Consider the following 54,188-nt stretch of genomic DNA (forward strand, 5'->3'; position numbering starts at 1 on the left):
TGTCCGGCTGGGCTGCCGCGCCGATGGCGGCGGGGGCTCCATAGGCGCAAACTGAGTGGGAGCGAAACCACGGTTTCGAATGGCGCAACCAGCGCGCCACTGTTCAACTGGCGCTCAATGAGTGCTGTATGGCCAATCAACACTCCCGCTCCATTCACCGTCTCTTCAACTGCCAATGCATACAGAGAAAATTCTGGTCCACGCGGGGTGATCGCGGCGTCGGGGCAGGCAGCGTTCAGCCAGTGGTCCCAATCCTTAGACCAGCTACTGTCAGACAGGCACGGGACATGTTGCAGGTCGGCGGGACTGCGCAACTGGTCGGCAAAGGAAGGAGCGCAGACCGGCGTTATCCCGTCTTTGGCGACCTCTTCCCCCAGCGCGGCATCGTAGAACAGACACAGGTCATAGGGCGCACGTTTTAAATTGGGCGGCACTTCCATTGCAGTGATAGAGATTTCGATGTCCGGCGCTGCTGCGCGCAGGGCAGGCAATCGTGGCGACAACCAGAATTGGGCGACGGCGGGCAGGGCAGCAATATGTACAACCTGCGGCGCGGCCTCGCTGTGCAACATTTGCATGGCCTGCCCCATCTGATCGAACGCTGCGGTGAAATCGGGCAGTACCCGCACCCCTAGCGCCGTCAGTGTGACACCCTTGGCGCTGCGCAGGAATAGCGGCGCGCGCAGGCTATCTTCCAGTGTTTTCACATGAGCGGACACGGCGCCGGGGCTAATGCCCAGCTCTTGTGCAGCGGCCGCAAAGCCGCCCAACCGGGCCGCTGTTTCAAAGGCGCGCAGCGCAGTCATGGGGAGTTGCTTAGGTCTGGGTGGAGAGACGGGCATGGGGTTAGCCTTAGTTTTTCTAAGCCTAGTTTTTCGCAAAACTGATTTGCTGACAAGGGGGCGTGGGGTGTTGAGTGGGGTTAGATAAACCTATGTGCCAAATTGGAGGCTACTATGACACATCTTGCCCCACGTGACTGGGTGCCCGCCCAGTGTGAATCCCGAGTACAAGAATTGGCGATGCGCACTGCGGCCGCTTCTTCGGATCAGACTGCAGCAAAGGTCAGCGCGCTGATCGCCCGCAACACTCAAATCCACGACCGTGAGTGTTTCAATCTGAACCCGGCCACCAATGTGATGAATCCAGCAGCCGAAGCGGTACTGGCACAGGGGCTCGGCAGCCGCCCGTCGCTCGGCTATCCCGGTGATAAGTACGAGATGGGGTTGGAGGCGATTGAAGAAATCGAAGTGATCGCAGCGGAATTGGCTGCGCAGGTGTTCAACGCGCGCTATGCCGAAATCCGGGTGGGATCTGGCGCATTGGCGAACCTTTATGGCTTTATGGCGATGACCCAACCCGGTGACAGCATCATCGCGCCACCAGCTGCAATTGGCGGGCATGTGACTCACCACGGCGATGGCTGTGCGGGTTTGTACGGGGTGCAGAGCCATCCGGCTCCGGTGAATGCGGACGGCTATACCGTTGATCTTAATGCATTTCGTGATCTGGCACTGCGGGTGCGCCCCAAGTTGATCACCATTGGCGGCAGCCTGAACTTGTTCCCACATCCGGTCGCTGAGGTGCGGCAAATCGCCGACGAGGTGGGCGCTAAGGTGCTATTTGACGCCGCGCATCAATGCGGCATCATCGCTGGTGGTGCTTGGGTCAATCCTCTGGACCAAGGCGCCCATATGATGACCATGAGCACCTACAAAAGCCTGGGCGGCCCTGCGGGCGGGTTGATTGTGAGCAATGACGTCGAGATTGCCCGGAAACTGGACGCCATTGCATTTCCGGGCATGACGGCAAACTTTGATGCGGCGAAATCAGCGGCACTGGCATTGACTATGCTGGATTGGATCGAGCACGGAGAGGGATACGCTCAGGCGATGATAAATCTGTCGCAAGCCCTGGCCCAAGAGATGGCAGCGTTGGACCTACCACTCTTTGCGGCAGCTCACGGGGGAACGCAGTCACACCAGTTTGCATTAGAGGCTGCGCCATTTGGTGGCGGACAGACGGCTTCGAAGAAGCTGCGCAAGGCCGGGTTCTTGGCCTGTGGTATTGGCCTGCCAATCACCGAGGTGGCTGGCGATATGAACGGGCTGAGGATTGGTACGCCGGAATTGGTGCGTCGTGGCGTAACACCGGAACATGCTGCAACACTGGCGTCTTTGGTGGCCCAAGCACTGCGGTCGTCTGAACCGGAAACACTGGCCAATGAGGTTGCAGCGTTTAGGGCAGAGTTTCAGGGCATGCATTTTGTAAGGTCATAACAAAAAGTGGGGGCTGCAGTTTAAATCACTTGCGCGGCCCCCACGGTTCGGTTTCACCGGGTCTCTGATAAGACCGGATAAGCCTGCGTATAAATCCAGTCGCTGTCCTGTGCTGGAACATGGCAACCCAGGCAGCTTTCCTGATAGTCTGGCGCAATACTAGTCAGGGTATCGCCCGCTTGAAATTGGCCCCAGCCCCAGCCGTCTCCCCAAGCTGGATTACCGGTAAAACGGCCTTGAGTATCTTTGACCATCACAAACCACCCCTCCAGTTCAGAGGCATGTGCGGCGGTGCCGGTGGTATAGGATCCCGTCGCTGCCGAACGGAGTTCTTTCACGATGACGGCCCCATCGGGGAAGGACCCGGTTTCAAGATAGGCCTCGATCACGCCGGGCTGCGTATAGACGGTGTGAAATCCACCAGCCTCCTCCCCATCAAGAATGGTCCAGCTTCCTAAGACTGGCCATGTCCTGAGGAATTCGACCTGCGGCAGGTGAATGTCACCACTTGCTGAAACCGCGCCAGCGGGATCAACGTCAAAATCCTGACTGCTAGCAGCCCCGGCCGATAGGCTAATGAGGGCGAACAGAGGTCCAAACCAGTTCATTGGGTTGGCTTTGCTGCACGCAGCACCGGATAGAATTGAGTAAAGACAAAATCATCCGCCGCGTTTGCTTCATGGCAGGAATTACAGCTATCGGTTTCAAAGGCCTTGGCCGTAGCGGCATAGGGTTGGCCGCTGTGGCCGAAAGAGAAGTAGGCCCAGTTGCCCGGCTCGTCGGTGTAGCGGGTGCTGTCTTTGACCGTCAATTCCATGCCCACAAAGTCACCCTGAAAATAGCCAACGCCTGATACCTGAGCGTTGGCCCCGGTCTCCGGATCAGTGCCTTCATCGGTCTGGATCATCACCAGTTCCTTGGCAATTTGGCTGCCGTCAGCCCATGTGCCGGTGGCTGACCAGTGATCAAAGGCGCTGGGTTCGACATAGACGTTGTGAAACTCGGGGAACGGCGCTTCGCCACCATTCAGCGCATTGGGTGTCAGCGGAGTACCCACATAGACCCAGCGCCGGATATCCTGCGGCAGCTCCACGGCACCTTCAGCGGTAAAGCTGGCGCGATTGATCAGATCATCCTGAGCGATCAGGGTGCCAGCAGAGACAGTTGCAAGGGCAAGGGCGCAAACGAGCACGCGGTGTGTATTGAAGAACATGGCGATTTCCTTGGCTAATTCATGTTCGTATAAAATAGGGAGGGCGGTGGTGAGTTTGAGTTATGGTTTCCATAACCAAATGATCTGTGAATCTATGGTGCAACTGGGGGAGGGAGATCCACATGGACACACGCCGTATTCGTCACTTTCTGGTGTTGGCTGAGACCTTGAACTTTTCGGAGGCGGCGCGGCGGAGTGGGGTGTCACAGCCAGCGTTGAGCAAATCCATCGCCAACTTAGAAGCGGAATTGGGTGGCAGCTTGATCCGGCGGGAAGGGCGTTTGACCCATCTTACGCATTTGGGTCAGGCCATGGCGTTGCATCTGCGTGAAGTTGAGCGCGCGACTTCTGCTGCCAAGGCGGAGGCAAACCGATTGAGCAAGGGGGCGGTGCAGCCACTGGAAATTGCAGTGATGTGCACCGTCGGACCGAGCCGGTTATCGCCTTTTGTCCTGAAGTTTCTAACCGACCATCCTGACGTCGAGCTTTCGTTGCATGATGTGACCACAGCCAGAATTGGGGCGGATCTTTTGGGGGGGCGGGTTGACCTGGCTGTTCTCGGGGCGCCGGTGACAGACTCTGATCGGCTGCGCCATATCGAGTTGTACACAGAAGACATGGTGATGGCATGTGCAGTGGATCACCCCTATGCCTCACGGCCCTCGGTGAAACTGGAGGACCTGTCTCGCCAACCCTATTTGGATCGGTTGCATTGCGAGTTCAGAGATACGTTTTTGGCCACTGCAGTCCGTGAAAATGTTCCGATGAGGGTTACTGTGCGCAGCGAACGCGAGGATTGGATACAGTCCCTGGTGCAGGGCGGGCAGGGGGTGACGATCTTGCCGAGGCATTCAGTGGTGTTAGACGGGATCGCCACAGTGCCGTTGAATCGCCGCGATATGAAACGCAGCGTTATGCTCTCGGTTGCCACGGGCCGTCAAGATGCTGAAGCTGTGCGCGATTTTGTGGACGGAGCCCGACGGCATGACTGGCAGTAGGCTCTGACCGGTTTGGAAATTTTTAAGTAAGGGTGCGTGCAAGCACACACCCTACGCCAAATATCAGTGGGCCATAAAGACTGGAACCTTGGCCTGTTCCAGCATGTTGCGGGTGGCGCCTCCGAGAATTGCTTCGCGAAAGCGAGAGTGACCATAGGCGCCCATCACAATCATTTCTGATCCGGTGTCGGTGGCGTGGCGGTTCAGCACATCGGAGACCCGGCTTAGGGTTTTGCTTAACACATCAATTTCGCAAGTGACCCCGTGTCGCGCCAGCATCTGGCTTAGCAATCCACCCGGATCGGAGCGTTCAGGCCCGTGTGTTGGTGGATCAATCACCACCACACGTACCAGATCTGCACATGTCAGGAAGGGCATGGCTTTGCGAATTGCGGTCAGTGCCTCAACACTTTCATTCCAGGCTACAGTGACAGTTTTGGGCTGTGTCACCACGTTGGTCTCGTCCGGGACCACCAAAACGGGTGCATGACCTTCAAACAGGGCTGCCTCGACGATGGGTTCGGCTTCGACATTTCGATCGCGACCATAGGGTTTGCCCAGCACGACAAGATCTGAAAACCGCGCCCGCTGCGCAACATGCCGACCTAAGTCAGCGATTTGTGCGACGCCGGATTCCGCTGACCATGTCACGCCGGCCTTTTCCAGTACATCACTGGCATAGGCTTGTACGGCGGCGGCTTCTTCTTTGGCGCGGGCCAGGGATTCTTGCAACACCAGAGCGTTGGCTCCGGCATAGTAGTATCCGGTCTGGGTTCGGTCGACACCCAGACAAAGCGCTTCGGCGTGCCCACTGAACCGTTCGGCCAAAGCAGAGACCTGAGCCAGAGGCGCAGTGGCTGTTTTGGCCTCGGTCAAAACGGTGAGCAAAGATTTATAGGACATTTCCACCTCACTTGCAGAATGTGTGACCTCAAATTGGTCGCACTAATTGCTTTCTGTGTGAGGCTTCACATAGTTAGAGGTATTATGTCTTGATGCAGATCAAAGCACGAGGTCCTTTCATTTTGCATCAAGCGCTCAGTTAAAACCGTCTGGCGCGGCACAAGAATCGCGCGGGACAAGGTAAAGGGACATAAGATGTCTAATTATATCAAGCTGATAGTGCTTGGTTTGGTTGTGCTATTTGCAATGCTTGCAACCAACTATGCGCGAGATATGGCTTATTTGGTTCATGCGATCATTATCATGATCGTGTCTGCCGGGCTGTTTCTCCACACTCTTCGCCAAACTGACGAGCCGCAGGTGGTGGCTGGGGCGGTTGCCAACGAATATTTTGACAGTGTGGTGCGCGCAGGCGTAATCGCGACCGCCTTTTGGGGCGTTGTCGGGTTTTTGGCTGGTGTTTTTATTGCCTTTCAATTGGCCTTTCCCGGGCTGAATTTTGAATGGGCAGAAGGCTATGCAAACTTTGGGCGCCTGCGCCCGCTGCATACCTCTGCAGTGATCTTTGCCTTTGGTGGCAACGCGTTGATCGCCACGTCGTTCTATGTGGTGCAGCGCACCTGCGCCGCGCGCCTTTGGGGGGGCAACACAGCATGGTTTGTCTTCTGGGGCTATCAGCTGTTCATCGTTCTGGCGGCGACCGGCTATCTGCTGGGCGGCACCCAATCTAAAGAATATGCTGAACCCGAATGGTACGTGGACATCTGGTTGACCGTAGTGTGGTTAGCCTATCTGGCTGTATTCCTGGGAACGTTGATTAAGCGCAAAGAGCCGCACATCTATGTGGCCAACTGGTTCTACCTTGCCTTTATCATCACTGTTGCCATGCTACACGTGGTCAACAACCTGTCGATCCCGGTTTCGATTTGGGGTTCCAAGTCGGTACAGGTCTTCTCGGGTGTGCAGGATGCCATGGTGCAGTGGTGGTATGGCCACAACGCTGTTGGCTTCTTCCTGACCGCCGGTTTCTTGGGCATGATGTACTACTTCATTCCGAAACAGGCCGAACGTCCGGTTTTCTCGTACAAACTGTCGATCATCCACTTCTGGGCGCTGATCTTCCTGTATATCTGGGCTGGTCCACACCACCTGCACTACACGGCGCTGCCTGACTGGGCGACAACGCTGGGCATGGTGTTCTCGATTGTGCTGTGGATGCCGTCCTGGGGTGGTATGATCAACGGTCTGATGACCCTGTCTGGTGCATGGGACAAGCTGCGCACCGACCCGGTGATCCGGATGATGGTGATCTCGCTTGGCTTCTACGGTATGTCGACCTTTGAAGGTCCGATGATGTCGATCCGCGCTGTGAACGCGCTGAGCCACTACACTGACTGGACCATTGGCCACGTGCATTCGGGTGCGCTGGGTTGGAACGGTATGATCACCTTTGGCGCGCTGTACTATCTGGTTCCGGTTCTGTGGAAGCGTGAGCGTCTGTATAGCCTTAGCTTGGTGTCCTGGCACTTCTGGCTCGCCACGATCGGTATCGTTCTGTACGCCGCGTCGATGTGGGTCACCGGTATCATGGAAGGCCTGATGTGGCGTGAAGTAGATGCCAACGGCTTCCTGGTGAACTCGTTCGCTGACACCGTTGCTGCCAAAACTCCTATGAACATCGTGCGTGGATTGGGCGGGCTTCTGTTCCTCTCTGGTGCTGTGGTCATGTGTTACAACCTGTGGATGACCGTTCGTCGGGCGCCGGCCAAAGAGGCCAGCCTGACCGTCGCGGTTCCAGCTGAATAAGGAGGACTGAAACAATGTCATTTCTCGACAAACACAAGGTCCTCGAGACCAACGCGACCCTGCTGCTGGTTTGCAGCTTGCTGGTCGTGTCCATCGGCGGTCTGGTGCAGATTGCACCACTGTTCTGGCTGGAAAACACCATCGAAGATGTAGAGGGCATGCGCCCCTACACTCCGCTGGAGCTGACAGGGCGGGATATCTATGTCCGTGAAGGGTGTTACACCTGCCACAGCCAGATGATCCGCCCAATGCGCGACGAAGTGGAACGCTATGGTCACTACTCACTGGCCGCAGAGTCCAAGTATGACCACCCGCATCAGTGGGGTTCAAAACGGACCGGACCGGACTTGGCTCGGGTTGGGGGACGTTACTCGGATGAGTGGCAGGCAGATCACCTGCGTGACCCGCAGTCTGTGGTGCCGGAGTCTGTGATGCCAAAATACGGCTTCTTGGAGCGCACAGTGATTGATGGCAAATACGTCGCTGATCTTATCGCTACCAACGCAATGGTGGGTGTTCCTTACACAGATGAGATGATCGCCAGTGCGCAGGCTGACTTTAGGGCTCAGGCTGATCCGGACAGTGACTATGATGGCTTGATTGAACGCTATGGCGACAAAGTGAGTGTGCGCAACTTTGACGGTCAGCCGCAATTGACCGAAATGGACGCGCTGGTGGCGTATTTGCAGATGCTGGGGACATTGGTTGATTTCTCGACCTTCACCCCCGTTGCAAGCCGCTAGGGGAGGAGAAAATGGAAATCTATACTCTCCTTCGGGAATTCGCTGATAGCTGGATGTTACTGTTCCTGTTTGTTGTCTTTGTGACTGTTATCCTCTGGGCGTTTCGCCCTGGCAGTACCAAGGTCTATCAGGACGTCGCCAATATCCCGTTTCGCCACGTTGACGCACCTGCGCCCCAGTCCGGCGTAGACACACCCGCCGCATCCAAGGAGGCGAGGACATGACAAAAAAATCTAAAAAGTTCGAGGGCGATCCGAATACCACCGGTCACGTGTGGGATGGGATCGAAGAGTTCGATAACCCAATGCCACGCTGGTGGTTGTGGTGCCTCTATCTGACCATCATCTGGGGTATCGGCTATACGATTGCCTATCCGGCCTGGCCAATGATCAACCAAGCCACTTCTGGAGTGCTGGGCTGGTCGACGCGTGCCAATGTGGCGGCTGAGATTGCAGCGGTTGAAGAATCCAATGCGGCGATCAACGCCAAGCTGGCTTCGGTTGAGTTGACTGCGATCACCAGTGATGCCGAGCTGAATGCCTATGCTTCATCAGCTGGTAACGCAGTGTTTATGACCTGGTGTGCCCAGTGTCATGGCTCGGGTGCGGCTGGCGCCAAGGGGTACCCGAACCTCTTGGATGATAGCTGGCTGTGGGGGGGCGATATGGAAGCGATCCATACAACTGTCACCCATGGTATCCGTAGCGATGATAATGACGATACCCGCTATTCAGCAATGCCCGCCTTTGGCCGGGATGAGCTGCTGGAGAAGGAAGAGATCGATCAGGTTGTGAACTTTGTCATGTCTTTGTCCGGTGATCCGGTGGATGCATCCAAAGTGGCCGATGGCGCGGTTGTTTTTGAAGACAACTGTTCGTCCTGCCATGCTGAAGACGGCACTGGTGATCGGGATCAGGGGGCGCCAAATCTGGCGGATGCACTGTGGTTGTATGGCGGTGATCACGAAACACTGACAGAGACCGTGAGCAACGCACGTTATGGTGTGATGCCAGCCTGGAACACACGCCTGACCGAATGGCAGATTCGCGCTGTTACAGCTTATGTCCACCAGTTGGGTGGTGGCGAGTAGGGTGAGATATCCAGATCTGGCTTGATTGCTTCGGTCAATAAAACAAAGGGCTTTGATGTAGATCATAGCCAGGGAAAACGCAGCGCCCCGGCGCTGCGTTTTGCGTTTGGATCGGCGGAGGATCGCCGTTTACCCCTCACCAAATGTGTCGATTCGAAATCTACATAAATTGTCAAACAATTTTATTAGTTCCGATTGAAATCGTTGCCTCCCGGACACAAATGCATCCTGCAAGCACAGGAGTTGTGAATGGACAGACTGACCGAAATGGAAGCTTTTGCTGAGGTAGTGGACCAGGGTGGGTTCACGGATGCGGCCCATAAAATGGGCCTCTCCAAATCTGCAATTTCCAAACACGTTTCCAGTCTGGAAAACAGATTGGGTGCACGGTTGTTGAACCGGACCACTCGCAGGGTCGGGCCAACCGACATTGGTATGGCCTATTATGATCGCGCCCGCCGCGTGCTGAACGACGCGGGTGAGGCAGATGCGCTGGTTTCGGCCATGCAAAGCGAACCAGCTGGGTTGTTGCGGGTCACCTGTGCGACGGATTTTGGCGTGAAGCATCTTTCGGAACTGCTTCCGGATTTCCTAAATTTATATCCGCAAGTGACACTGGATGTGGTTCTGTGCCAACGCCGGGTGGAGCTGGTGTCCGAAGGGTTTGATCTGGCAATTCGGGTTGGGCCGCTTGAAGATAGCAGTCTGCGGGCGCGAAAACTGACCGAAACCCGGATGCGCCTGCTGGCGAGCCCTGAGTATCTGGCACAGCAAGGTGGCCCGAAAACCATCAATCAACTGACGGACTTCAACCTTATTCATGCCTCTAATATCTCCAGTCGGTGTGTGTGGAAACTGGAAGCATCAAATGGCGAGTTGCGGCAGGTGCGTGCCAAAGGCGGATTGTGCATAAATGATGGGCAGTGCCAGTTGGATGCTGCCATTGCCGGACTTGGGATTGCTTACCTGCCTGACTACTTGTCGCAAGATGCGCTGATGAGTGGAGAGGTTGTGGATGCGATGCCGTCGCTGCCGCGACAGGTGCAAGACATCTATCTGGTGCAGCCTTATCACCGTATTGTGCAGCCCAAGGTGCGTGCCTTTGTGGAGTACCTGATTCAAGAGGTCCCTAAGCATGCGAACGCTTGCTAGGGCGCTACTGTCTATCCCATGTAGGAGTTTGAGTGGCGGACTTCAGCGCGGGCCGCGTCGCTCCATCCACTCCATAGGGCGATGCTGCTCCAGGTCACCACGTAGATCACACCAACGCCAATCACCAGTTCACCCGGCAGTGGGCCAACATCGGCTCGCTCTACGCCTTGCAGGAGTGAGGTGATAGGGGTCGGGTGCACCACCAGCTTCCCCGCATAGGCGAGCGACTGGATGAGCAGAATCCACAAATAATTGTGCCGAATGCGTCGCCCTACCGAAGTCATATAGCTGACGTGGTATTCTGGCCGCAGGTAGTCCTCGGCCAATACCTTCTGCCAGTTTTCTTCCATGTGCAAATCGCCGTCATACAGCAGCGGAGCGTAAAAGTGACGCTCCAACCAGCGTGCGCGGGCGCGGAAAACGTTGAAATAGCGATAGCGCCGGGCTTCGAGCAGCAGGAAGAAAATAATCAGAATACCGACCAAGATCAGAGGGAGAGGTGATGCATTGGGGGAGGAAAAGGTGATCGACAGCGCCACGCCCAGTGTTACGACTGCCCAATTGGTGGTGGTGTCGAGCCGGGTGCGCCAAATGGTGCTGCGGTAGACTTCGCCCCGATAGAGGTGCGCCACAGCGCCAATTTCGGCCTGGTTCAGGGTTTTGCGCTCAATGTGTTGCTCCTCCACTCCCCGTCCTCCAGCCCCTGTTCAGTAAAAGGGTAGTTTCTGGGGGCAAAGGGTCAAACTTTGTTCGGTGTTTGATCCGGATCAAATAAGGCTGGACAAATTGGTGATTTAATAACTGCAACGACACTCCCTGGGGCGGCCATCCCCCTTGACGGTCTGGGGGGTGTCAAAAATACCCATTTCGCTTGTTCGCAAGTGGTTTGGGCTAAGCGTCGGCTTTCCGATCTGTTCGCGCGTTTCCTGGAAGGCCGACGCTTTTTTCTCAAACATCCTGCGGATCCGGTCTGGTTTCGCGTGTTGCGTGCCGTTTGGTTTCCTTTGACCGGTGTTCCGCAGAGCTAAGGTTGCGATCGGAGCGCCGCCACCAGTGCCCCTCAGGCAGCCAGGCTTCCTGCGGTTTTTCGTCTGCAAAGGGTCTGCTCTGCGTGTGAGCCTGCTCCAGGCCAGTGGCGATCCGGAATGTGTTGGCAAAAATATTCAGCATCGTGATGTCCTCTGTTTGGGTGATCCTGTCCTTACTGTTGATATTTTGAACGGAAAATGCGACTCAATATGAATGGCATAATGTAAGGACAGCTTACAGATGAACTGGCGTGACCTTCCCCCAATGGCATCGCTGCGGGCTTTTGCAGTCTTTTCAGAGGCCGGAAATGTTAAACTTGCCGGTGCTGCGCTTAATGTAAGCCATGCTGCCATCAGTCAGCACCTTAGAGCACTGGAGGCCCATCTGGGCGTTGGGTTGCTAGATCGTTCGGGGCGCGCTTTGTCCCTGACCGAAAAGGGCGAACAGCTGGCCCGTGCTCTGGATCTCGGCTTTGGTGCAATTGGTGCGGCTGTTCAGGACTTAAAGGGGGCTGACGCCAACCGGCCACTGCATATTTCTTGCACATCTTCGTTCGCGGCGTCTTGGTTGATGCCGCGCCTGCCTGGGTTTCGCGCCTTGCACCCCGAAATTAATTTGATGCTGGATCCCTCACCAGAGCTGGTCGCACTAACACCAGGTGGGGTTGATATAGCTATTCGGTATGGGCAGGGGGGCTGGCCAGGTCATGACGTGGAAATGTTGTTGGCCTCGCCAATGGTCATCGTTGCCGCGCCTGGGTTGGTGCCGGTCAAGGAAGGCAGAACGCCTGCAGATTTAGTCAATTACCCTTGGTTGGATGAGTTGGGCACGACTGAATCTACCAACTGGCTGGAATCTTATGGGGTGAGCCCCTCAGGTTGGGTCAGCCGGGTGCAGGTGCCCGGGAATTTGTTGTTGGATGGGGTGAGGTCCGGGCAGGGGGTGGTGGTGACGGTGCGGCATTTTGTTGAGGATGATCTTAAATCTGGACGATTGGTGGAGCTGTTTTGTGAAACGGACCAACGTGGATATCATATTGTGATCCGTCCTGGAGTGTTGCGCCCCTCTGCGCGGAGCTTTGTTCAATGGTTACGGCGCCAAAAGAACATGAGCTCATAAACATGTGTTTGTGATGCAGTTTTTGATCCACGTCAAAGTTGACGTGAACTGCTTCTGGGACAAGGCTGGCAGCATGCCAACAACCGGAGTGATTCCGTGAGCGATTCCAATCCAGCCCCCAGCCTATATCAAGCTAGGGAGCCAATCTTTCCGAAACGGGTGTCGGGCCCTTTCCGCAATCTTAAGTGGATTATTATGGCCGTGACGCTGGGGATCTATTACTTGACCCCCTGGATCCGTTGGGATCGCGGACCAAGCCTTCCGGATCAAGCGGTGCTGCTGGATTTGGCCAACCGGCGCTTTTACTTTTTCTGGATCGAAATCTGGCCGCACGAATTTTATTTCGTCGCGGGTCTGTTGATTATGGCTGGTTTGGGATTGTTTCTGTTCACCTCGGCTTTGGGTCGGGTTTGGTGTGGCTATGCCTGCCCGCAGACAGTTTGGACCGATCTCTATATACTGGTGGAGCGCTGGATAGAGGGCGACCGCAATGCCCGCCTGCGCCTGCATCACCAGAAGAAACTGGACTTTCGCAAGGTGCGGTTGCGACTAACCAAATGGATAAGCTGGTTGTTGATTGGTTTGGCCACCGGCGGGGCTTGGGTGTTCTATTTTGCAGATGCGCCAACGTTGTTGGTTGATCTGATGACCGGCAATGCGCATCCAATCGCATATACCACGATGGCGGTTTTGACACTTACGACGTTCTTCTTTGGTGGCTTCGCCCGCGAACAAATCTGTATTTATGCCTGTCCATGGCCGCGCATCCAGGCGGCGATGATGGACGAGGACACACTGGTCGTTGGCTATCGTGAGTGGCGCGGCGAACCGCGTGGCAAGCTGCGCAAAAGTACAGATCAGACCGCAGAACCGCAGGGCGACTGCATTGACTGCATGGCCTGTGTCAATGTGTGTCCTGTGGGGATCGATATCCGCGACGGTCAGCAGATGGAATGTATCACCTGTGCCCTGTGTATCGACGCCTGTGACGACATGATGGCCAAAATCGGCAAGCCACGTGGATTGATCGACTATATGGCGGTCAGCGATGAAACTGATGGTCGGGTTGGTCAGGAGCCTCGCAATATCTGGAAGCACATCCTGCGACCGCGCACCATCATGTATTCCGTGATGTGGTTGCTGGTCGGGTTTGGATTGGTGTTTGCCTTGTTCATTCGTCCAGACATCGAACTGACGGTCGCGCCAGTGCGTAACCCGACATATGTCGTGTTGTCGGATGGCTCGGTCCGGAATACTTATGATGTACGCCTGCGCAACAAGCATGGTGAAGAGCGTCAGTTCCAGCTATCCGTTACAGGCGACGCGACTTTGCGGGTACAGTTGGAAGGCACGCCTTATGCGTCGGTCCCGGTCCCTGCAAATGCCGCGCATCTGCAACGCGTCTATGTGATCAGTCCAAAAGGGACAGTGCCATCGACCAGTAATGCGATCCCGTTCCGGATTTGGGTCGAGGACAATGCCAATGGTGAGCGCGCTTATCGCGATACCACCTTTAACGGTAAGGAAAACTGAGTGATGACGACGCCTAAACCTCAACGTGAATTCACCGGCAAACATGCTCTGATGGTTTTTGGAGGTGCTTTTGCAGTGATAATCGGGGTCAACATCACGCTGGCTGTGAACGCGGTCAGAACCTTTCCGGGGCTGGAGGTGGGTAATTCATATGTTGCCAGCCAGGAATTTGATCTCCGTCGAACAGCCCAGCAGGCGCTGGGCTGGTCTGTCTATGCTTCAGCCACAGATGATCTGGTCAAGCTGGAGATCACTGATGTGCAAGGCAATCCAGTTGAGGTGGTCAAGCTGAGCGCGACTTTGGGCCGGGCTACCCATGTAAAGGATGATCAGAACCCGGACTTCCAATTTGACGGCAAGGCCTATGTGGCTCCGGTTCAACTGGGGGCAGGAAACTGGAACATTCGCATGGTGGCACGTGCCAAAAACGGGACCGAGTTTACCCAGCGGGTTGTCCTGCATGTGAAAGGGTAAGTCACGATGACGGCTCAAATCCGCCCCTCTGCGGCGGCCTGCCCGGGCTGCCTGGCGGTTCCGCGAGATGCAGTTGACGAGGCACCCACATCGTCACGGCTGGCGCTGTCACTCCCCGGTATTCACTGCCAAGCCTGCATTTCTGCTGTGGAACGGGGTTTGAATGCTACGCCCGGAGTAACTTCGGCGCGGGTCAACCTGACCTTGAAGCGGGCAATGATTGAAGCTGAGCCTGACGTGCGCGCCGCCGACCTAATCCCGGTGTTGGGTGATTTGGGCTATGAGGCACATGAGCTGGATCTCGGCACGTTAACGGCAACCCAGGGTGACAAGGCAGGCCGTGATTTGCTGATGCGGTTGGCCGTTGCCGGTTTTGCCTCGATGAATGTAATGTTGCTATCGGTCTCTGTCTGGGCCGGGGCGACGGATGCCACCCGTGACATGTTCCATTGGATATCTGCTGCGATCACCCTGCCGACCATTGCATTCTCCGCGCAACCCTTTTTCAAAAGCGCCTGGAGTGCCTTGCGGGTGCGTCGGCTGAATATGGATGTGCCAATTGTGCTGGCGCTGGTGTTGGCATTGGTCACTTCGCTGTGGGAGACTACGCTGTCGGGGGAGCACGCCTATTTCGATGCGGCCCTGACCCTGACCTTTTTCTTGCTGGCCGGGCGCTATCTGGACTTTCGCACCCGCGCTGTGGCGCGATCTGCCGCCGAAGAACTGGCGGCGTTGGAGGTTCCCCGTGCCATTCGCCTGAGTGATGGTGTTGAAAGTGAAGTTTCTGTTGGTGAACTGTCGATTGGTGATCTGATCCTGGTCCGCCCTGGTGGCCGTATGCCTGTAGATGGTGAGGTGGTTTCGGGACAATCTGAGCTGGATCGTTCGCTGCTGACCGGGGAAACCTTGCCGGTGTTTGCTGAGCAGGGGCAGGGGGTTTCGGCAGGTGAGGTCAACCTGACCGGGCCGTTGACCATTCGGGTCACGGCAGTGGGTGAAGATACATCACTCCACCGGATGGGCGATTTGGTGGCGATCGCTGAGAGCGGCCGGTCGCGCTATACCTCTTTGGCTGATAATGCAGCGAAACTGTATGCGCCAGGGGTGCATATCCTGTCGGCGCTTAGCTTTGCTGGCTGGTATCTGTACACTTGGGATCTGCGCACGGCGCTGAACATTGCTGCGGCGGTGCTGATCATCACTTGCCCCTGTGCGCTGGGGCTGGCGGTGCCTGCGGTGACCACAGCGGCCTCGGGGCGGTTGTTTCGCAAGGGAATGCTAATCAAACATGCCACTGCACTGGAACGTTTGGCACAGGTGGACACAGTGGTGTTCGATAAAACCGGTACGCTGACAGCCGGCACTCCGCAATTGACCAATCTGGCAGATTTCACGCGAGCCGATCTGGAGATTGCGCTGGCTCTGGCCGAAGCATCGGCGCATCCGCTGTCAAAGTCTCTGGCGCAGGCTGCAGGTGAGGCGGGTGTGACTGCCGCAGCGGTCAGCGATATTCACGAGGTGCCAGGCTATGGCACTGAAGGTTCGTTTCGTGGCTCTCGCGTTCGTTTGGGCCGCGCGGCTTGGGTTGGGGCGCAGCAGAGCGATGTAACTGCGGCGTGGCTGGATATCGGTGATGAAAACCCGCGCGGCTTCCTGTTTACCGATGCGTTGCGTCCCGGAGCGGAAGCGGCAGTACAGGCTCTGCTGGACGCTGGTAAACAGGTTCAACTGGTGTCGGGTGATTCTAAAAGGGCTGTTCAGATTTTAGCGGCGCGTTTGGGGATTACCAATTGGGTTGGTGAAGCTCTGCCGGAAGATAAAGTCGAGCGGATCAAGGTATTGTCCGAGCAAGGCCACAAGGTGCTGATGGTTGGTGACGGTCTGAACGATACCGCTGCGTTAGCGGCTGCGCATGTGTCGATCTCACCTGCCTCGGCATTGGACGCTGCGCGCGTTGCGTCGGACATAGTGCTGTTGGGCCAGGATCTGACCCCGATAGCAGAGGCCTGTGATGTTGCACACCGTGCCACCAAGCGCATTCGTGAAAACTTCCGCTTGGCCACCTTGTATAACGTGATTGCAGTGCCGCTGGCGGTGGCAGGCTTGGCAACGCCGCTGATCGCCGCCTTGGCGATGTCGACCTCATCAATTACAGTGTCCCTGAATGCCCTTCGGTTGAGGTAAGCACATGCAAGTTTTGTTTTATTTGATACCGATTTCGCTGATTCTGGGGGGGCTGGGGTTGCTTGGTTTTCTATATACCGTGCGCAGTAATCAATATGATGATCCGGAAGGTGATTCACAAAGGATACTCAGTGATGAATGGGATGATCATCCCAAGCCTTGAGCCTTTTTGAGGCATCACAGGTGCGTGCAAGCACACACCCTACACGGTCAGATGCGAAGGATGAATATGGCCAGTCGGCACTCTTCTCGACGAGACCAAGTTTGACCGGAGCAGTATGGCAAAGGTCCATATGTTGCCAATAGTCCTGCGGGTTACGGATGTGATGTTCCCAGAACCGACGTTGCCAGATACCGCGTTCGCGTCGCGCCAGTTGGCTTGCGCTGGTGATCTGGCGCGGTACAGCACGTGAAAACCGGGTTTTGATCTGGCGCCAGCGTGTCGAGAAATCGCAGTCCCCGGCGGGCAATGTCCAGATGCATCGCATGTGATCAGGTAGCACCACCCAGGCATCAACATGGAAAGGGCGCTGGCGACGGGTCAGGCCAACAGCGGCGCGCAGGGCGTCAATTTCGTCAATCAAAAGAGTTGAACCGCGCTGCGCCAGGCAAACTACGAAATAGATTGTGGCGCTGGGCGCGCGAGGGCGCAGATACCGGGACATACCCCAGCATCCGCCAACATGGTTAACAACCTCTGAATCTGTGTAGGGTGCGTGCTTGCACGCACCGCGATTGTGTGTGGTCAGGACGGTCCGATGGGAGTGCAGGCCACGTTGCGGGCGCTGAGGCGGCGGCAAGCCAGATCTGCGCCTTCCTGCGTCATACCGAGGAAGTTTGCTTCAAACCCACGATTAGACTGAGCCACCTTGCGCAGGCTGCCATCCAGCGTCTCCATTTCAGCCAATGCAGTTCGTAGAAGTACTTTTTCTGCCTGATACCGCGTGTTGAAACGACCAACGTTAATGCCCCAGTGACGTCCTCCTGATGTGGACAGACGGGTCACAACAACTGGATCCGCCGCTGCAACCGGAGTTGTCCTTAGGTTGGCGGGGCGCGCTGTAGGTCGCAGTCCGGTATAAACCGCAGGCTGTGGTGCCGCGGCCACCGCTGCAACAACCTGTTCTGCGTCTGTTTCAGTCAGTGTGGCTGTTTCGATCTGGAGTGCTTCTGCCAAAGCTTCGGTTACCGGGTTTTCTTCCGCTTCAGCCAGTGCGGCCTGAATGCTTGTACGCAGCAAGTTCTGATCTGCTTCAGCCGGACTTGCAGCTGCAGGATCTGCGCTGGGCTCCGGAGGGATTTCGGCCTCGGCCAGGCGTAGAACGGTTTCGTCACTGGCGGCCGCAGGGCGGGTTTTGGGGCGTAGGCTGGTGGTGACTAGCCCGTTGGGTCTGACGGTCTTGCCAGAACCGGCTGCACTGGCGACGACGGGGGCTTCGATATTGCCGACATATTGCGGCAGGCCGGGGCGGCGCAATCGTGCCTGCGACGGTGCCCTGCGAAACCCTAGATCAAGAAGATCGGCGACTTTGGCATTGCGTGAGGCGGTGGATTTGCCGCCAAACACTGTTGCAATGATGCGTTCATTGCCGCGCTTGGCGGAGGCGACCAAGTTAAACCCAGCAGCATTGGTATAGCCGGTTTTGATGCCATCGGCGCCACGGTAGGCTGCCAGTAAGCGTCGATTGGTATTGTTCACCTGCTTTACTCCGGCATCAGTCGAACGGCGAGAGAACAGGTTATAGTATTCGGGGTAGTCATACAGAATATGCCGTCCCAGCGTTGTCATGTCACGGGCGGTCGACATGTGCCCGGATTGGGTCAACCCATGGGCATTACGAAAGGTGGTACGTGTCATACCCAGTGATTTTGCGGTGCGGGTCATGCGGCGGGCAAAAGCAGCCTCGGACCCCGAAATGGCTTCGCCCAGTGCGGTGGCGGCATCATTTGCGGATTTTACGGCTGCCGCGCGGATGAGATAGCGCAATGCGATTGTCTGACCGGTACGCAAGCCCAGTTTTGAAGGGGGTTCAGACGCGGCGTTGCGACTGATCTTGACCTTGGTGTCCAAAGATATTTCACCGTTCCGCACCGCTTCAAAAACGATATAGAGCGTCATCATTTTGGTCAGGGATGCAGGGTGAAGGCGGGTATCAGCGTTGCGAGAGTGTAGTACCTCGCCAGTGCGTGCGTCCATCACCAATGCCGCATATGGGGCGGTACTGGCTGCCATCGGCACCAGAATACACAGCCAGAAAGCTGTCAGAATACCCAAGCCCAAACGGGCCGGAAAGATGCACCGAACCTGCGCGAATTTTGCCATGTCTGCCTCATGCCGCCGGTTGTCCGGCTGACTTTTTTACCTAACGCAAAGCTAGCACAAAGGGGCTTCGGAAGAAACTAATGCTTTTTGGGGGCTGGTGCGGAGAATGCTTGAGTAGGCAATATCTGGTGGGTGATAACCAATGTGCCCGCTACATGGGGGAAGCATTAAATAAGTGTTACCGCAGTTTTGGGCATTTTACCGCCCAACTGGTGTTTCTGTGCCACAAGAATCACGCTCCCCATTCTCAGGGGCGGTGGCTACCCGTGACATAAAACGGGGTAATATAGTGCAGTCCAAGGGAGAACTCGCAGGCCATTGGGATCAGGGCTTTGATGCTGTGTTCCAGATCTGCAAGCAGTGCGTTGGAGAAGGCTGCGTCGCGATGTGGTTTCGACAACACTGAAACCGAGATATCGATATGTGTGTACTGGTATTCACTGGTGGGGTAGCCACGTCCCTTGCAGTCGCCGGCGCCATCATCGTGTTCTAAAATGACAGCTTCAATCTTGGTCAGGATCGCCCGAGTATCAATGTCGAGATCTGAGGAGTATTTAACTTCGGCGTGTGGCATTGGGGTCTCCGGCTAGTTTAGATGTATGATCTGTCCAAAGCGCAGAAAGAAGGGTTGGTCACCTGATGTCAATCTGTCCCTGAGGCTTTCATCCAATTTGGTCTACTAGATTGGCCAATTCAGATAGATCAACAATTTCCCGATATCGCGGGTCGCCTTCGGGAGCGGATGCCTGTTCTATCTCCCAGGTCAGACCATGCGGCACATAGGTGCCCCAACCCCCCGCCGCCAACACAGGCATCACATCTGATCTCATGGAGTTCCCGACCATCATCGCCCGACTTGCGCCGTCACCGTGGCGCTGAAATATCTCATTGTATGCTTCAGGTGTCTTCTCCGACACGATTTCAACCGCGGAGAACAGATCACCCAGGCCCGATTGCGCCAGTTTGCGTTCCTGGTCCAGTAGGTCACCTTTGGTCACCAGGATCACCCGATGACTGCTCGCCACGGCGGTCACTGCGTCACGGGCATGGGGGAGAAGTTCGATCGGAAAAGACAGCATCATCTGCCCTGCTTCAATCAATTCGTGAATTACACTGGCCGGAACTCGGGCATCAGTGACTTCGATGGCGGTTTCGATCATCGAAAGGGTGAATCCTTTGACGCCATACCCATAGCGTCCAAGATTGCGTTTTTCGGCAGCCAAAAGCCGTTCGCTCAATAGCTCAGGGTCCATGTCTAAAGGCGTGTGATCTTCCAGCAATTCGCCAAATCTTTGCTGCGTAATCCGGAAAAAACGCTCGTTGTGCCAAAGGGTATCATCGGCATCAAACCCGATAGTCGTTAAAGTGCGTGCCATTGTATTGCTCGCTTTCTCTTTTCCTCGCTGAGATAGAGGCTATATAAGCCAGTGAAGAATTCCCATGCCTGACCCGGATTGAACCGCTAATGACACTGCTGCCCCATATCATGTCAGACCAGTCGGATGACTCTACAGATACCGGAGTCCTCACCAAGACCAAACCAAAGACCCAACGCCCTCCACGATATAAGGTGTTGTTGCTGAATGACGACTATACGCCGATGGAATTTGTGGTGATGGTCCTGGAGCGTTTCTTTGGCATGACCCATGCCGAGGCGTTTGAAATCATGCTGATCGTCCACAAAAAAGGCCTGGCAGTGGTTGGGGTTTACAGCCATGAAATTGCCGAAACCAAAGTTGGTCAAGTGATGGATTTTGCGCGCCGGCAGCAGCATCCGCTGCAATGCACCATGGAAAAAGAAGAATAAGAGGCTCCCCTGATGTCCATCCGTCTTTCCCTGGCAATCGAGTCAGGTGGCTTTGCCGTGCCAGAAAGTGGCAAGATCGCAATGTTCCATCCGCGCGATGAACACGACCTGTCGGTGCTACCACGCGAACAGGTTCTGGTGGTGCAGCCTATGCGCCCGGATCACGATATTTTTGTCGCCCGTGGTTACGACTGTGTTGCTGCCCTGGAAGCTGACACAGAAATCGCAGCTGCGATCGTATTCTTGCCTCGGGCTAAGGCACTGGCACGCCATTTGATTGCGCAGGCCGTGGCCTTAAGTTCTGGTCCGGTATTGATCGATGGAGCCAAAACTGATGGCATAGATTCGGTGCTCAAAGCAGCGCGCAAGCTGACCGAACCGTCTTCTCCGATCTCAAAGGCACATGGCAAAGTGTTCTGGGTCGAGGCTGATGGGCAGGTTTTTGCCGATTGGCGCGTTGATGAATTTGCCAGCGTCGATGGCTATGCCACCGCTCCGGGTGTGTTTTCGGCGGATGGTATTGATCCCGCCTCTCGTTTGCTGGCCGAAGCGCTGCCGACAAAGCTTGGCCGCAATCTGGCGGATCTTGGTGCTGGCTGGGGATATCTCTCAGCGCAACTGCTGCAACGTGATGATGTCATCGAAAAACTGCATTTGATAGAGGCGGACCACACATCACTGGCCTGTGCCCAGCGTAACGTCAGCGACCCGCGCGCTGAATTTCATTGGGCCGACGCGCGTCAGTGGAAGCCACCGCATCTGTTGGATGGCGTGATCATGAACCCGCCATTTCATACTGGCCGCAGCGCCGAGCCCTCACTTGGGCAGGCTTTCATTGCCACCGCTGCGCGGGTGTTGTCGCCCTCGGGGAGCCTGTGGCTGGTGGCAAACCGGCACCTGCCTTACGAGACTATCCTTGGGGAGCTATTTGTGCAGGTCTCGGAAATTGCGGGGGATAACCGTTTCAAGGTGTTGCATGCCTTTCGGCCAAAACGTCAACGCCGGTAGCGCGGCGGTTTCCAAGCTGACAAATGCGGTCTAACCTGCCGCCTGAATGATCCTGACGGAGGCTGTATATGTCTTTTTCCATTTCCGGCAAAACAGCCATCGTGACCGGCGCTGCCAATGGTATTGGTTTGGCCATCGGTAAACAGTTTGCAGCTGCCGGAGCGAACGTAATGTTTGCCGATGCGGATGAGGCAGGTCTGATCCGCGAATTGGGCAGCCAGCCCGAAGACAGCAGCACACGTTATTTTGCCGGCGATCTGCGAGAGCGATTGACCATTGCCAATCTGTTGTCGGCCACCATTGATGCCTTTGACCAGATCGATATTCTGGTCAATGGGGCCCGTCAGGTGGTGACCAGCGATCCGCTGGATCCAGAAGATGATTCGACACATATGTTGTTGAATGAGAACTTGCTGCCAACCCTGCGGCTGTCGCAGCAGGTGGCGAAACGGATGATTAAGCAGGGGGAAGGTCGCGAGTCGCAGGGCCCGCTTGGGTCTATCGTCAACCTGTCATCGATTGCAGCCCGCCGGACCCACCCGGAACTGATGGCCTATTCCGTGTCCTCGGCTGCGATGGACCAGATGACACGATCCCTGTCGGTGGCGATGGCGCCACATCGGATCCGGGTCAACAGCATCGCCTTTGGTTCGGTGATGAGTGCCTCGCTGAAGGCCGTCCTGCGTGACAACCGTTCCTATCGTGAAGATATCGAAGACCACACACCGTTGGGGCGTATCGCTTCGCCAACCGAACTGACCGAAACGGCCCAGTTTTTGGCGTCTGAGGCCTCAAGTTTTATGACGGGGCAAATTGTGACGCTTGATGGTGGTCGCACTCTGCTGGATCCAGTGGATGCACCTGTGCACTAGCCGGGTAAGTTCAACTGGCAGTTTAATTGAAAGAACTTTCTATGAGTAGCGAAATGAAGACCGAAAAAGCCCAGGCTGCCGCGTGGTTCCGTACATTGCGCGATCAAATCGTAGCGGCGTTTGAGGGGCTGGAAGACAGCCATGCTGACGGGCCTTTGTCCGATCAGACGCCGGGCCGGTTTGAGGTATCTGAAACCACACGTAACTCGGATGACGGGTCAGACGCTGGCGGAGGGCTGATGAGCGTGATGCGGGGCGGTCGGGTGTTCGAAAAGGTCGGCGTCAATGTATCCGAAGTTTACGGTACATTGGGCGAACGGGCGCAAAATGCAATGGCAGCCCGCAAGGGCATTCCGGGAATGAAAGACGACCCACGGTTCTGGGCCTCGGGTATTTCTTTGGTGGCGCATATGCAGAACCCGCATGCGCCAGCCGTGCACATGAACACCCGGATGTTCTGGACACCGCATGCTTGGTGGTTTGGTGGTGGGTCGGACCTGAACCCCTGCATCGAATATGATGAAGACACCGCGCACTTCCACGGCCAGCAAAAGAAGCATTTAGATCCGCATGGCGGTCTTCTCTACCCTAAGCTAAAGGCTTGGGCGGATGAGTATTTCTATATACCGCATCGCAATCGTGCCCGTGGAGTTGGCGGCATCTTTATGGATGACCGTAACAGCGGTGAGTGGGAGAGGGATTTTGCCCTGACACAAGACATCGGCCGTGCATTTCTACCCGCTTTTGTGCCCTTGGTGGAAAAGCGCCGGGTGCAGGATTGGTCAGACGCCGACAAAGAGGCCCAGTTGGTGCATCGTGGGCTCTACGCTGAATATAATCTGGTCTATGACCGGGGGACTAAGTTCGGCCTTGAAACAGGCCATGATGCCAATGCCGTGTTGATGAGCCTGCCACCTCTGGCCAAGTGGATTTAAGAAGCATCAGATGCTGAAGCGGCTGAACAACACCCGGTTTTGGGCCCTCTTTGGGGTAGCGGCTATCCTAACCGGATCTGTTGTGATGCTGTTTCGCCTACATCCGCCGATGGCTCTGACTTTGGCAGCAGGCCCCTCTGGAGGGGCCTATCACCAATTAGCAGGGCGCTACCGTGCCATTTTGGCCCGTGATGGGATTGATCTTGTTGTTGTCGACACCGCCGGGTCCGCCGAGAATGCGGGCCTGATCGAAGCCACGCAGGTCGATGCAGCATTTCTTCAGGGTGGTATTGGGGTACAAGGGCAAAGCACCGAGGCCATCGGAGCTATTTTCTTTGAACCGATGGTGTTCCTGACCCGGCAGGACATCGAAGTTCCGGCCAATCCAGCATTGTGGTCAGATCTGCGCATCAGCAGTGGGCGGCTTGGATCTGGCACTGCGGCTGCCTTTGATGACTTTCAAGCAGCGGTTGGTTTGCGCCCGGCATTGAACCAGCATTTTGATATGGGCTACAGTGATGCCGTTTCGGCGCTGATAGAGGGCACCATTGATGTCGCTGTTTTTGTCGCACCAATTGACGCCCCATATCTGGTGGCAGCCTATGCAGATCACAGGATACGTTTGTTGCCGCTGGACTATAGCGAGGCAATATCTCGACGCCTGAATTATGCAAATACAGTGACAGTGCCGACGGGCGCGATTTCCCTAAAGCCTGTGGTCCCCCCCGTGCCGCGCCAGTTACTGGCGCTTGAGGCCCGCTTGGCGATCAGCGATAGCCTGCACCCGGCCTTGGTCAATCGATTGACCATGGCGGCTATCGAGTTGCACAGCGCTCGGGACATTATCACGGACCAAGGTCAGTTTCCCTCAGTCGAAGGGACAGGCCTGTCCGTGAACAACGCTGCGCGCCAATTGATCTTGAACGGCCCATCGACTTGGCATGACTGGCTGCCCTACTGGATGGCGGCGCAGGTCAATCGGTTGTTCCTGCTCATGCTGCCCATTTTGTTCCTGTTGCTTCCAATGCTGCGGGCCGTGCCTTCGCTCTATGCGTTTTTAATGCGTTGGCGGGTGCTGCAACACTACCCAGAAATCAAACAGATCGAGGATGACCTGGCTCAGGCTCCGGATTTGTCCTTGTTGGTAGAGATGGACCAGCGTTTGGTTGAACTGGATGAAAGGCTTGCACAGGTCCGTCTGCCGCCGCTGTATCGGCAAACGGCCTACAATGCTCGCATCCATATAGAATTGGTACGCAAACGCATTTCTGCTCAGCAAGAGGCGGTGGCCTTTTAGGCAGGGCGCTAACATACTGATTGAGAGCGAAACCCCGCCGATCGTCATCAAAAAACTAAGCAATCCCCCAGTCCGGGCTATGCTGAACCTAGTGCTCCGTTTTGGTGTTGCTTTGGTAAGGCAGGGTTTATGCGCAAAGTTATTTTTCTGATTATAGCCGTGTCAATTCTGGTCAGCTGTGGTCGCAGGGTTGAACCTGAACTGGTGCAGGCTGGGCCTGCCTCGACAGGTACGGCTGTCGCTCAATTGGTGACCTATCCCCAGTTCGGAGACAGCGATCCCTATGACTGGGAACGGCGCAAGCCAACATCCTATCCAATCCATGGTATCGACGTATCGCGTTGGCAGGGTGACATCAACTGGCGGCAGGCCAGGTCGGCCGGGGTGTCCTTTGCCTACATCAAGGCGACCGAAGGCGGTGATGTGGCAGATCCAAAGTTCGATAGCTACTGGCGCGCTTCGCGCCAAGCTGGGGTGCCCCGTGGGGCCTATCACTATTTCTACTTTTGCCGTCCTGCCGCACAGCAGGCGCGCTGGTTTATCAAACATGTGCCGCGCGAAGCAAACGCGCTGCCGCATGTGCTGGATATGGAATGGACTCCGCATTCACCAACCTGCACCAAACGCCCGGACGGTGCGCATATCCGGCGCGAGGCGACGCTGTTTCTGAGCATGTTGGAGGCCCACTATGGGCGTCGCCCGGTTATCTATACCACCGTGGATTTCTATCAGGATACCGGGATCGGCCGGTTGTCGGGAACAGAGTTTTGGTTGCGCTCCGTTGCCGGTCATCCAGCCCAGGTCTACCCCGGAGCCTCTTGGAATTTTTGGCAATACAGCGGCACTGGCAGGGTGCCAGGTGTTGAAGGCGATGTGGATGTGAATGTGTTTAGAGGCAGTCCGGAAAGCTGGCTGCAGTGGAGTGGTCAATCACTTCAATAAGTTTGATTTGCGGATCAGTTCGTAGATCCGAGAGGAAATGATGTTTTAAAATAACATGTTATGTAGCCGGTGCGGATGATTGCGACATTTCGTCCGGCCGTGTTTACAGGCGCTTGTGCGTTAGAAATTCCGCCGCTAGCGTCTTACTTGGCCACTCAAGCGCACCATGCGCCGGAGGGATGAAATGCCACGGGTATTCCGTGGCGCACCTCTCAAGGCTCCACGATACCCACTCATGTGACGTTGAAACTGGAGCCATAAAATGACTTTGCAAAACCGCAGCTGGGCCGAACCTTACAAGATCAAAATGGTCGAGCCCCTGAAAATGACCACCGAAGCTGAACGCCAAGCGGCGATTGTCGAGGCCGGTTACAATACCTTTCTGCTGCCATCCGAAGATGTCTATATCGACCTGTTGACCGATTCCGGTTGCGGCGCGATGTCGGACCGTCAATGGGCTGGTATGATGGCAGGGGACGAGGCCTATGCCGGCAGTGCCAACTTCTACAAAATGCGCGATGCCGTCGAGGAATACTATTCCTACAAATACACAGTACCAACCCATCAGGGCCGTGGGGCAGAAAACATTCTGTCACAGATCCTGATCGCGGACGGAAACTATGTGCCGGGCAATATGTACTTCACCACGACACGCCTGCATCAGGAACTGGCTGGAGCAACCTTTGTCGATGTGATCGTGGATGAGGCCCATGATCCAGCGTCTGACTACCCGTTCAAGGGGAACGTAGATATCGCCAAGCTAGAGGCGCTGGCCAAAGAGGTTGGCGCAGATAAGATCCCTTATGTCTGTATTGCCACCTGTGTGAACATGGCCGGTGGCCAACCTATTTCTATGGCCAACCTGAAAGAGGTCCGCGCCTGGTGTGATGCGAACAATGTTCTGTTGGTGCACGATATGACCCGCGTCGCTGAAAACGCCTTTTTCATTCAGCAGCGCGAAGATGGGTACCGCGAAAAATCGATCCGCGAAATTGTCTATGAGCTCTGTGATCTGACCGATGCGGCGACCATGTCGTCCAAGAAAGACGCACTGGTTAACATCGGTGGTTTCTTGGCGATGAACGATGACAGCATCTACGAGAAGGCCTGTAACCTTGTTGTGGTCTATGAGGGGCTGCACACCTACGGCGGCATGGCTGGCCGCGATATGGAGGCGCTGGCGATCGGCATCACCGAAAGCGTACAGGATGATCACATCTCGGCGCGGGTTGGTCAGGTTGAATACCTGGGCAACAAGCTCAAGATGATGGGAGTGCCGATTGTGAACCCCATTGGCGGCCATGCGGTGTTCCTGGATGCGCGGGCAATCCTGCCGCATATCCCACAAGATCAGTTCCCGGCTCAGGCCCTGGCCGCAGCCCTGTATGTTGATGCGGGTGTCAGGGTGATGGAGCGCGGTGCTGTGTCAGCTGGGCGTAGCAAGGAAACCGGTGAAAACTTCATGCCTAAACTGGAGCTGGTCCGTCTGACCCTGCCAAGACGGGTCTACACGCAGGCCCATATGGATGTTGTTGCCGAAAGCGTCGAGCGTGTGATGAAGCAGGCGAGCGAGATCAAAGGCCTGAAGTTCACCTATGAACCTGAATACCTGCGCTTCTTCCGTGGTAAGTTTGAGCCAGTCGAAGGGTAGAGGAACAAAAAAGGGAGCGTCGTCGTCGCTCCCTTTTTCAATACGTTGTGTTTGTTACTGAGCTGACTAGCGCCAGTCAAAGAAGCCCTCACCAGCGCGTTTCAGCAGGTTTGCAGCCATCTCGCGACCCAGTGCAGCACCATCTTCAATGGCACATGTCTCATCCGCTGCGATTGCTTCGCTTCCGTCCGGGCGCAGAACTTCGCCACGCAGCCGCAGGGTGGAGCCGTCCAATTCAGCCAATGCTGCGATGGGCGTTTCGCAGGACCCATCCAGTGCCGCCAGGAACGCACGTTCCGCCGCCAAGCGCTGGCCGGTTTCTGCGTGGTGGAGAGCAGCCAGCAGTTCAGCGGTGGCACTGTCATCGCCACGACGTTCAATGCCGATGGCACCCTGTGCCACGGCGGGTAACATGTCTTCGACACTTACGGTGGTAGCGGGAACATCCTTCATGCCCAGCCGGTTCAGGCCGGCCATGGCAAGGAAGGTACAATCCGCAACGCCATCGCCCAGTTTTTTCAACCGGGTCTGCACGTTGCCGCGAAATTCCACCACTTTCAAATCAGGGCGGCGGTTCAGCAGCTGTGCGCGGCGGCGCAGTGACGAGGTGCCAACCACGGCCCCGGCAGCGAGTTCAGACAGAGACGAATTGCCGGGTGAAACAAAGGCATCGCGTACGTCTTCGCGTGGCAGATAGGTATCTAGCAGCAGCCCCTCGGGCTGGGCCACAGGCATATCCTTCATCGAATGCACCGCGATGTCGATAGCGCCAGATAGCAGATCCTCTTCGATCTCTTTGGTGAACAGCCCTTTGCCACCCAGCTCCTTCAGCGGTTTGTCAGCCGCGATCAGGGCCTGATTGTCGCCTGAGGTCTTGATGATGACGATCTCAAACGCTGCTTCGGGCAAATCAAATGCAGCGCCCAGACGGCGGCGGGTCTCGTAGGCTTGTGCCAGAGCAAGCGGTGAACCACGGGTGCCGATTTTGAGCGGTGAGGCGGGGGAGGGTAGCGTCAATGTCATGGCGTCAGCCTTAAAGTATTTTTGCATCCGGTGGAAACTGCTATTGCATCTGCCGCAGCCGATAGTCGTCTGCTTTGACATAGGACAAAGATAAGGTGCGATGGGAAAGCTTATTTCGCACCCATGGGGCAGGAGGCCGCGATTGGTGGGCTTTACCTTGACAAAGCGCCGTTAAAGCCTGACCTCAGGCATCAAGCGACAGATGAGGAATGACATGGCTGAGACGAAAACGCTGCTGAAAGCACTTGCGGGTGAACAACAAGACGTCCCACCGATCTGGATGATGCGCCAAGCCGGGCGGTATCTGCCCGAATATCGCGCCACCCGCGCGCAGGCAGGCGATTTTCTAAAGCTGTGTTATAACCCTGAGCTGGCCACCGAAGTGACGCTGCAACCGATCCGGCGTTACGGCTTTGACGCCGCGATTCTGTTTGCTGATATCCTGTTGGTACCACAGGCGCTGGGCGCAGATCTTTGGTTTGTCACAGGCGAGGGGCCGCGGCTGTCTACGGTGACCACGCAGGCCGATTTTGATAAGCTGGGTCCGGTTTCGGACATCCACGAGGTGCTGAACCCAATTTACGAGACGGTGAAACTGCTGTCGCGTGAATTGCCCGGTGAGACGACATTGATCGGTTTTGCGGGTGCGCCATGGACTGTGGCGACCTATATGATCGCTGGACGGGGAACTCCGGATCAGGGGCCTGCACATCTATTGCGGCAAGAGAATAACGCCCTGTTCGAAGCCCTGCTGGAGCGGATTACAGCTGCGACGATTGAATACCTGTCGATGCAAATCGAAGCGGGTGCCGAAGTGGTCAAGATCTTTGACAGCTGGGCAGGGTCATTGAAAGGGGATGCGTTTCAGAAATACGCTCTGGAACCCGCACGGGTGATTACAGCCGCATTAAAAGCGCGCCATCCCAACGTGCCTATCATCGGGTTCCCGCGTGAAGCCGGTGACAAATACATTGGCTTTGCCAAGGCCACGGGCGTGGACTGTGTGGCGCTGGACAATTCGGTCTCACCCGAATGGGCCGCTGCCAATGTGCTGGTTGATGGCTGTGTGCAGGGCAATCTGGCCTCGCGTCACATGGTGACGGGTGGTCAGGATCTGGTGGATGAAACCCGCGCCATCGTGAAGGCGTTCAAGGGTGGCGCGCATATCTTCAACCTGGGTCATGGCATTACACCGGATGCAGATCCAGCCAACGTGCAGTTGATGATCGACACTGTACGCGAAGGTTGACCTGAAAGAGCGAGGGGCCAGCCCCTCGCGCTCCCCGGGATATTTCAGGCTAGATGAATACGGATCAAAACTGCGCTTTGCCTTGTTGTGAGGCGTAGCTTCAGGCATGAGCGCCCAATCAAATGCCAGTTGAAAGGGCGTTATCATGGATTACGGTAAAACAGGTGGACCTGTGAAAAAGGGTAAGAACGCACCCCGGCACAAAGAACACAACGCCAAGGGAAGCAATAAAAACCCGTTTGGTCAGAGTGCAACCAAGGCTGAACTGCTGGCACGGATGAAAGCGGCTGCTGAGGCCAAGAAGCAGGGCTGAGGTGCTAGTTGGTCTTTTGGGCCAGTTCTGACATGATTTTTTCAGTGTGTTGCCCGCGTGTGGGGCTGGCTGGAGCAACCCAATCGGGCTGACCGGAAAACCGTGGTGCTGGGGCGGCCTGCAATGCGCCCTGTGCCTCGACCCAGGTGGCGCGACTGTTCATCGGATGTGCCTTGGCCTCTTCTGGGTTAAGCACCGGCGCAACACAGGCATCAGATCCATCAAACAGTGCAGCCCAGTGATCACGCGGCTGGCTGGCAAACATCCCGGTCAGCCGATCGCAAAGGGTAGGCCAGATGTCGCGGTCGAACTGAAGTTGGAAATCGGCATCATTGGCCAGCCCCATCAGGTGCAGAAATTCGGCGTAGAACTTGGGTTCGAGGCACTGCACCGAGATAAAGCCGCCGTCGCCGCAGCGGTAAGTGCGGCTCCAATGTGGGCCATCCAACAGGTTTTGACCGCGGGTTACACCAAAATTTCCGGTTTGGCGCATGGTTAGCAGCAGGTTCATCATGTGGGCCGAGCCATCATAGATCGCGGCATCGACGACGCAGCCCTTGCCGGTGGCTTTCGCTTTTAGGATGGCTGCTAGCATTCCAACCGCCAGATACATTGCTCCGCCACCAATATCACCAACTAGGGTGGCTGGTGTCAGCGGCACGTCGCCGGGGGCGGATCCATACCAGAGCGCGCCAGACAGTGAGATATAGTTGAGATCATGCCCGGCAGTGTGTGACAGCGCGCTGTCCTGTCCCCAGCCGGTCATGCGACCAAATACCAGCGCTGGGTTTGCAGTCTGACAAATATCTGGACCCAGCCCCAACTTCTCCATCACGCCGGGGCGAAACCCTTCGATCAACCCATCTGCTGTTGCCACCAGAGATTTGAAGGTTTCTATGTCGGCACTGTTTTTCAAGTCCAGTTCGATCGAACGTTTGCCGCGATCCAGGATGGAGTGTTCTGGCATCCCGGGCGTCACCGTGCCGCCCTTGCGATGGACGCAGATCACATCAGCTCCAAGATCGGCCAGCAACATGGCGGCAAAGGGGCCAGGGCCCAGACCTTCAACTTCGACAATGCGGATACCGTTTAGCATCTAGTGGATCTTTCCTTTGGAATTTGCCGTTTTGCAGGCGGTCAGAATGATAAACCGCCACCAACAATCAGGGTCTGGCCTGAGACATAATTGCTTTCTGGGATGCAAAACAGATAGACACCACCGGCAGCTTCTTCGACGGTGCCAGCCCGGCGCATTGGGATCATCGATTCCACTCCCTGAACAACCTTTTGTGGAATGCCGACACCAACCTGATTGCCGTCAACCGTGATCATCTCTTTCTCGGCGGTGGCTGCGGTCAGGCGGGTGGCAATCATGCCAAAGGCCACGGCGTTCACATTGACTTTGAATCGCCCCCATTCCTTGGCCAGCGTTTTGGTGAGGCCCAGAACCCCAGCCTTGGCGGCTGCATAGTTGGCCTGACCGGGATTGCCACCGGTGCCTGCTACGGATGAAATGTTGACCACCTTGCGGAAGACCTCGCAGCCCTCGGCGGCCTCTTGGGTTGCGGCTTCGGTGATGAAAGGCGTGGCTGCGCGCAGGATGCGGAACGGGGCTTTCAGGTGGACGTCCATCATTGCATCAAACTGTGCATCTGACATTTTCCCGATCAGCGCATCCCAAGTGTATCCTGCGTTGTTGACGATGATATCGACACCGCCAAAGCGATCGATACCGTCCTGAATGAAACTTTCGGCAAAGCCATCAGCACTTACCGATCCAGCGACGGCAATAGCTTTGCCACCCATCTCCCTGATTTCAGCCACCACCGCATTGGCGGGGTCAGCATCCAGATCGTTGATCACCAGATTGGCGCCATCTGCGGCCAGTTTTAACGCGATGGCACGTCCAATACCACGGCCTGCGCCAGTCACATAAGCGGTTTTACCCAAGAGCTTTGTCATTGTTTCAATTCCTTATGCCTTGCCGGGTTATGTTATTGCGCCTGATACATGGTGACCACACAGGCGCCACCCAGCCCTAGGTTATGCTGTAGCGCGGTGCGTGCGCCTTCGACTTGCGTAGGGCCGGCTGAACCGCGCAATTGCCGGGTCAGTTCATAACATTGGGCCAACCCGGTAGCGCCCAGCGGATGACCCTTGGAGAGCAACCCGCCAGAAGGGTTGGTGACGTACTTGCCGCCATAGCTGTTGTCGCCGTCTGCGATAAACTGGCTGGCACCGCCCTCAGCGCAGAGGCTCAGGCCTTCGTAGGTGATCATTTCGTTATGGGCAAAACAGTCGTGTAGTTCGACGACGTCTATATCCTGCGCACCAATGCCGGTTTGCTCGTATACTTGGGCAGCAGCGGCGGCGGTCATGTCGTAACCCACCAACCGCATCATGTCGTGGCTGTCAAAGGTGCTTGGGGTGTCTGTAGTCATCGCCTGACCAATGATCTGCACTGAGTTGTCCAGCCCGTGGGCACGCGCATATTTATCGCTGACTACAACAGCGGCAGCGGCCCCACAGGTCGGCGGGCAGGCCATCAGTCGGGTCATCACACCCTCCCATATCATTGGCGCTTCCAGCACGTCCTTGGGGCTGAGCTCCTTGCGAAACAGGGCTAGCGGATTGTTCACCGCATGGCGGCTGGCCTTGGCGCGGATGCGGGCCAGATCGGTCAGGGATGAACCGTATTTTTCCATATGGGCCTTACCAGCACCGCCAAAGTAACGCAGTGCCAGAGGAATTTCAGGATGTCCAACCAAGGCATCTGTCTCGGCGTCAAAGGCATCAAATGGGCAGGGGCGGTCGTCCCAATGTGATCCCAGCGCACCGGGCTGCATCTGTTCAAACCCTAGTGCCAGAGCCACGTCAACTGCGCCACTCTCAACCGCCTGACGGGCCAGAAACAATGCGGTTGATCCCGTTGAACAGTTGTTGTTGACGTTGATGACCGGAATGCCGGTCATGCCAACCTTATAGATCACTGTCTGGCCGCAGGTACTGTCTCCATAGGTATAGCCAGCATAGGCTTGCTGTACTGCATCATAGTTGATCCCGGCATCTGCCAGTGCATCATTGATCGCCGCTGCACCCATCTGTGGGTAAGGATCATTTTGCCCCGGTTTGACAAATTTAGTCATACCAACCCCGGCAACGACAGCTTTTTCACTCATGGCACATGGTCCTTTGGCACTCACAATATTTGCTGGGTACCCGGCCCGCACAGCGTGGAACTGTCAAGTTTCACCCCGCGTCGGGTTTGAATTACTCTGCGTCACGGTTTGATTGGGTGCGGTGGCCCCAGCTTCGATCTGGCGGCGGAAAATACCCGGAGCGACACCTGTGCCATTTGTGAACACCCGGCTGAAATGTGCTGGATCAGAAAAACCTAGATCATAGGCGACCTCCGCCGCTGTCAGATTGGTATAGATCAGCAACCGCCGCGCCTCTCGCAGGACCCGGTCATTGACCAGCTGTGAGGCGGAGTGTCCGGTAGAGCGTTGCACGATACGGTTCAAGTGGGTTGGTGAAACCGCCAGTTCGGCTGCGTAATCAGCCAGACTGCGCCGTAATCGAAAATCCCGCTCCAGCAACATTTCGAAACGGGCGAACAAGGGATTACTTTGGCCTTTTTTGCCATCGCCCAAGGTTTGATCAATGCAACGTGCGATCCTTGCCAAAACCGCGCCTGCCAGACCTCTGAGGACTTCAGTGCGGCCAAATCCTGGGACGTGATATTCCTCTTCAATTCCCTTGGTAAGGCTGTGCAGGTTTGGCGGTTGGGGGAGAACAACAGCGTTACTCAACGCTGCGCGCAGCCTATCGCTGCCGGTGAGACAGTGGTCAAGCAGGTGTGAGGTCAGGGTTACGACCGTTCCCACAGTGCCCGGAGCAAACTGAAATCCATGCACCACGCCGCGTGGTACGTTGACGATGCAGGGCGGCGGCAGTGCCAGACTGCGCCCATCCAGTTCGACTTCGCCGCCGCCGCCAGTAAGAAACAGCAGTTGGTGCAATCGTGCATGCCGATGTGGCTTTAGCTCCCAGTTGTGCCGTTTGGAGCGCGCTCGGATGCTTTCAACATGCAGCTCATCTTCCAGTTCAGATGTCTCACCAAACAGGCTGTAGCTTTGAATGTGACTTTTTGCGTTCATGTTCGAAATGTACAAGAAATTGCACGCTTGGTCTATTCGCAAAGCTGCACATGCGGGGCATGTTATGGTCTAGGTCAAGAAAAGGGCGCGCGGATGTCAGTCATAAGAACACAAGTTGGAATCATCGGAGGCGGGCCGTCGGGCCTGTTGTTGTCGCAACTGCTGCACCGCCGCGGGATTGATACCGTGGTTCTGGAGAAACACAGCCGCGATTATGTACTGGGCCGCATTCGTGCTGGCGTTCTGGAGCACGGTTTTGCCAATCTAATGCGCGAAGCGGGCTGCGGTGACCGTATGGATGCCGAAGGTGAAATCCATGATGGTGTATATATCGCCCATCAAGGGCGTATGGACCGCGTGGATCTGGCCAAGCACACTGGCGGTAATTCTGTGTTGGTCTATGGCCAGACCGAAGTGACGCGTGACCTGTATCAGGCACGCGCTGACATGGATGGTGTGGTGATTCACAATGCACAGGATGTGGCGTTGTTTGATCTCAAAAGCGCCGCACCCTATCTGACCTATGCCAAAGATGGCGCCACTCACCGCGTTGATTGCGACTACATAGTTGGCGCAGATGGGTTTCACGGGACCAGCCGCAAGGCGATCCCTTCGGATGTTCTGCGAGAATACGAAAAGGTCTATCCCTTCGGGTGGTTGGGCGTCCTGTCTGAAACCAAGCCCGTGTCACCTGAGCTGATCTATGCCCGACATGAACGCGGTTTTGCCCTGTGTTCAATGCGCAGTCAGCTGCTCAGCCGGTATTACATCCAGGTACCGATCACTGATACGGCTGCTCAATGGTCTGATGACGCCTTTTGGGCCGAGTTAAAAAGTCGACTACCGCAAGACGTGGCAGAAACACTGGAAACTGGTCCGTCGATTGAAAAATCCATTGCCCCATTGCGCAGTTTTGTGGCCGAGCCAATGCGCTATGGTCAACTGTTCTTGGCTGGAGATGCCGCCCATATCGTGCCTCCTACCGGGGCCAAGGGGTTGAACTCGGCGGCCTCAGACATTCACTATCTGTATCACGGTCTGGTAGATCACTATCTGAACGATGATGACGCAGGACTGGACGCATATTCGGAAAAAGCGCTGGCACGGGTGTGGAAAGCGCAACGGTTCTCGTGGTGGATGACCAATCTTCTGCACCGTTTTCCTGACAGCGAAGATGTTGACCGGCAATTACAGCGTACCGACCTCGATTATCTTTTCTCGTCGGATGCCGCGCTGGCCTCTATGGCGGAAAACTATGTCGGCCTGCCCTACTGACCACTTGTCTGGCATAGCTTAAGCAGAACCAGACATAGCAATCTGGTATAGCCAATTGGTCGTACGAGACTTGGCAGCGGTATCGGGCTCCGGTTAGGAGTGGACGGCATCGCACGTACATCGGAGGGCCAGCCATGCATATGAGTGACCAAAAAGAGATCGCAGCAGATCCGGCCATGGTTTATGCAGCGCTGCTAAACCCCGAGATCCTGAAAGCCTGTGTGCCAGGCGCAAAAGAGGTGACCGGTTCCCCTGAGGACGGGTTTGAGGCGACGGTGACGCAAAAAGTCGGCCCGGTGAAGGCGACGTTCAAAGGGCAGGTTACCCTGTCGGATCTGGTCGAGGGCGAAAAGCTGACCATCAGTGGCGAAGGCAAAGGTGGCGCGGCTGGCTTTGCCAAGGGCGGCGCTGAGGTAACATTGACAGCCAGCGAAACCGGCACATTACTGGCCTATGATGTCGAAGCCAAAGTTGGCGGCAAGCTGGCGCAGCTGGGCAGTCGCCTGATTGATGGGTTTGCCAAAAAAATGGCAGATCAGTTCTTTACCAACCTGCAGAATGCTTTGGCCCCGGAACAGGATGAAGAGGAGGGTGACGCCTCTGACGCTGCTGAGGGCGAACAGAAAAAGAGTTGGTTGAAGAAAATCACAGCCCGCGGCTGACCCCTGCACAAATGCACATCTACCTGCGCGCTCGGTTTGTATATATCTCCTCTGGTCGCTGCCACGGGCGCAGGCTAACGTAAACCAAACTGATCAGTTCAGAATGGGAGCGTCATGCCTGCTATCCTTACTATCCGCGACTTGCGGAAATCTTATGCAGACGGATTTGAGGCGCTGAAAAGCGTCAGCCTCGACATCGACGAAGGCGAGATCCTGGCGCTGCTTGGCCCCAATGGGGCAGGCAAGACGACGCTGATTTCTACTGTGTGCGGTATCATCACCCCAACTTCGGGCAGTGTAACCGTAGGGGGGCATGACATTCTCGATGACTTTCGTGCGGCGCGGTCTTTGATCGGACTGGTGCCACAGGAAATCAATCTGGAGCCGTTTGAAACGGTTTGGAACACGGTGCGGTTCTCACGCGGATTGTTTGGCAAGTCACGCAATGACGCGCTGCTTGAGGATATTCTGCGCAAGCTTTCGCTGTGGGATAAGCGCAAAAACCGGATCATGGAGCTGTCCGGCGGCATGAAGCGCCGGGTCTTGATCGCCAAAGCGCTCAGCCATGAGCCTCGTGTGCTGTTTCTTGATGAACCCACCGCTGGGGTGGATGTTGAGCTACGCAAAGACATGTGGGAGATCGTTGCTGAGCTAAAGGCCTCTGGCGTGACGATCATCCTCACCACCCATTACATCGAAGAGGCAGAAGCCATTGCTGATCGGGTTGGGGTGATTGCCGAGGGCAAGTTGATGCTGGTCGAGGAAAAGGCCCAACTCATGGCCCGTATGGGGCAGAAACAACTAGAGGTGCAGCTGACTGAACCCGTGGCAGCACTGCCCGAAGCACTGGCGCATCATGATTTGCAGTTGGTGAATGGTGGTGGTGCACTGGTCTATACCTATGACACCCGCGGTGAACGCACTGGCATCACCGCATTGTTGAACGATGTAGCTCAGGCCGGGCTTGTGCTGGCGGATGTTCAGACCCGACAATCCAGCCTCGAAGACATTTTTGTCGGCCTTGTATCCGGAGAAACCGCATGAACTGGACCGCTATTGGCGCCATCTACCGATTTGAAATGGCGAGATTTTTCCGCACACTCACGCAAAGTTTTCTGTCGCCTGTTTTGTCGACCTCGCTGTACTTTGTGGTCTTCGGTGCCGCCATCGGCAGCCGCATTGATCAGGTCGAGGGCATCGACTATGGCGCCTTCATTGTGCCTGGTCTGATCATGCTTAGTGTGATGACACAGGCGATTTCCAATGCTTCGTTCGGGATTTATTTCCCGAAATTCATTGGCACGATCTATGAGCTGTTGTCAGCACCTGTGAATTTCCTTGAGATCGTATTGGGCTATGTCGGTGCCGCTGCCACCAAGGCGTTGTTTATCGGGGTGGTGATCCTGGCGACGGCCTCGCTGTTTGTGGACCTGCCCATTGCGCATCCATTGGCCATGGTGCTGTTTATGCTGCTGACCTGTCTTAGCTTTGCATTGCTGGGGTTCATCATTGGCATCTGGGCTGGCAATTTTGAACAGCTACAACTGATCCCTCTGATGGTCGTGACGCCCTTGGTTTTCCTGGGTGGGTCGTTCTATTCAATCTCGATGCTGCCGCCGATCTGGCAAAAAATCACATTGTTTAATCCGGTGGTCTATTTGATCTCTGGTTTTCGCTGGGCATTCTTTGACACGGCTGATGTGCCGGTCGGGCTAAGTTTGCTGGCGATTGGTGGTTTTACTGTTGCTTGTATTGCGGTGATTTGGTGGATTTTCAAAACTGGCTGGCGCATTCGCTCTTAACCGGCTGGAAAGTAGTGTGATCAGGAGGTGACTGGGGGGGACGTGGTGTTCGTATTGTGATCGCGAGAGCGTTGCAATTTTACCCACCTGTCTACTGTTTTTTCACGTCGTAACGTTTTGCAACCGGCCCGTGCCTTGTTTCGGGCGGGGGGGCAATCTACATCGGCTGGATGACCCTGAACATACCTTTTTTGAAGAAGCCTCCTTTGGTGGCTGTTGTGCGTCTTGCTGGCGCGATTGGCATGCCCGGACGTGGTGCGCTGAGTGATGCCGGTTTGGCCCCAGTTTTGGAGAGGGCTTTTCGCAAGGGTAAGCCTGCTGCGATTGCCCTAGAGATCAATTCTCCGGGTGGATCACCTGTACAAAGCTCGCTGATTGGTGCTCGCATCCGCCGTCTGGCTGATGAATTGGACGTGCCGGTCTATGCGTTTGTTGAGGATGTAGCCGCATCAGGTGGCTACTGGCTGGCGGCAGCGGCAGATGAAATCTGGGCGGATGAAAGCTCCGTTCTGGGGTCGATTGGCGTAATATCTGCTGGGTTTGGAGCACATGAATTGCTCGCTCGCCAAGGGGTTGAGCGACGCGTTTACACTGCGGGCGAAAGCAAATCGATGCTGGATCCATTCCGGCCGGAAAATGATGAAGATGTCGCGCGGCTGAAAACTCTGCTCGGGGATATCCATCAGAATTTCATTGATCATGTGACGACGCGACGTGGCGCTAAGCTGAGCGAAGAACAAAACCTGTTCACTGGTGAGATCTGGCTAGCACGGCGTGCCGGTGAATTGGGACTGATTGAGGGCGTCGCCCATATAAAGCCAAAGATGCAGGAGCTGTTTGGCAAGAAAGTCCGCTTTCGCCGCTACGGGATGAAGAAACCGTTCTTGTCCCGGATTGGTGTGCAACTGGCACAGGATGCGTTGGGCGGAGTTGAGGAGCGTGCTGCTTTTGCACGCTTTGGGCTCTGAGGTGATTTTTAAAATCGTATCCTTGTTTCTGGTCGCAATGGCGGTGCTGGCGATGTTCGGAAAACTGAAGTTTCCCGGGCAAAAGAAGCTGGAGTCGGCCCGTTGTCCACATTGTGGACGTTTCAAAATTGGCAAGGGCCCCTGTGCCTGTGGAAAAGGGCGACGCGGATGATGATGCCATGGCTATTTTTGGCGCTGGGTCTGGTGATCTTGCTGCTGGCGGGGGATGCCTTGGTGCGCGGCGCGGTGAACCTCAGCCTTCGGCTTGGGGTGCCAGCGCTGATTGTCAGCCTCACCATTGTTGCCTTCGGGACCTCCGCGCCTGAGCTTCTGATTGCCATTCAGGCCGTATTAGAAGACGTTCCAAGCATTGCCCTAGGGAATGTGGTCGGGTCGAACACCGCTAATATTCTGCTGGTTTTGGGCGTTCCAGCCATTATGACCAGCCTTCACACCAGCGAATGTGACACCCGTAAGAACTATATCTACATGCTGGGTGCTACTGTATTGTTCATCGCACTTGCATTTTGCGGCGTATTTACACTTTGGTCCGGGCTGGTTCTGCTGGCTGCTCTGGCCTTCGTGCTTGGCTCGGCATTCCGCGAAGCGCGCGCGCATCGGCGGTGTGGCTGCGAAGCTGACGATGACCTGGAGGACATCGACGAGGCCGATCCCAATATGCCGTACTGGCGCATAGGCGTTTACTTGGTGTTGGGCTTGATTGGCCTGCCTTTGGGCGCTGATTTATTGGTTGATAACGGGACCGAGATCGCCCGCACCTATCATGTCAGCGAGCGGGTGATCGGTTTGACTTTGATCGCTATCGGCACCTCGTTGCCAGAGCTTGCGACTACGGTGATGGCGGCCCTGCGCCGGCAGGCTGACGTGGCTCTGGGCAATGTCATCGGTTCAAACATGTTCAATCTGCTTGCCATCGTCGGCGTCGCTACATTTATTGGGCCTATCCCAGTAAAGCCGACATTCTTGATGTTCGATCTTTGGGTGATGCTGGCTGCTTCGCTCTTGCTGGTGCCCTTTGTGTTCTTCAAGCAAGATATTACTCGCACATGGGGTGTTGTTTTAACGGGGTTATATCTGGCCTATATGGTCGCGGTTTTGTAACACAACTAGTACAAGCACATCGCTGTGCGATAGATAGTTCTATGCTGGTTGTTTTGCGTTAACCCGTGGTTGCGTTTTGTCGCTACCGCATCAATTCAGCTTTGGGCTACGATATCGCATCGTTAACTGATCAGTGACTTGCTCCGCACTGGGTTTCAGAGGTCGGCCATTTGCCCACTAAGGGCTAATTCTGGCCGTCGCATTCTCGGATGAGACCTAGGCTGAACATCCCGTTTAAGTACCGTCAATTCCATAAAGTGCGACAAGTTGTGCACTGGGAAAAATTACGTCATAAACTTGTAATAGAAATGTATTTGATTTCAACGCGTTGTGGATTTTCAGGAAAATTATCATCTAAATTCAAACGCTTATCATTTCGCCTAAAAAACAGGCAATTCCAAAAATGTCGATGTTTCCAGTTATAAGCAGCAGATAATCAAAAGATATCTCCACAGTTATCCACAGCTTCGGTGGATTTGTTTTTGCTTGCTCCTGAGGCTTACACGTTGCAGCTGGAGGCAGGGAATCATATCTTTGGTAACATGACTGATTTGCCTCCAGAAAAGCCCACCGTGCCGCCAACCGGTTATGCCGTAGTGCAGGACTATCTTAAGACACTTGATGGGTCTCCTGGGGTATATCGTATGCTTGATGCAGAGAACCGGGTTCTCTACGTTGGCAAGGCGCGTAATCTAAGGGCGCGGGTGTCCAACTACAGTCGTCCGGGCCACACTCAGCGTATCGAACGGATGATCGCGCTGACGACGTCGATGATGTTCCTGACCACGCGGACAGAAACAGAGGCACTGCTACTCGAACAAAATCTGATCAAGCAGCTCAAACCAAAGTACAACGTTCTGCTGCGTGATGATAAAAGTTTCCCCAATATTCTGCTGGATAAATCGCACGACTACCCACAGATCAAAAAACACCGTGGCGCGCGCAAGGCAAAGGGGGCCTACTTTGGACCATTTGCCAGCGCCAGTGCAGTGACGCGAACTCTGAACCAGATGCAAAAGGCATTTTTGCTGCGCAACTGTTCAAATGCAATGTTCGAGGGGCGAAGCCGCCCCTGTCTGCAATATCAGATCAAACGCTGTTCGGCGCCCTGTACGGGTGAAATCAGCCAAGAAGATTACGCCGCCAGCGTATACGACGCGGAACGGTTCCTGTCTGGGCGCTCTACCAAAATACAAGAAGAACTCGCCGAACTGATGATGGCGGCGTCGGAGGCCCTGGAGTTTGAACGCGCCGCGGCGCTACGTGACCGGATCAAGGCATTGACCCAGGTGCAGACAGCGCAGGGCATCAACCCGCGCGGGGTGGCCGAGGCGGACGTGATCGGGCTGCATATAGAGGCCGGGCAGGCTTGTGTGCAGGTGTTCTTCATCCGCGCCAACCAAAACTGGGGCAATCAGGATTTTTATCCCCGTATTGGCGCCGATGTAACTGCTGCCGAGGTGATGGAGGCCTTTATTGGCCAGTTTTACGACAACAAGGTGCCGCCGCGCCAGCTGATCCTATCTGACGCCATAGAACATGATGACCTGATGACCGAGGCGCTCAGCAGTAAGACCTCTCACCGGGTTGAAATTCTTGTACCTCAGCGCGGCGAGAAGGCAGAACTGATCGCGGGGGCAACCCGTAACGCGCGCGAATCTCTGGCGCGCAAGATGTCGGAAAGTGCGACACAGGCCAGGTTACTGCGTGGGCTGGCTGAGGCCTTTGCGCTGGACGGTCCACCACAGCGGATCGAAGTCTACGACAACTCACATATCCAGGGCACCAATGCCGTTGGCGGCATGATTGTGGCTGGTCCTGACGGGTTTATGAAAAACGCCTACCGCAAGTTCAATATCAAAGGCGATGATCTGGTTCCGGGTGATGACTTTGGCATGATGAAAGAGGTGCTGCACCGGCGGTTTTCAAGGTTGCAAAAGGAAGACCCAGACCGCAGCAAAGGCCATTGGCCGGATTTGTTGCTGATTGACGGCGGCGCCGGGCAGGTCTCGGCTGTGGCCCAAATTATGGATGAACACGGCGTTGGTGACATTCCCATGGTTGGCGTTGCCAAGGGGGTTGATCGCGACCACGGCAAGGAAGAGTTCCACCGTACGGGGAAACGCCCGTTCGCACTGCAACGCAACGACCCAGTGTTGTACTTTGTCCAACGCATGCGGGACGAGGCTCACCGTTTTGCCATAGGCACCCACCGCGCCAAGCGGGCCAAGGCCATTGGCGCAACACCACTGGATGAAGTTCCCGGCGTTGGCGCCAGCCGCAAGAGGGCCTTACTGGCGCATTTCGGCAGCGCCAAAGCTGTGAGCCGTGCCAACCTGGCGGACCTCAAGGCTGTTTCGGGCGTCTCTGGTGCCCTGGCACAAAGAATATATGACTTTTTCCAGGATAGATGACGCGACAAAGGTCTGCGTTCCAGCGCAACCCCTTGTTCATCTAGCTAAAAGTATCCCCGCCGGAGGCATCTATTCTTAACAGGCAGATTTTACCTGCATCGCCTTTCCACCCGGACGTCGACAAGTTAATGTCCGCCTTATGACATGGACCTTACCCAATATTCTGACAGTGCTTCGCCTTGTTGCGGCCCCTGGACTCGCACTGATGTTTTTATATTTCAGTCGCCCCTATGCGGACTGGTTCGCGTTGATGTTGTTTGTCGTTGCAGCGCTGACCGACTGGATTGACGGCTACCTTGCACGAGCGTGGAAGCAAGAAACCAAACTGGGCGCGATGCTGGACCCAATCGCTGACAAGGCAATGGTGGTGATCGCGCTAATGGTGATTGTCGGTTATTCCTCAATGTCACCCTGGCTGGTGTTGCCAGCAACCTTTATCCTGTTCCGCGAAGTGTTTGTGTCCGGCCTGCGTGAGTTCCTTGGGGATACGGCCGGAACGCTCAAGGTGACCAAATTGGCCAAGTGGAAAACCACGGCGCAAATGGTTGCCATTGCAGTCTTGTTTGCTCAGGGCATTTTTGAACACTACCTGGGTATGTCCGCCTGGGGCATGGATCAGGCGCTGGTCGATCAAGTCATGCTGGGAGAGGTGGAAGACCTGCAGGGGCTGCGCTGGAAGTTTGAAGCGATGGTCTGGTCCGGGCGGATCGGCTTGTGGCTCCTTTGGGTTGCAGCGGCACTGACCCTGATTACGGGCGCTGATTATCTTCGCAAAGCATTCCCATTTCTAAAGGAAAATAGCTGATGGATGTGTTGTATTTTGCATGGGTGCGTGAACGCATCGGGCTGCCACGTGAGCGGATCGAGACCTCCGCAACCACCGTCGCTGGACTGGTAGAAGAACTGCGCGCTCGCGAAGATCGTTACGCCGCTGCTTTTGCCGACCTGTCAGCCCTGCGGGTTGCTCTGGATCAGGAGTTGAGCAGCTTTGATGCCTCTCTGCACGGGGTGCGAGAAGTCGCTTTCTTCCCGCCGATGACCGGAGGCTGAACTGATGCAGGTGTCTGTTCAGGAGGAAGGGTTCGAATTTGGCGCAAGGGCAGAGGCTTTTGCTCAGAACAATAACGCCATGGGTGCCATTGTCACCTTTACGGGCATCGTCCGAGATGCAGATCAGGGCGGTCTGGTGGCGATGGAAATTGAGCACTATCCGGGCATGACACTCAAAGCCCTGACGGAGATTACAAGGACCGCGATGGACCGCTGGTCGCTTGGCGATGCGCTGGTAATCCACCGCTATGGCCGTCTTGCACCTGGGGAACAGATCATGATGGTTGCGACCGCATCGCGCCACCGCAAGGATGCGTTCGAAGCTGCCGAATACCTGATGGATTATCTCAAATCTCGTGCGCCGTTCTGGAAGAAGGAAATCCTGGACAGTGGCACAACAGATTGGGTCGCTGCTAAGGACTCCGATGAGGACGCGTTAGATCGCTGGTAGCTCTGAGCAAGGGCTCCCGTCCGTCGAACGATCAACAGGTGATCTTCTCCCGATGGGCATAGCGCGGCCTGCTGCCGCGCCGGGGGAGACCCCTATGTTTAAGTCACTGATAAATTCAGTCGGAAGACCTGTGTAGGGTGTGTGCTTGCACGCACCACGAGAACAAGAAATCACTCCTGCAGGTGCATCCGCAGCTCTTCAGCCTCTTGTCGGGCCGCTTGCAACCCGTCCATCGCTGCGCGCAGTTCAGCCTCGGTCTGCGCCAGCTGGTTGCTAAGTTCGGCCTCACGCTGCTGCAGGTAGGTAATCGCCTGGTCGCGGGTTTCTTCGGCCTCGTGTAGTTCCTGGCTCATCCGATCCAGGTCCGCAACATCGCTTTGCCGTACGCGGGTGAACCGGTGAACCAGCCAATTGGCAAACCAGCCCATTACAAAAGCCGCAAACAGGATGATGGCGGTGGTGATGATGAACTCAGTTCTGTTCATTGTCCGGGGAGCTCCTGTTCGGTGGTGTCAGGCGTTTCTGGTGGCGAGAGGTCCTCGGCGTTTTCAGCCGCTGCAGCATCCAGCGTGCTTTCCTGTTCCGGTCCCTGTTCGAGCCGAATCAAGTGAAAGGTAATACGGCGATTTTGTTCTCGGCCTTCTTCGGTGCCATTGTCGGCAATTGGGTTGGTCTCACCATAGCCCTTTGCGGCGTAGCTAGAGGTCGGAACCCGGCGCGCGCGCAATTCGTTGAGAACTGACTGGGCACGAGCCTGACTCAGGTTCTGGTTCATCTCTTCACGGCCCTGGCTGTCAGTATGGCCTTGGATCTCCAACCGCATATCGCCGCATCGTTCCAGAATTGCTGCGATTGCGTCCATGGTGTCGCGGCTCTGGGATGCTATGGTGGCTGATCCAGGTTCAAAGGCGATTTTGCCAGCTTCTTGAATACTGGCCAGTTCAGCTTCGCAGACCTCAGGTTCTACCGGCTTGTCTTCGGGTTCTGGTGGTACTTCATAGCTGATATCCAGAGCATAGCTTTCCGCCTCGCCCAGTTTAGCAGACAGTAACTTGGCAATCTCTGCCGTGGCCTCTTCTTGGTGGCTCATACCGCGCAAATTGACATTGTCAGGAGTCACCAACAGCGAGCCGCGTTGCAATTGGGAGAGAGCCTCGAGACCAGTCAATACCCGCACTGGCCAGTTGGTGGGCAGATCACTGACTACACGCGTGGCGGTATACACGCTGTCCGATCCAAATCTTGCCTTGGCATAGCTGTCGACCAGATGCCGAAGAGTTTCATCACTCAGACGTCCGCGAAGCTGCACGAGGCCCTCAGGGCTTAGCGTTGCCGTGAACTCGGGTGCGCCACCTTGGGTATCGGCTTCGGGCTCTGGTAGGACCGCATGCAGCGCAAAAACTTTTGGTAGCGCAGCTTCCAACTCACCGACAACTTGGTCGAACAATTCAGGGCTGGTGTCGACGGTTGCCACCAACGTGATGTCAGCATTAGCAATTGTAACTGCGCCTGCGCCAAGTTGGGCAAGACTGGCAATGCTCAATTCCGCTGCACGGGCCCAATTGGGCGACGGTACACCCATCCCAATAACGCAGCTGGGGGTGTTGGTTTGACCCGCCAGTTTGGCGGCAGCAAGAATGCGGTCTCGACTGGCTTCGCTCTCAGCAGAGCAGGCGTCAAAGCTGCCGCCAGCCTCGTCAATATGGTAGCGCAGCGTAAAAGGTGTGATCACCGGGCGGGGTGCTGCGATGTCGAGCGACAGCCGCAATCCCGGAGGCGCGGCGCGGGTTAGCGTCTTTTCCAGAGCCTGCTTTTCCTCGCGGCTGTCCGATATGGCAGTAATCGTGACCAGACCAGAAACTACCGAGATTTTGGCGCGCGGCAGGTAGCGTAGAGCGCTGACAGCATAGCCCATCGCGTCGATCCAACCCGCTGGCGTGCTGTAGCTGGCGGTCTCCAGAAGGTCGGTGACGCGCTCCTCTTTCACAAGTCCGGAAAGTTGTTCGACGATTGCGGCGCGGTCGGTTCCGGTGGGGATCAACCCGATGATCGAAATACCGCTGTCATTGCGCAGGATTTCTACCGAAAAGCGTGGGGGTGCCAGATCGGCAGTTGGAGCAATTTGAATGAGGTCGATGATACGAGCTGCGTCTACCGCACCGCCCACCACTGAAAGGGCAGTGAACCGGGTGGCTTCGTCGGGCGCGGTGCCGTTCAAGATGACCTGCAGCCCATCGGCGGTCACCTCTGCCCAATCATTCCGGGTCTCGTCTAGGGTGCGTCGAACGGCGATTTCGGTGCTGCGTTCAACACCAGTGACGGCGAAACCAGCCGCAACCAGGCTTAGCCCTGCGGCCGCCAGAAAAGTGAGGCTGACGATCAAAAGTGAAGATAGGCGCATAGGCGGGGTAAGTTCGTCCAATTAGTGTTACGTCTTCTTATCGGCTGTAGAGCAACTGTTCAATCATGCGAACAGAGCTGTTGCGAAGAAGATGAGCGGGATCAAGCCAGTGTCGCGGTTGAGTCGAAAGAGTTGTAGCAACCGGTCGTTGTTTTCAGTGTCCAGCGCGCGCAATTGCCAGGTCAGATGCCAACCCATCGCCCAGGGGCCGACTAGCGCCAGCAGCAGGGCTAATATGGATCCATTGGGTTGCACAGCGCCGATCACCGCAAGCGCCATAAGGCAGACAAGTGCCACCAGAAAGCGGCGCAGCCAGCTGGGAGTGTCTTTTCCAAACAGCCGCGCGGTGGATTTAACGCCGATTAGGGCATCATCCTCTGTGTCTTGATGGGCATAGATGGTGTCGTAGAACAGTGTCCAGGAGATGCCAGCCAAATAGAGCAGTACTGCGGGCCAATTCAGTGTGCCAGTATGCGCAACCCAAGCCAACATAGCGCCCCAGTTGAAGGCCAGTCCCAAAAAGACCTGTGGCCACCATGTGAAGCGCTTGGCAAAGGGGTAAATTGCCACTGGAAACAGCGCCAGAATGCCCATTGCAATGGCGGCCATGTTGAACGTGAGCAAGATCAGAGCGGCAATTGCTATCTGCAGAACCATCCAGATCACGGCACCTTTGACGGTCACCTGACCGGACGGGATGGGCCGAGAACGGGTTCTCTCGACCAGACCATCAAAGTTGCGGTCGGTGATGTCATTCCAGGTACATCCAGCCCCACGCATCAGCCATGCGCCAGCTGCACAGGCGGCAAAAATCCAGCCATCCTGCCAGCGCGGGCTCTGATCCCACAGCATTGCAAGTGCCAACCCCCACCAACAGGGAATCAGCAGTAGCCAGGTGCCAATCGGCCGGTCGGCGCGCGACAGCCTCAGGTAGGGGCGGCTCCAGGACGGCGCACGGGTATCTACCCAGTTGTTGCTGACAGCATCCGAAACTTGCCCTTCGGGGTTCGGTGCATCTGGTGTCGGAGCGTCGCCTTGCATATGTAGAGCCTCATGAGCGCAAAGATTAGACTGTATGTAGAGCACCCGCTGGGGGCAGGGCAATCGCTTCCTCTGGATCGGGATCAGGCCCATTACCTGTTTGGGGTGATGCGGCTAAGTGCAGCCAGCCAGGTGCTGCTGTTTAATGGAACAGATGGCGAGTGGCTGGCCGATGTCACCGAGGCGAAGAAACGCGCCGGGGTGCTGACCTGTGTAGAACAAACCAAGCCGTTGCAAATGCCGCCCGATCTTTGGTTGCTGTTTGCGCCGATCAAAAAAGCGCGCACCGATTTCATAGTCGAAAAAGCCGCCGAGATGGGCGCCGCAAAAATCCTACCGGTACAAACCGAATTCACCAATTCCGAACGCATCCGTCAGGATCGGTTGCAGTCCCATGCGGTTGAAGCGGCTGAACAATGCGGCGGCACCTATGTGCCCGAGGTGGGGGATCTGCAAAAGTTAGGCCGACTGCTCGATCATTGGCCTGAGGATCGACAGCTGATGTTCTGTGATGAGGCAGAGGTGGGCAATGCGTTGGAACTGGCGGCAGGTGCCCACGGCAATGCGCCCTGGGCCATCCTGATCGGCCCCGAGGGTGGATTTTCCGAAGTCGAACGCAAACGGCTTCACTCTTTGCCTTATTCTCACGTCGTCAGCCTGGGGCCCCGTATCCTGCGCGCCGATACGGCTGCGGTGGCCGCGATGACTCTGTGGCAACAGGCGCTTGGGGACTGGTGATGAGCTGGCGTCTGGCGCAGGACGCAGATCTGGACTGGATCCAGTCCTTTTTGTACGCCAACCTGCAATCGTCGATGTTCTTGCTGAGCAATCTGCGCGACCATGGGCTTCATGACAAAACGTCTGATAAAGGCATGACCCTCTGGTTGTCCCAAGGCTCGGCTCCCGGGATTTTTGCTATCACCAATTCGGGCATGATCCTGTTACAGGCGCCAAATGCAGTTGATCGCATGTGGGAGCGCGCGAGCGACCTGATTGCTGACCGGCCAGTGTTGACCGGATGTTTGGGCGAAACACGTCAGGTTCGCGCCTTTTTGTCGGCTGCCGGGCTGAGTGATGTGCCGGCATTACTCAATGATGACGAGCCTGCCTTTCGGTTGAATTTGGCAGAATTGATCATGCCTCAAATGCAGGGAGGGGAGCTGGTCCCGCTGTCAGCAGTGCCACGCGAACTGGTGGTGCACTGGCGTACCAGCTACCATTTCGAGGTCATGGGAACCTCAAAGTCAAAGGCCGCAGCAGTGGCTGAAACTGACATTGCCAGCTACATCGAAAAAGACAGCCATCGTGCGCTATTGGTCAATAATCAGCCCGTTGCAATGACGGGCTTTAACGCGGCCCTGCCTTCGGTGGTGCAAGTCGGTGGCGTTTACACACCACCCGACCTGCGCGGTCGTGGTTATGCGCGGCTGGCCCTGGCGTTGCACCTGCAAGAGGCTCGCGCCAAGGGGGTGACACAATCTGTGCTGTTTGCTGCTAGTACCGCCGCGGTTCGTGCCTATATGTCCTTAGGGTACCAACGGGCAGGAGAGTTTTCGTTGGTCCTGTTCGATACTGGCCGAAAGGAAACAACATGAGTCTGATCAGACCTGAAGCCCGAACAGCACTTTGGCGCTGGCGCGAACTTATCGTTGCCGCCGTTGTGTTGTTGATGGGGCTGCGCTGGGTGTTGGGGGCTTTTGGCTTGTTGTTCTGGGGGGGCTGGGTTCTGCTGATCGTCGGCACCGCACTTGCAATTGTGGGCGTGCAACGGCTGCGCTTTCGCCTTGAGGCTGATGGTCCGGGCGTGGTGCAGGTGGACGAGGGCCAAATTGCCTATTTCGGTCCTTTGACCGGCGGCGCCGTTGCGGTGTCCGAACTGACCATGCTGGCGCTGGACCACACCGCCAAGCCCGCACATTGGATCCTCCAGCAGCCGGGGCAGGATGCCTTGCATATCCCGGTGAATGCAGCTGGGACCGAGACCCTGTTTGATGTCTTTGCCAGTCTGCCCGGATTGCGCACAGAACGAATGTTGGCGGAGCTGCGCAAACCCGGACCTCACCATGTCGTGATCTGGGAACGCAATGCCACGCGCCCGCCAATGCACAGGCTGCATTGACAGTCACGTAAATTCACCTCACCACTGATCGACCAACATGATCTTACAGCAACGGAGCGCCGCTCATGTCCATTCCTCAGTCCGGTGGCGGGCCCATCGAACATCACGACCAACTGGCGGGTTATCTGGCTGATGGCTGCAAACCCAAGGCCGATTGGCGTATTGGCACCGAGCACGAAAAGTTCGGCTATTGCAAAGACTCGCTGAAGCCGCTGCCGTTTGAGGGCGAACGCTCTATTGTGGCAGTGCTACAAGGCCTGCGCGACAGCTATGGCTGGTCGCCGGTCACCGAAGGCGGCAATCTGATTGGCCTGGAAAAAGACGGTGCGAACGTCAGCCTGGAACCGGGTGGTGCGCTGGAACTGTCGGGTGCTCCGCTAGAGACTATTCACGAAACCTGCGACGAAGTGAACGTCCACCTGCGTGAGGTCAAGGAAATCGCCGACAAGATCGGTGTGGGCTTTATTGGTCTGGGCGCAGCCCCGATCTGGAACCACGACCAGATGCCGCTGATGCCCAAGGGCCGCTATCAGCTGATGAATGACTACATGGCCAAGGTCGGAACAATGGGCCGCGATATGATGCGCCGGACCACCACCGTGCAGGTCAACATTGATTTCGGGTCCGAGGCCGACATGGTGCAGAAATTGCGCGTCGCAATTGCCCTGCAGCCGGTGGCCACCGCTCTGTTTGCCAACTCGCCGTTTTTTGAGGGCAAGCCAAACGGCCACAAAAGCTGGCGCAGCAAGATCTGGCGTCATCTGGACGATGCGCGCACAGGCATGCTGCCTTTTGTGTTCGAAGAGGGCTTTGGGTTTGAGGCCTACGTGCAGTACGCGCTCGATGTGCCGATGTATTTTGTCTATCGCAACGGTGAATATATCAACGCTCTGGGCATGTCGTTCCGTGACTTCCTAAAGGGCGAATTGCCTGCGCTACCTGGCGAAATGCCAACGCTGTCAGATTGGGCAGACCACCTGACCACGGCCTTTCCCGAGGCGCGGATCAAGAAATACATGGAAATGCGCGGCGCAGATGGTGGCCCGTGGCGTCGTCTTTGTGCGCTGCCTGCGTTCTGGGTTGGCTTGATGTATGACCAGTCCAGCCTTGATGCAGCATGGGATCTGGCCAAAGGCTGGGACGCCGAAACCCGTGAAGGCCTGCGGGTCGCAGCTTCGCAGTCCGCCTTGCAGGCACAAGTAGGGGACATCAAGATGATGGATCTGGCCCGCGAAGTGGTGGCAATCTCCGATGCTGGGCTAAAAGCACGCGGCCGGGCCGGCGCTGGTGGGTTGGTCCCGGACGAAACCCATTTCCTAAACGCGCTGAAAGACAGCTTGGACAGCGGTAAAGTCCCCGCTGATGAGCTGTTGGAGCGCTATCATGGCGATTGGAATGGGGATCTGACCAAGATCTATGGCGAGTTCAGTTACTAACCTATCAATCGAACAGCCCGGATATTGGCCGGGCTGTTCGACACGTTTTCGGCTGAACTACTTCTAGCAAGACGAAATGGGCGAACCTCGTCCAACTTTTTCGCTGTCCAAGAACGAGACGACTGGACGCCGACTTTCAGCATATCCTGCAATCCCGCGGTCTAATCGATCCGCCAATTCTGGCAGCCGGGCAACGGGCACCTTCGGAAACAAATGGTGCTCGCGATGGTAGAACATCAGGTAAGCCGCCTTGGCCAACACGCCTCGTTGGCTGCGGGCTGCCAGCCCACTGTTTGTGGTGCCCTGATGGGTGATCCAGACCGCAAAAAACGCAGTCAGGCATTGCGCCACAGCGACCGCAACCAAGTGTAGCAGTAAAAAGCGCTGCCCGAGCCACAATGCAAAGATGATAAATGCTGCGACGCCAAGCCAATCCTGCAGAATGCGCAACCGCCATTTCCGTCCCCCCATTGACCAAGCTGCCCGGTTCAAATCGACGGGGAAGCGTGGCCCATATCTCAGGACTTCTAAGGCTGTCATCTCGCCGCAATGTCCTTCACGGTCTTTTGGTCCCATGGCATGACGGTGGTGCTGCATGTGGTTCCAGGCCACCGCGCAGTTTGACCCACCCATCAGCGCGCTCAGGAAATGCAGGATGGCAATGTCCGCGCGCCGCGACATACCAAGGTTGCTATGAATGGCCTCGTGGTTCAGCCGCAGTGCACAGAGGAAAAACATGAAACTTGGCAAAGCCCCCAGCCACCAAACAGGCGAGGCAAAGAGTGCCCAAGAAGCCAGTAACCAGGGCAGCGGAAGGGTAAGCTCGATGAATTTCTGGTGCCGGGTCATTGGTAGTAAATCTTGCCATGGAACACCATTTGGGGCGGTTTCGCGTGGAATGGCTTGGCACATTTTGTGATCCTTTCCTGGCTGTCTACTGCTGAGCGGGTGCTTGGACCGGACTGGCTTCTGTCTCGTCTTGTTTCGCTGTCCGCCTTTTGGTCAGAAGGTGGAATATCCACCAAAATGCAGCGGCCCAGATCAGAGAAAAAACACATCCGAATGCGGTCGTGAAAGCGGCGAGGAAGATAGCACTTTCGATATCGTTCAGAAATTCACCTGCTGGTGTAGAAACCCATGATGAGAAAAACATGGCCAGTGGTGTGCATAGGGCATTGCTGAGAAAGGTCGAAACTAAGAGCATAGGTCCCGGCCCTCGATGTCTGAGTGTCATCCACAAGACGGGTCCGCCAAATATCAGCCAGGGAATACTACCGAACCCCAGTGCTAAGACGGGTATGAAAAAGACCCAAAAGAAAACCAGGGCTACTACCAATGGTGCGCCAAACAAGGCGATGTAGAAATCTCGTTTGTTGACCTCGTGGAGCGCGGGCCTGGCAGATTGAATGTCCGGTTTGCTTTTCGATAATTCTGTCATGAGTAAATTCCCTTGCAAAATTTTTGGCAGCAATGGTTGTCAGGTCACAGATTGGCCCCTTGTCGGGTGAAACGCTTATAAAACAGCGCAAAAACCAATCCCCAAAGTGGCGCGAAGAATGACCCAAGCGTAAGGCAGAGCACGCCAAACTCCTGATCTACAAAAAGGTAGATGGCCGCTGTCACCGCGCCGTTCACTGCAAACAATAGTAACGCACAGGCCCAGGGGGTTATTGGGTTGTTCTGTTGATAGATCCAGAGGGCAACGCCGCCAAAAAGCAGATATTGCAAGCCACCAAATATCGGTGACATACCCGCAATTTGCTGCATGACTGGGAGCACCATAATTGCTTCGTCCAACCCTTCCTTCGCTGACGGGAACAATAAAACGAGCGTGGGTTGCACGGCGAGAAACACAAAGGTCAGCGCAAGAAGACAAAGGCTGGTGGCAATTGGGGCCAGCAGCAAAAATCCAATAAACCTGTTATCTGGGACTGTGAATTTGATAAAAGTCGTCATTTAGAAATCTCCAAACATCCTCTGTCCGGCCTGCTGGTTTGTGCCTGTTAGGCTAGTCGTTGGGCTTACCTCCCGGTAGAAAACGCACCAATTTTGAACCCAGTTTCAGCACCGCTAAATGAACCGAACGGGGCAGTCGGGAAAAATCTGCGTACCAGTCGTCAAACATCTTCATGACCCGCAGGGTTTCCCCCATTCTGTCTTTGACAACTTTGGGCGTTGCATCGTCTTCGGCCTCGGTCATTACCTCTTGCAAGGCGCGTAGTGTTGGGGCGATTTCTCGTTCCCGCCGTGCTGCAATCACCGCATCTACCAGATCGAACATGTCCCGGATCGACGTGAAATGATCACGCCGGTCGCCGAGTTTGCGACTGGTTTTTACCAGCCCCTGCGATTGCAGCTCTTTCAATCCGTTCGACACGTTTGACCGAGCCAGGTTCAGGGCGTCACAGATCTCATCAGCGGTCATCGGATCTGGTGTGATATGCAACAAGGCATGGATCTGCGCGACGGATCGATTTACGCCCCACCGCGAACCCATTTCCCCCCAGTGAAGGATGAAGTTTTGCATGGCGGGGGTCAGTTTCATCACGAAATCCTGTTATTTCTGTAATTACAGAAAATACTGAAAGCACAGTATTGTCAAGTTTCTTCTCGGGGCGCCTTTGGGCTGATGAACCATAAAATTTGCCACAAGCCCCAAAAATCGCGCATCCTTAGGGTATTCACACTCAAATTTGGAGAAACCTATGCGCGACTTTTTTATTTCATCTCTCGAAAAACTGATCACTGTTGTTGTGGGCCTCATGTGCATCGCCGTTGTTGTTGGCGCTGGCGGTATGATGTTTAGCCCGGAAGGAGGATTGCTGAAGGCGGTTGGCGTTCTGATTGCCGGTGGCCTGTATGTGGTTCTCATGGGGGGCATGATGTATCTGTTTCTGGGCATCTACGACAACACCAAACGCACCGCCGAAGCCACCGAGCGGATGGCGCAGGGCGGCTAAGCAGTAAAATGACCGGCGGCAAGTTGCCCTGCCGCCGGTCGGTTCATGTGAGTGGTTATAAGCTTAGTTCTGCAAGGCTGCCGGTTCTTTGTCGGCAATGTCTTCCCAGTTTGCGTCCGCTTGAACAATGAAACCGGGAATGTCGGTTTCCCAACGCTCTTGGATGTCTGAAGAAATGTTCAGGAACAGCTCACCATCAACAATCCGCCACAGGGTTGGATCACCGTCGAATTTGAAACCCATTGCTGCACCAAATGCGCAGTATCCGCCGTATTCCGGCAGGTAGGCTTCGGGGTTCTTTTCAAAGGCAACTTTGTTCTCTTCCGAAGAAAAGCGGTACATGGCATCGTTGTGCAGGCTGGTAATTTTCCAATTGCCCTTGGT

Annotated in this window: 59 protein-coding genes (2 of these 59 only partly in view); 36 read left to right on the forward strand and 23 right to left on the reverse strand. The window is 55.9% G+C overall.

The genetic code is table 11. The annotated features are described in order from the left end of the window. Positions 1-842, reverse strand: partial view of a LysR family transcriptional regulator gene (locus FEE96_RS01950; RefSeq protein ID WP_138161307.1) — the 5' portion only. The gene continues 46 nt to the left of window position 1, outside the view; 842 of the gene's 888 nt are visible here — the first part of the coding sequence; the start codon lies at positions 840-842; its stop codon lies off the left edge, out of view. Positions 843-956: 114 nt separating this feature from the next. Here FEE96_RS01950 and FEE96_RS01955 point away from each other — a divergent pair, with 114 nt between their 5' ends. After that, on the forward strand, positions 957-2,279 hold the full coding sequence (locus FEE96_RS01955; RefSeq protein ID WP_138161308.1) for a serine hydroxymethyltransferase: 1,323 nt from the start codon (positions 957-959) through the stop codon (positions 2,277-2,279). Positions 2,280-2,332: 53 nt separating this feature from the next. On the opposite strand, the gene FEE96_RS01960 is transcribed toward FEE96_RS01955, so the two are convergent. Beyond that, positions 2,333-2,887: a cytochrome P460 family protein gene (locus tag FEE96_RS01960; RefSeq protein WP_138161309.1), complete on the reverse strand. Its 555-nt coding sequence runs from the start codon at positions 2,885-2,887 to the stop codon at positions 2,333-2,335. Further along, a complete protein-coding gene (locus FEE96_RS01965) occupies positions 2,884-3,492 on the reverse strand; it encodes a cytochrome P460 family protein (RefSeq protein ID WP_138161310.1) in 609 nt (202 codons plus the stop codon). Before FEE96_RS01965 ends, FEE96_RS01960 begins: the two co-directional genes overlap by 4 nt. A gap of 122 nt (positions 3,493-3,614) precedes the next feature. Here FEE96_RS01965 and FEE96_RS01970 point away from each other — a divergent pair, with 122 nt between their 5' ends. Beyond that, positions 3,615-4,490, forward strand: a complete 876-nt coding sequence (locus FEE96_RS01970; protein ID WP_138161311.1) for a LysR family transcriptional regulator — start codon at positions 3,615-3,617, stop codon at positions 4,488-4,490. Between the two features lie 63 nt (positions 4,491-4,553). Here the strand turns inward: FEE96_RS01970 and FEE96_RS01975 are convergent, their stop codons facing one another. Further along, positions 4,554-5,393, reverse strand: a complete 840-nt coding sequence (locus FEE96_RS01975) for a universal stress protein (protein ID WP_138161312.1) — start codon at positions 5,391-5,393, stop codon at positions 4,554-4,556. Between the two features lie 195 nt (positions 5,394-5,588). Between FEE96_RS01975 and ccoN the strand changes: the two genes are divergently transcribed. From ccoN to FEE96_RS02000, 5 genes are all read left to right on the forward strand, one after another. After that, entirely contained in the window at positions 5,589-7,199 is a 1,611-nt protein-coding gene (gene ccoN, locus FEE96_RS01980; protein WP_138161313.1) for a cytochrome-c oxidase, cbb3-type subunit I, read from the forward strand. 14 nt (positions 7,200-7,213) lie between these two features. Then, the gene (ccoO, locus tag FEE96_RS01985; protein WP_138161314.1) at positions 7,214-7,942 is read left to right on the forward strand and encodes a cytochrome-c oxidase, cbb3-type subunit II; all 729 of its coding nucleotides are present in this window, start codon (positions 7,214-7,216) and stop codon (positions 7,940-7,942) included. 11 nt (positions 7,943-7,953) lie between these two features. Beyond that, positions 7,954-8,166 carry a cbb3-type cytochrome c oxidase subunit 3 gene (locus FEE96_RS01990; RefSeq protein WP_138161315.1) on the forward strand — a complete coding sequence of 71 codons (213 nt, stop codon included), beginning with the start codon at positions 7,954-7,956 and terminating at the stop codon, positions 8,164-8,166. Further along, a complete protein-coding gene (gene ccoP, locus FEE96_RS01995) occupies positions 8,163-9,032 on the forward strand; it encodes a cytochrome-c oxidase, cbb3-type subunit III (protein WP_138161316.1) in 870 nt (289 codons plus the stop codon). The genes FEE96_RS01990 and ccoP overlap by 4 nt, the downstream gene beginning before the upstream one ends. 249 nt (positions 9,033-9,281) lie before the next feature. Then, entirely contained in the window at positions 9,282-10,184 is a 903-nt protein-coding gene (locus FEE96_RS02000) for a LysR family transcriptional regulator (RefSeq protein WP_138161317.1), read from the forward strand. Between the two features lie 11 nt (positions 10,185-10,195). Here FEE96_RS02000 and FEE96_RS02005 read toward each other — a convergent pair whose 3' ends face one another. Next, the gene (locus FEE96_RS02005) at positions 10,196-10,870 is read right to left on the reverse strand and encodes a DUF2270 domain-containing protein (protein WP_246079242.1); all 675 of its coding nucleotides are present in this window, start codon (positions 10,868-10,870) and stop codon (positions 10,196-10,198) included. A gap of 262 nt (positions 10,871-11,132) precedes the next feature. After that, positions 11,133-11,354 (reverse strand): hypothetical protein, encoded by a 222-nt coding sequence (locus FEE96_RS02010; RefSeq protein ID WP_138161318.1) that lies wholly within the window; start codon positions 11,352-11,354, stop codon positions 11,133-11,135. Positions 11,355-11,453: 99 nt separating this feature from the next. Between FEE96_RS02010 and FEE96_RS02015 the strand changes: the two genes are divergently transcribed. The 5 genes from FEE96_RS02015 to ccoS all read left to right on the forward strand — a co-directional run bounded on the left by FEE96_RS02015 (position 11,454) and on the right by ccoS (position 16,686). Next, the gene (locus FEE96_RS02015) at positions 11,454-12,332 is read left to right on the forward strand and encodes a LysR family transcriptional regulator (protein ID WP_138161319.1); all 879 of its coding nucleotides are present in this window, start codon (positions 11,454-11,456) and stop codon (positions 12,330-12,332) included. 96 nt (positions 12,333-12,428) lie between these two features. Next, a complete protein-coding gene (gene ccoG / locus FEE96_RS02020; RefSeq protein ID WP_138161320.1) occupies positions 12,429-13,865 on the forward strand; it encodes a cytochrome c oxidase accessory protein CcoG in 1,437 nt (478 codons plus the stop codon). A 3-nt stretch (positions 13,866-13,868) separates the two neighbouring features. Then, positions 13,869-14,339 carry a FixH family protein gene (locus tag FEE96_RS02025; protein WP_138161321.1) on the forward strand — a complete coding sequence of 157 codons (471 nt, stop codon included), beginning with the start codon at positions 13,869-13,871 and terminating at the stop codon, positions 14,337-14,339. A gap of 6 nt (positions 14,340-14,345) precedes the next feature. Beyond that, entirely contained in the window at positions 14,346-16,523 is a 2,178-nt protein-coding gene (locus FEE96_RS02030) for a heavy metal translocating P-type ATPase (protein ID WP_138161322.1), read from the forward strand. Between the two features lie 4 nt (positions 16,524-16,527). Then, the gene (gene ccoS / locus FEE96_RS02035) at positions 16,528-16,686 is read left to right on the forward strand and encodes a cbb3-type cytochrome oxidase assembly protein CcoS (protein WP_138161323.1); all 159 of its coding nucleotides are present in this window, start codon (positions 16,528-16,530) and stop codon (positions 16,684-16,686) included. On the opposite strand, the gene FEE96_RS02040 is transcribed toward ccoS, so the two are convergent. The 4 genes from FEE96_RS02040 to FEE96_RS02055 form a co-directional block, all read right to left on the reverse strand. After that, positions 16,652-17,188 carry an REP-associated tyrosine transposase gene (locus FEE96_RS02040; RefSeq protein WP_212744724.1) on the reverse strand — a complete coding sequence of 179 codons (537 nt, stop codon included), beginning with the start codon at positions 17,186-17,188 and terminating at the stop codon, positions 16,652-16,654. The two genes, ccoS and FEE96_RS02040, sit on opposite strands and share 35 nt — an antisense overlap. 80 nt (positions 17,189-17,268) lie before the next feature. Further along, on the reverse strand, positions 17,269-18,846 hold the full coding sequence (locus FEE96_RS02045; RefSeq protein WP_138161324.1) for a D-alanyl-D-alanine carboxypeptidase family protein: 1,578 nt from the start codon (positions 18,844-18,846) through the stop codon (positions 17,269-17,271). A 247-nt stretch (positions 18,847-19,093) separates the two neighbouring features. Then, a complete protein-coding gene (locus tag FEE96_RS02050; RefSeq protein WP_138161325.1) occupies positions 19,094-19,420 on the reverse strand; it encodes a hypothetical protein in 327 nt (108 codons plus the stop codon). Between the two features lie 88 nt (positions 19,421-19,508). Continuing rightward, positions 19,509-20,222, reverse strand: coding sequence for an HAD family hydrolase (locus tag FEE96_RS02055; RefSeq protein WP_138161326.1), 714 nt, complete (start codon positions 20,220-20,222; stop codon positions 19,509-19,511). Between the two features lie 89 nt (positions 20,223-20,311). On the opposite strand from FEE96_RS02055, the gene clpS reads away from it, so the two are divergent. The 7 genes from clpS to FEE96_RS02090 all read left to right on the forward strand — a co-directional run bounded on the left by clpS (position 20,312) and on the right by FEE96_RS02090 (position 27,358). Then, positions 20,312-20,653, forward strand: coding sequence for an ATP-dependent Clp protease adapter ClpS (gene clpS, locus FEE96_RS02060; RefSeq protein ID WP_138161327.1), 342 nt, complete (start codon positions 20,312-20,314; stop codon positions 20,651-20,653). 12 nt (positions 20,654-20,665) lie between these two features. Continuing rightward, the gene (locus FEE96_RS02065; protein ID WP_138161328.1) at positions 20,666-21,661 is read left to right on the forward strand and encodes a class I SAM-dependent methyltransferase; all 996 of its coding nucleotides are present in this window, start codon (positions 20,666-20,668) and stop codon (positions 21,659-21,661) included. Positions 21,662-21,729: 68 nt separating this feature from the next. Further along, the gene (locus FEE96_RS02070) at positions 21,730-22,533 is read left to right on the forward strand and encodes an SDR family NAD(P)-dependent oxidoreductase (protein WP_138161329.1); all 804 of its coding nucleotides are present in this window, start codon (positions 21,730-21,732) and stop codon (positions 22,531-22,533) included. 41 nt (positions 22,534-22,574) lie between these two features. Further along, positions 22,575-23,468: an oxygen-dependent coproporphyrinogen oxidase gene (gene hemF / locus FEE96_RS02075; protein WP_138161330.1), complete on the forward strand. Its 894-nt coding sequence runs from the start codon at positions 22,575-22,577 to the stop codon at positions 23,466-23,468. Between the two features lie 10 nt (positions 23,469-23,478). Further along, on the forward strand, positions 23,479-24,765 hold the full coding sequence (locus FEE96_RS02080; RefSeq protein ID WP_138161331.1) for a TAXI family TRAP transporter solute-binding subunit: 1,287 nt from the start codon (positions 23,479-23,481) through the stop codon (positions 24,763-24,765). 129 nt (positions 24,766-24,894) lie between these two features. Then, the gene (locus FEE96_RS02085; RefSeq protein ID WP_138161332.1) at positions 24,895-25,707 is read left to right on the forward strand and encodes a glycoside hydrolase family 25 protein; all 813 of its coding nucleotides are present in this window, start codon (positions 24,895-24,897) and stop codon (positions 25,705-25,707) included. Positions 25,708-25,969: 262 nt separating this feature from the next. After that, positions 25,970-27,358 (forward strand): tyrosine phenol-lyase, encoded by a 1,389-nt coding sequence (locus FEE96_RS02090; RefSeq protein WP_138161333.1) that lies wholly within the window; start codon positions 25,970-25,972, stop codon positions 27,356-27,358. Between the two features lie 66 nt (positions 27,359-27,424). Here the strand turns inward: FEE96_RS02090 and hemC are convergent, their stop codons facing one another. Further along, a complete protein-coding gene (gene hemC, locus FEE96_RS02095; protein ID WP_138161334.1) occupies positions 27,425-28,381 on the reverse strand; it encodes a hydroxymethylbilane synthase in 957 nt (318 codons plus the stop codon). Positions 28,382-28,595: 214 nt separating this feature from the next. On the opposite strand from hemC, the gene hemE reads away from it, so the two are divergent. Both hemE and FEE96_RS23380 read left to right on the forward strand, forming a co-directional pair. Next, positions 28,596-29,630: a uroporphyrinogen decarboxylase gene (hemE, locus tag FEE96_RS02100; RefSeq protein WP_138161335.1), complete on the forward strand. Its 1,035-nt coding sequence runs from the start codon at positions 28,596-28,598 to the stop codon at positions 29,628-29,630. Positions 29,631-29,775: 145 nt separating this feature from the next. Next, entirely contained in the window at positions 29,776-29,943 is a 168-nt protein-coding gene (locus FEE96_RS23380) for a hypothetical protein (RefSeq protein ID WP_171021583.1), read from the forward strand. A 4-nt stretch (positions 29,944-29,947) separates the two neighbouring features. On the opposite strand, the gene FEE96_RS02105 is transcribed toward FEE96_RS23380, so the two are convergent. The 4 genes from FEE96_RS02105 to FEE96_RS02120 all read right to left on the reverse strand — a co-directional run bounded on the left by FEE96_RS02105 (position 29,948) and on the right by FEE96_RS02120 (position 34,103). Then, the gene (locus tag FEE96_RS02105; protein WP_138161336.1) at positions 29,948-31,039 is read right to left on the reverse strand and encodes a CaiB/BaiF CoA transferase family protein; all 1,092 of its coding nucleotides are present in this window, start codon (positions 31,037-31,039) and stop codon (positions 29,948-29,950) included. A 41-nt stretch (positions 31,040-31,080) separates the two neighbouring features. Beyond that, positions 31,081-31,905: an SDR family NAD(P)-dependent oxidoreductase gene (locus tag FEE96_RS02110; protein ID WP_138161337.1), complete on the reverse strand. Its 825-nt coding sequence runs from the start codon at positions 31,903-31,905 to the stop codon at positions 31,081-31,083. A 32-nt stretch (positions 31,906-31,937) separates the two neighbouring features. Further along, positions 31,938-33,122, reverse strand: coding sequence for a lipid-transfer protein (locus FEE96_RS02115; protein WP_138161338.1), 1,185 nt, complete (start codon positions 33,120-33,122; stop codon positions 31,938-31,940). Positions 33,123-33,185: 63 nt separating this feature from the next. After that, a complete protein-coding gene (locus FEE96_RS02120; RefSeq protein ID WP_138161339.1) occupies positions 33,186-34,103 on the reverse strand; it encodes a helix-turn-helix domain-containing protein in 918 nt (305 codons plus the stop codon). 93 nt (positions 34,104-34,196) lie between these two features. On the opposite strand from FEE96_RS02120, the gene pobA reads away from it, so the two are divergent. The 10 genes from pobA to FEE96_RS02170 all read left to right on the forward strand — a co-directional run bounded on the left by pobA (position 34,197) and on the right by FEE96_RS02170 (position 43,847). After that, positions 34,197-35,378, forward strand: coding sequence for a 4-hydroxybenzoate 3-monooxygenase (pobA, locus tag FEE96_RS02125; protein WP_171021584.1), 1,182 nt, complete (start codon positions 34,197-34,199; stop codon positions 35,376-35,378). A 134-nt stretch (positions 35,379-35,512) separates the two neighbouring features. Continuing rightward, positions 35,513-36,040 (forward strand): SRPBCC family protein, encoded by a 528-nt coding sequence (locus tag FEE96_RS02130; RefSeq protein ID WP_138161340.1) that lies wholly within the window; start codon positions 35,513-35,515, stop codon positions 36,038-36,040. A gap of 114 nt (positions 36,041-36,154) precedes the next feature. Beyond that, positions 36,155-37,084, forward strand: a complete 930-nt coding sequence (locus FEE96_RS02135) for an ABC transporter ATP-binding protein (protein WP_138161341.1) — start codon at positions 36,155-36,157, stop codon at positions 37,082-37,084. Then, the gene (locus tag FEE96_RS02140; RefSeq protein ID WP_138161342.1) at positions 37,081-37,842 is read left to right on the forward strand and encodes an ABC transporter permease; all 762 of its coding nucleotides are present in this window, start codon (positions 37,081-37,083) and stop codon (positions 37,840-37,842) included. The genes FEE96_RS02135 and FEE96_RS02140 overlap by 4 nt, the downstream gene beginning before the upstream one ends. A gap of 170 nt (positions 37,843-38,012) precedes the next feature. Then, a complete protein-coding gene (locus tag FEE96_RS02145) occupies positions 38,013-38,810 on the forward strand; it encodes a S49 family peptidase (RefSeq protein WP_138161343.1) in 798 nt (265 codons plus the stop codon). 171 nt (positions 38,811-38,981) lie between these two features. Beyond that, positions 38,982-39,932 carry a calcium/sodium antiporter gene (locus tag FEE96_RS02150; protein WP_138161653.1) on the forward strand — a complete coding sequence of 317 codons (951 nt, stop codon included), beginning with the start codon at positions 38,982-38,984 and terminating at the stop codon, positions 39,930-39,932. A 542-nt stretch (positions 39,933-40,474) separates the two neighbouring features. Continuing rightward, entirely contained in the window at positions 40,475-42,346 is a 1,872-nt protein-coding gene (gene uvrC, locus FEE96_RS02155) for an excinuclease ABC subunit UvrC (RefSeq protein ID WP_138161344.1), read from the forward strand. Positions 42,347-42,485: 139 nt separating this feature from the next. After that, the gene (gene pgsA, locus FEE96_RS02160) at positions 42,486-43,151 is read left to right on the forward strand and encodes a CDP-diacylglycerol--glycerol-3-phosphate 3-phosphatidyltransferase (protein WP_138161345.1); all 666 of its coding nucleotides are present in this window, start codon (positions 42,486-42,488) and stop codon (positions 43,149-43,151) included. After that, positions 43,151-43,396 carry a molybdopterin converting factor subunit 1 gene (gene moaD, locus FEE96_RS02165; RefSeq protein WP_138161346.1) on the forward strand — a complete coding sequence of 82 codons (246 nt, stop codon included), beginning with the start codon at positions 43,151-43,153 and terminating at the stop codon, positions 43,394-43,396. The genes pgsA and moaD overlap by 1 nt, the downstream gene beginning before the upstream one ends. 4 nt (positions 43,397-43,400) lie before the next feature. Continuing rightward, positions 43,401-43,847, forward strand: a complete 447-nt coding sequence (locus FEE96_RS02170; protein WP_138161347.1) for a molybdenum cofactor biosynthesis protein MoaE — start codon at positions 43,401-43,403, stop codon at positions 43,845-43,847. A 170-nt stretch (positions 43,848-44,017) separates the two neighbouring features. On the opposite strand, the gene FEE96_RS02175 is transcribed toward FEE96_RS02170, so the two are convergent. From FEE96_RS02175 to ubiA, 3 genes are all read right to left on the reverse strand, one after another. Further along, positions 44,018-44,332, reverse strand: coding sequence for a hypothetical protein (locus tag FEE96_RS02175; protein WP_138161348.1), 315 nt, complete (start codon positions 44,330-44,332; stop codon positions 44,018-44,020). Further along, positions 44,329-46,248, reverse strand: a complete 1,920-nt coding sequence (locus FEE96_RS02180) for an OmpA family protein (RefSeq protein ID WP_138161654.1) — start codon at positions 46,246-46,248, stop codon at positions 44,329-44,331. Before FEE96_RS02180 ends, FEE96_RS02175 begins: the two co-directional genes overlap by 4 nt. Positions 46,249-46,311: 63 nt before the next feature. Further along, entirely contained in the window at positions 46,312-47,289 is a 978-nt protein-coding gene (gene ubiA / locus FEE96_RS02185) for a 4-hydroxybenzoate octaprenyltransferase (protein WP_138161349.1), read from the reverse strand. A 12-nt stretch (positions 47,290-47,301) separates the two neighbouring features. Between ubiA and FEE96_RS02190 the strand changes: the two genes are divergently transcribed. The 4 genes from FEE96_RS02190 to FEE96_RS02205 all read left to right on the forward strand — a co-directional run bounded on the left by FEE96_RS02190 (position 47,302) and on the right by FEE96_RS02205 (position 50,844). Then, positions 47,302-48,027, forward strand: coding sequence for a 16S rRNA (uracil(1498)-N(3))-methyltransferase (locus tag FEE96_RS02190; RefSeq protein WP_138161350.1), 726 nt, complete (start codon positions 47,302-47,304; stop codon positions 48,025-48,027). Then, on the forward strand, positions 48,027-48,884 hold the full coding sequence (locus tag FEE96_RS02195; RefSeq protein ID WP_138161351.1) for a GNAT family N-acetyltransferase: 858 nt from the start codon (positions 48,027-48,029) through the stop codon (positions 48,882-48,884). Before FEE96_RS02190 ends, FEE96_RS02195 begins: the two co-directional genes overlap by 1 nt. Next, complete coding sequence (locus FEE96_RS02200; protein WP_138161352.1) at positions 48,881-49,408, forward strand: hypothetical protein; 528 nt, start codon at positions 48,881-48,883, stop codon at positions 49,406-49,408. The genes FEE96_RS02195 and FEE96_RS02200 overlap by 4 nt, the downstream gene beginning before the upstream one ends. A gap of 65 nt (positions 49,409-49,473) precedes the next feature. Continuing rightward, complete coding sequence (locus FEE96_RS02205; RefSeq protein WP_138161353.1) at positions 49,474-50,844, forward strand: glutamate--cysteine ligase; 1,371 nt, start codon at positions 49,474-49,476, stop codon at positions 50,842-50,844. A gap of 63 nt (positions 50,845-50,907) precedes the next feature. Here FEE96_RS02205 and FEE96_RS02210 read toward each other — a convergent pair whose 3' ends face one another. From FEE96_RS02210 to FEE96_RS02225, 4 genes are read right to left on the reverse strand one after another with little or no spacing between them, the layout of a single operon-like run. Beyond that, entirely contained in the window at positions 50,908-51,756 is an 849-nt protein-coding gene (locus tag FEE96_RS02210; protein WP_138161354.1) for a fatty acid desaturase, read from the reverse strand. Positions 51,757-51,778: 22 nt separating this feature from the next. Next, entirely contained in the window at positions 51,779-52,282 is a 504-nt protein-coding gene (locus tag FEE96_RS02215; RefSeq protein WP_138161355.1) for a hypothetical protein, read from the reverse strand. A gap of 44 nt (positions 52,283-52,326) precedes the next feature. Then, a complete protein-coding gene (locus tag FEE96_RS02220) occupies positions 52,327-52,800 on the reverse strand; it encodes a hypothetical protein (RefSeq protein ID WP_138161356.1) in 474 nt (157 codons plus the stop codon). 52 nt (positions 52,801-52,852) lie between these two features. Next, a complete protein-coding gene (locus FEE96_RS02225; protein ID WP_171021585.1) occupies positions 52,853-53,389 on the reverse strand; it encodes a GbsR/MarR family transcriptional regulator in 537 nt (178 codons plus the stop codon). Positions 53,390-53,549: 160 nt separating this feature from the next. On the opposite strand from FEE96_RS02225, the gene FEE96_RS02230 reads away from it, so the two are divergent. Beyond that, positions 53,550-53,804 carry a hypothetical protein gene (locus tag FEE96_RS02230; protein WP_138161357.1) on the forward strand — a complete coding sequence of 85 codons (255 nt, stop codon included), beginning with the start codon at positions 53,550-53,552 and terminating at the stop codon, positions 53,802-53,804. Between the two features lie 63 nt (positions 53,805-53,867). Here FEE96_RS02230 and FEE96_RS02235 read toward each other — a convergent pair whose 3' ends face one another. Then, positions 53,868-54,188 carry the 3' portion of a YHS domain-containing (seleno)protein gene (locus tag FEE96_RS02235; RefSeq protein ID WP_138161358.1) on the reverse strand. 153 nt of this gene lie beyond the right edge of the window, so 321 of the gene's 474 nt are visible here — the last part of the coding sequence; its start codon lies off the right edge, out of view; the stop codon is at positions 53,868-53,870.

Source organism: Parasedimentitalea maritima, from assembly GCF_005771405.1.
Classification (GTDB): domain Bacteria; phylum Pseudomonadota; class Alphaproteobacteria; order Rhodobacterales; family Rhodobacteraceae; genus Parasedimentitalea; species Parasedimentitalea maritima.

What these genes read in the sequence shown, in the direction of transcription:
- FEE96_RS01955 (WP_138161308.1), top strand. Translation starts at nt 957, where the DNA reads ATGACACATCTTGCCCCACGTGACTGGGTGCCCGCCCAGTGTGAATCC.
- FEE96_RS01960 (WP_138161309.1), bottom strand. Translation starts at nt 2,887, where the DNA reads ATGAACTGGTTTGGACCTCTGTTCGCCCTCATTAGCCTATCGGCCGGG.
- FEE96_RS01965 (WP_138161310.1), bottom strand. Translation starts at nt 3,492, where the DNA reads ATGTTCTTCAATACACACCGCGTGCTCGTTTGCGCCCTTGCCCTTGCA.
- FEE96_RS01970 (WP_138161311.1), top strand. Translation starts at nt 3,615, where the DNA reads ATGGACACACGCCGTATTCGTCACTTTCTGGTGTTGGCTGAGACCTTG.
- FEE96_RS01975 (WP_138161312.1), bottom strand. Translation starts at nt 5,393, where the DNA reads ATGTCCTATAAATCTTTGCTCACCGTTTTGACCGAGGCCAAAACAGCC.
- ccoN (WP_138161313.1), top strand. Translation starts at nt 5,589, where the DNA reads ATGTCTAATTATATCAAGCTGATAGTGCTTGGTTTGGTTGTGCTATTT.
- ccoO (WP_138161314.1), top strand. Translation starts at nt 7,214, where the DNA reads ATGTCATTTCTCGACAAACACAAGGTCCTCGAGACCAACGCGACCCTG.
- FEE96_RS01990 (WP_138161315.1), top strand. Translation starts at nt 7,954, where the DNA reads ATGGAAATCTATACTCTCCTTCGGGAATTCGCTGATAGCTGGATGTTA.
- ccoP (WP_138161316.1), top strand. Translation starts at nt 8,163, where the DNA reads ATGACAAAAAAATCTAAAAAGTTCGAGGGCGATCCGAATACCACCGGT.
- FEE96_RS02000 (WP_138161317.1), top strand. Translation starts at nt 9,282, where the DNA reads ATGGACAGACTGACCGAAATGGAAGCTTTTGCTGAGGTAGTGGACCAG.
- FEE96_RS02010 (WP_138161318.1), bottom strand. Translation starts at nt 11,354, where the DNA reads ATGCTGAATATTTTTGCCAACACATTCCGGATCGCCACTGGCCTGGAG.
- FEE96_RS02015 (WP_138161319.1), top strand. Translation starts at nt 11,454, where the DNA reads ATGAACTGGCGTGACCTTCCCCCAATGGCATCGCTGCGGGCTTTTGCA.
- FEE96_RS02025 (WP_138161321.1), top strand. Translation starts at nt 13,869, where the DNA reads ATGACGACGCCTAAACCTCAACGTGAATTCACCGGCAAACATGCTCTG.
- FEE96_RS02030 (WP_138161322.1), top strand. Translation starts at nt 14,346, where the DNA reads ATGACGGCTCAAATCCGCCCCTCTGCGGCGGCCTGCCCGGGCTGCCTG.
- ccoS (WP_138161323.1), top strand. Translation starts at nt 16,528, where the DNA reads ATGCAAGTTTTGTTTTATTTGATACCGATTTCGCTGATTCTGGGGGGG.
- FEE96_RS02040 (WP_212744724.1), bottom strand. Translation starts at nt 17,188, where the DNA reads ATGTCCCGGTATCTGCGCCCTCGCGCGCCCAGCGCCACAATCTATTTC.
- FEE96_RS02045 (WP_138161324.1), bottom strand. Translation starts at nt 18,846, where the DNA reads ATGGCAAAATTCGCGCAGGTTCGGTGCATCTTTCCGGCCCGTTTGGGC.
- FEE96_RS02050 (WP_138161325.1), bottom strand. Translation starts at nt 19,420, where the DNA reads ATGCCACACGCCGAAGTTAAATACTCCTCAGATCTCGACATTGATACT.
- FEE96_RS02055 (WP_138161326.1), bottom strand. Translation starts at nt 20,222, where the DNA reads ATGGCACGCACTTTAACGACTATCGGGTTTGATGCCGATGATACCCTT.
- clpS (WP_138161327.1), top strand. Translation starts at nt 20,312, where the DNA reads ATGACACTGCTGCCCCATATCATGTCAGACCAGTCGGATGACTCTACA.
- FEE96_RS02065 (WP_138161328.1), top strand. Translation starts at nt 20,666, where the DNA reads ATGTCCATCCGTCTTTCCCTGGCAATCGAGTCAGGTGGCTTTGCCGTG.
- FEE96_RS02070 (WP_138161329.1), top strand. Translation starts at nt 21,730, where the DNA reads ATGTCTTTTTCCATTTCCGGCAAAACAGCCATCGTGACCGGCGCTGCC.
- hemF (WP_138161330.1), top strand. Translation starts at nt 22,575, where the DNA reads ATGAGTAGCGAAATGAAGACCGAAAAAGCCCAGGCTGCCGCGTGGTTC.
- FEE96_RS02080 (WP_138161331.1), top strand. Translation starts at nt 23,479, where the DNA reads ATGCTGAAGCGGCTGAACAACACCCGGTTTTGGGCCCTCTTTGGGGTA.
- FEE96_RS02085 (WP_138161332.1), top strand. Translation starts at nt 24,895, where the DNA reads ATGCGCAAAGTTATTTTTCTGATTATAGCCGTGTCAATTCTGGTCAGC.
- FEE96_RS02090 (WP_138161333.1), top strand. Translation starts at nt 25,970, where the DNA reads ATGACTTTGCAAAACCGCAGCTGGGCCGAACCTTACAAGATCAAAATG.
- hemC (WP_138161334.1), bottom strand. Translation starts at nt 28,381, where the DNA reads ATGACATTGACGCTACCCTCCCCCGCCTCACCGCTCAAAATCGGCACC.
- hemE (WP_138161335.1), top strand. Translation starts at nt 28,596, where the DNA reads ATGGCTGAGACGAAAACGCTGCTGAAAGCACTTGCGGGTGAACAACAA.
- FEE96_RS23380 (WP_171021583.1), top strand. Translation starts at nt 29,776, where the DNA reads ATGGATTACGGTAAAACAGGTGGACCTGTGAAAAAGGGTAAGAACGCA.
- FEE96_RS02105 (WP_138161336.1), bottom strand. Translation starts at nt 31,039, where the DNA reads ATGCTAAACGGTATCCGCATTGTCGAAGTTGAAGGTCTGGGCCCTGGC.
- FEE96_RS02110 (WP_138161337.1), bottom strand. Translation starts at nt 31,905, where the DNA reads ATGACAAAGCTCTTGGGTAAAACCGCTTATGTGACTGGCGCAGGCCGT.
- FEE96_RS02115 (WP_138161338.1), bottom strand. Translation starts at nt 33,122, where the DNA reads ATGAGTGAAAAAGCTGTCGTTGCCGGGGTTGGTATGACTAAATTTGTC.
- FEE96_RS02120 (WP_138161339.1), bottom strand. Translation starts at nt 34,103, where the DNA reads ATGAACGCAAAAAGTCACATTCAAAGCTACAGCCTGTTTGGTGAGACA.
- pobA (WP_171021584.1), top strand. Translation starts at nt 34,197, where the DNA reads ATGTCAGTCATAAGAACACAAGTTGGAATCATCGGAGGCGGGCCGTCG.
- FEE96_RS02130 (WP_138161340.1), top strand. Translation starts at nt 35,513, where the DNA reads ATGCATATGAGTGACCAAAAAGAGATCGCAGCAGATCCGGCCATGGTT.
- FEE96_RS02135 (WP_138161341.1), top strand. Translation starts at nt 36,155, where the DNA reads ATGCCTGCTATCCTTACTATCCGCGACTTGCGGAAATCTTATGCAGAC.
- FEE96_RS02140 (WP_138161342.1), top strand. Translation starts at nt 37,081, where the DNA reads ATGAACTGGACCGCTATTGGCGCCATCTACCGATTTGAAATGGCGAGA.
- FEE96_RS02145 (WP_138161343.1), top strand. Translation starts at nt 38,013, where the DNA reads ATGACCCTGAACATACCTTTTTTGAAGAAGCCTCCTTTGGTGGCTGTT.
- FEE96_RS02150 (WP_138161653.1), top strand. Translation starts at nt 38,982, where the DNA reads ATGATGCCATGGCTATTTTTGGCGCTGGGTCTGGTGATCTTGCTGCTG.
- uvrC (WP_138161344.1), top strand. Translation starts at nt 40,475, where the DNA reads ATGACTGATTTGCCTCCAGAAAAGCCCACCGTGCCGCCAACCGGTTAT.
- pgsA (WP_138161345.1), top strand. Translation starts at nt 42,486, where the DNA reads ATGACATGGACCTTACCCAATATTCTGACAGTGCTTCGCCTTGTTGCG.
- moaD (WP_138161346.1), top strand. Translation starts at nt 43,151, where the DNA reads ATGGATGTGTTGTATTTTGCATGGGTGCGTGAACGCATCGGGCTGCCA.
- FEE96_RS02170 (WP_138161347.1), top strand. Translation starts at nt 43,401, where the DNA reads ATGCAGGTGTCTGTTCAGGAGGAAGGGTTCGAATTTGGCGCAAGGGCA.
- FEE96_RS02175 (WP_138161348.1), bottom strand. Translation starts at nt 44,332, where the DNA reads ATGAACAGAACTGAGTTCATCATCACCACCGCCATCATCCTGTTTGCG.
- FEE96_RS02180 (WP_138161654.1), bottom strand. Translation starts at nt 46,248, where the DNA reads ATGCGCCTATCTTCACTTTTGATCGTCAGCCTCACTTTTCTGGCGGCC.
- ubiA (WP_138161349.1), bottom strand. Translation starts at nt 47,289, where the DNA reads ATGCAAGGCGACGCTCCGACACCAGATGCACCGAACCCCGAAGGGCAA.
- FEE96_RS02190 (WP_138161350.1), top strand. Translation starts at nt 47,302, where the DNA reads ATGAGCGCAAAGATTAGACTGTATGTAGAGCACCCGCTGGGGGCAGGG.
- FEE96_RS02195 (WP_138161351.1), top strand. Translation starts at nt 48,027, where the DNA reads ATGAGCTGGCGTCTGGCGCAGGACGCAGATCTGGACTGGATCCAGTCC.
- FEE96_RS02200 (WP_138161352.1), top strand. Translation starts at nt 48,881, where the DNA reads ATGAGTCTGATCAGACCTGAAGCCCGAACAGCACTTTGGCGCTGGCGC.
- FEE96_RS02205 (WP_138161353.1), top strand. Translation starts at nt 49,474, where the DNA reads ATGTCCATTCCTCAGTCCGGTGGCGGGCCCATCGAACATCACGACCAA.
- FEE96_RS02210 (WP_138161354.1), bottom strand. Translation starts at nt 51,756, where the DNA reads ATGTGCCAAGCCATTCCACGCGAAACCGCCCCAAATGGTGTTCCATGG.
- FEE96_RS02215 (WP_138161355.1), bottom strand. Translation starts at nt 52,282, where the DNA reads ATGACAGAATTATCGAAAAGCAAACCGGACATTCAATCTGCCAGGCCC.
- FEE96_RS02220 (WP_138161356.1), bottom strand. Translation starts at nt 52,800, where the DNA reads ATGACGACTTTTATCAAATTCACAGTCCCAGATAACAGGTTTATTGGA.
- FEE96_RS02225 (WP_171021585.1), bottom strand. Translation starts at nt 53,389, where the DNA reads ATGAAACTGACCCCCGCCATGCAAAACTTCATCCTTCACTGGGGGGAA.
- FEE96_RS02230 (WP_138161357.1), top strand. Translation starts at nt 53,550, where the DNA reads ATGCGCGACTTTTTTATTTCATCTCTCGAAAAACTGATCACTGTTGTT.